44 protein-coding genes and 1 tRNA gene (2 of these 45 cut by a window edge) are annotated in these 57,671 nt (G+C 50.7%); 20 read left to right on the top strand and 25 right to left on the bottom strand.

Going from position 1 to position 57,671, the window contains the following annotated elements; translation table 11 throughout:
- The 6 genes from BM040_RS17175 to gndA form a co-directional block, all read right to left on the bottom strand.
- Positions 1-95, bottom strand: partial view of a hypothetical protein gene (locus BM040_RS17175; RefSeq protein ID WP_092104112.1) — the 5' end (the start) only. 109 nt of this gene lie to the left of the window's left edge; only the first 95 of its 204 coding nucleotides appear in the window; it begins with the start codon at positions 93-95; its stop codon lies beyond the left edge, outside the window.
- A 192-nt stretch (positions 96-287) separates the two neighbouring features.
- Positions 288-479, bottom strand: coding sequence for a cold-shock protein (locus tag BM040_RS17170; RefSeq protein WP_092104110.1), 192 nt, complete (start codon positions 477-479; stop codon positions 288-290).
- A gap of 165 nt (positions 480-644) precedes the next feature.
- The gene (locus tag BM040_RS17165; RefSeq protein WP_092104107.1) at positions 645-1,451 is read right to left on the bottom strand and encodes a hypothetical protein; all 807 of its coding nucleotides are present in this window, start codon (positions 1,449-1,451) and stop codon (positions 645-647) included.
- Between the two features lie 929 nt (positions 1,452-2,380).
- The gene (gene pgl, locus BM040_RS17160) at positions 2,381-3,115 is read right to left on the bottom strand and encodes a 6-phosphogluconolactonase (RefSeq protein WP_092104104.1); all 735 of its coding nucleotides are present in this window, start codon (positions 3,113-3,115) and stop codon (positions 2,381-2,383) included.
- Positions 3,116-3,133: 18 nt separating this feature from the next.
- On the bottom strand, positions 3,134-4,642 hold the full coding sequence (gene zwf / locus BM040_RS17155; RefSeq protein ID WP_092104102.1) for a glucose-6-phosphate dehydrogenase: 1,509 nt from the start codon (positions 4,640-4,642) through the stop codon (positions 3,134-3,136).
- 113 nt (positions 4,643-4,755) lie between these two features.
- Entirely contained in the window at positions 4,756-6,177 is a 1,422-nt protein-coding gene (gene gndA / locus BM040_RS17150) for an NADP-dependent phosphogluconate dehydrogenase (protein WP_092104100.1), read from the bottom strand.
- A gap of 245 nt (positions 6,178-6,422) precedes the next feature.
- On the opposite strand from gndA, the gene BM040_RS17140 reads away from it, so the two are divergent.
- Entirely contained in the window at positions 6,423-7,235 is an 813-nt protein-coding gene (locus tag BM040_RS17140) for a PepSY domain-containing protein (RefSeq protein WP_092104095.1), read from the top strand.
- A gap of 204 nt (positions 7,236-7,439) precedes the next feature.
- On the opposite strand, the gene BM040_RS17135 is transcribed toward BM040_RS17140, so the two are convergent.
- The 5 genes from BM040_RS17135 to BM040_RS17110 form a co-directional block, all read right to left on the bottom strand.
- Positions 7,440-7,709, bottom strand: a complete 270-nt coding sequence (locus BM040_RS17135) for a hypothetical protein (RefSeq protein ID WP_092104093.1) — start codon at positions 7,707-7,709, stop codon at positions 7,440-7,442.
- Between the two features lie 83 nt (positions 7,710-7,792).
- Positions 7,793-8,275 carry a hypothetical protein gene (locus tag BM040_RS17130; protein WP_092104091.1) on the bottom strand — a complete coding sequence of 161 codons (483 nt, stop codon included), beginning with the start codon at positions 8,273-8,275 and terminating at the stop codon, positions 7,793-7,795.
- An 85-nt stretch (positions 8,276-8,360) separates the two neighbouring features.
- Positions 8,361-10,445: a copper-translocating P-type ATPase gene (locus BM040_RS17125; protein ID WP_092104089.1), complete on the bottom strand. Its 2,085-nt coding sequence runs from the start codon at positions 10,443-10,445 to the stop codon at positions 8,361-8,363.
- A gap of 399 nt (positions 10,446-10,844) precedes the next feature.
- The gene (locus BM040_RS17120; protein WP_092104086.1) at positions 10,845-12,032 is read right to left on the bottom strand and encodes an Lcl C-terminal domain-containing protein; all 1,188 of its coding nucleotides are present in this window, start codon (positions 12,030-12,032) and stop codon (positions 10,845-10,847) included.
- A gap of 312 nt (positions 12,033-12,344) precedes the next feature.
- Positions 12,345-13,604 carry a PQQ-dependent sugar dehydrogenase gene (locus BM040_RS17110; RefSeq protein ID WP_092104327.1) on the bottom strand — a complete coding sequence of 420 codons (1,260 nt, stop codon included), beginning with the start codon at positions 13,602-13,604 and terminating at the stop codon, positions 12,345-12,347.
- 253 nt (positions 13,605-13,857) lie between these two features.
- On the opposite strand from BM040_RS17110, the gene BM040_RS17105 reads away from it, so the two are divergent.
- Positions 13,858-14,754, top strand: a complete 897-nt coding sequence (locus BM040_RS17105) for a cyanophycinase (RefSeq protein WP_092104082.1) — start codon at positions 13,858-13,860, stop codon at positions 14,752-14,754.
- Positions 14,755-14,930: 176 nt separating this feature from the next.
- On the opposite strand, the gene BM040_RS17100 is transcribed toward BM040_RS17105, so the two are convergent.
- Positions 14,931-16,811 (bottom strand): gamma-glutamyltransferase family protein, encoded by a 1,881-nt coding sequence (locus BM040_RS17100; protein ID WP_092104080.1) that lies wholly within the window; start codon positions 16,809-16,811, stop codon positions 14,931-14,933.
- Positions 16,812-17,101: 290 nt separating this feature from the next.
- On the opposite strand from BM040_RS17100, the gene BM040_RS17095 reads away from it, so the two are divergent.
- Positions 17,102-18,805 (top strand): DUF4091 domain-containing protein, encoded by a 1,704-nt coding sequence (locus BM040_RS17095; protein ID WP_092104078.1) that lies wholly within the window; start codon positions 17,102-17,104, stop codon positions 18,803-18,805.
- Between the two features lie 61 nt (positions 18,806-18,866).
- Here BM040_RS17095 and BM040_RS17090 read toward each other — a convergent pair whose 3' ends face one another.
- Complete coding sequence (locus BM040_RS17090) at positions 18,867-20,120, bottom strand: amidohydrolase family protein (protein WP_092104076.1); 1,254 nt, start codon at positions 20,118-20,120, stop codon at positions 18,867-18,869.
- A 422-nt stretch (positions 20,121-20,542) separates the two neighbouring features.
- On the opposite strand from BM040_RS17090, the gene chrA reads away from it, so the two are divergent.
- The gene (chrA, locus tag BM040_RS17085) at positions 20,543-21,721 is read left to right on the top strand and encodes a chromate efflux transporter (protein WP_092104074.1); all 1,179 of its coding nucleotides are present in this window, start codon (positions 20,543-20,545) and stop codon (positions 21,719-21,721) included.
- Positions 21,722-21,733: 12 nt separating this feature from the next.
- On the opposite strand, the gene BM040_RS17080 is transcribed toward chrA, so the two are convergent.
- The 4 genes from BM040_RS17080 to BM040_RS17065 form a co-directional block, all read right to left on the bottom strand.
- Positions 21,734-22,720, bottom strand: coding sequence for a DUF1259 domain-containing protein (locus BM040_RS17080; protein WP_092104072.1), 987 nt, complete (start codon positions 22,718-22,720; stop codon positions 21,734-21,736).
- Positions 22,721-23,334: 614 nt separating this feature from the next.
- On the bottom strand, positions 23,335-24,213 hold the full coding sequence (locus tag BM040_RS17075) for an extracellular catalytic domain type 1 short-chain-length polyhydroxyalkanoate depolymerase (protein ID WP_092104325.1): 879 nt from the start codon (positions 24,211-24,213) through the stop codon (positions 23,335-23,337).
- 172 nt (positions 24,214-24,385) lie between these two features.
- Positions 24,386-25,312, bottom strand: a complete 927-nt coding sequence (locus tag BM040_RS17070) for a helix-turn-helix domain-containing protein (protein WP_175491100.1) — start codon at positions 25,310-25,312, stop codon at positions 24,386-24,388.
- 1,003 nt (positions 25,313-26,315) lie between these two features.
- The gene (locus BM040_RS17065) at positions 26,316-26,771 is read right to left on the bottom strand and encodes a DUF421 domain-containing protein (protein ID WP_394333091.1); all 456 of its coding nucleotides are present in this window, start codon (positions 26,769-26,771) and stop codon (positions 26,316-26,318) included.
- A gap of 306 nt (positions 26,772-27,077) precedes the next feature.
- On the opposite strand from BM040_RS17065, the gene BM040_RS17060 reads away from it, so the two are divergent.
- Positions 27,078-28,001 (top strand): DUF389 domain-containing protein, encoded by a 924-nt coding sequence (locus tag BM040_RS17060; protein ID WP_092104064.1) that lies wholly within the window; start codon positions 27,078-27,080, stop codon positions 27,999-28,001.
- Positions 28,002-28,651: 650 nt separating this feature from the next.
- On the opposite strand, the gene BM040_RS17055 is transcribed toward BM040_RS17060, so the two are convergent.
- Together BM040_RS17055 and BM040_RS17050 are read right to left on the bottom strand one after the other, a co-directional pair.
- Positions 28,652-29,662, bottom strand: coding sequence for an LLM class flavin-dependent oxidoreductase (locus tag BM040_RS17055; RefSeq protein WP_092104062.1), 1,011 nt, complete (start codon positions 29,660-29,662; stop codon positions 28,652-28,654).
- Between the two features lie 154 nt (positions 29,663-29,816).
- Entirely contained in the window at positions 29,817-30,941 is a 1,125-nt protein-coding gene (locus tag BM040_RS17050) for an NtaA/DmoA family FMN-dependent monooxygenase (RefSeq protein WP_092104060.1), read from the bottom strand.
- Between the two features lie 180 nt (positions 30,942-31,121).
- Between BM040_RS17050 and BM040_RS17045 the strand changes: the two genes are divergently transcribed.
- Positions 31,122-31,490 (top strand): winged helix-turn-helix transcriptional regulator, encoded by a 369-nt coding sequence (locus BM040_RS17045; protein WP_092104058.1) that lies wholly within the window; start codon positions 31,122-31,124, stop codon positions 31,488-31,490.
- Positions 31,491-31,611: 121 nt separating this feature from the next.
- Here BM040_RS17045 and BM040_RS17040 read toward each other — a convergent pair.
- Positions 31,612-31,683 (bottom strand) — tRNA-Glu (locus tag BM040_RS17040).
- Between the two features lie 203 nt (positions 31,684-31,886).
- Here BM040_RS17040 and BM040_RS17035 point away from each other — a divergent pair.
- From BM040_RS17035 to BM040_RS17025, 3 genes are all read left to right on the top strand, one after another.
- Positions 31,887-32,168 (top strand): hypothetical protein, encoded by a 282-nt coding sequence (locus BM040_RS17035; protein WP_092104056.1) that lies wholly within the window; start codon positions 31,887-31,889, stop codon positions 32,166-32,168.
- Positions 32,169-32,221: 53 nt separating this feature from the next.
- A complete protein-coding gene (locus BM040_RS17030; protein ID WP_245756278.1) occupies positions 32,222-32,566 on the top strand; it encodes a hypothetical protein in 345 nt (114 codons plus the stop codon).
- A 146-nt stretch (positions 32,567-32,712) separates the two neighbouring features.
- Positions 32,713-33,435: an SIMPL domain-containing protein gene (locus tag BM040_RS17025; protein WP_092104321.1), complete on the top strand. Its 723-nt coding sequence runs from the start codon at positions 32,713-32,715 to the stop codon at positions 33,433-33,435.
- A gap of 782 nt (positions 33,436-34,217) precedes the next feature.
- Here BM040_RS17025 and BM040_RS17020 read toward each other — a convergent pair.
- Positions 34,218-35,216, bottom strand: coding sequence for a hypothetical protein (locus BM040_RS17020; protein WP_092104054.1), 999 nt, complete (start codon positions 35,214-35,216; stop codon positions 34,218-34,220).
- A 191-nt stretch (positions 35,217-35,407) separates the two neighbouring features.
- Here BM040_RS17020 and BM040_RS17015 point away from each other — a divergent pair, with 191 nt between their 5' ends.
- A complete protein-coding gene (locus BM040_RS17015; RefSeq protein ID WP_092104051.1) occupies positions 35,408-36,232 on the top strand; it encodes an MBL fold metallo-hydrolase in 825 nt (274 codons plus the stop codon).
- A 160-nt stretch (positions 36,233-36,392) separates the two neighbouring features.
- A complete protein-coding gene (locus tag BM040_RS17010) occupies positions 36,393-36,989 on the top strand; it encodes a hypothetical protein (RefSeq protein ID WP_092104048.1) in 597 nt (198 codons plus the stop codon).
- Positions 36,990-37,381: 392 nt separating this feature from the next.
- Here the strand turns inward: BM040_RS17010 and BM040_RS17005 are convergent, their stop codons facing one another.
- Positions 37,382-39,565 carry a glycoside hydrolase family 97 protein gene (locus tag BM040_RS17005; protein WP_092104045.1) on the bottom strand — a complete coding sequence of 728 codons (2,184 nt, stop codon included), beginning with the start codon at positions 39,563-39,565 and terminating at the stop codon, positions 37,382-37,384.
- Between the two features lie 256 nt (positions 39,566-39,821).
- On the opposite strand from BM040_RS17005, the gene BM040_RS21835 reads away from it, so the two are divergent.
- On the top strand, positions 39,822-39,998 hold the full coding sequence (locus BM040_RS21835) for a hypothetical protein (RefSeq protein ID WP_175491099.1): 177 nt from the start codon (positions 39,822-39,824) through the stop codon (positions 39,996-39,998).
- Positions 39,999-40,390: 392 nt separating this feature from the next.
- On the opposite strand, the gene BM040_RS17000 is transcribed toward BM040_RS21835, so the two are convergent.
- Entirely contained in the window at positions 40,391-41,614 is a 1,224-nt protein-coding gene (locus BM040_RS17000; protein WP_245756277.1) for a serine hydrolase domain-containing protein, read from the bottom strand.
- A gap of 295 nt (positions 41,615-41,909) precedes the next feature.
- Between BM040_RS17000 and BM040_RS21830 the strand changes: the two genes are divergently transcribed.
- From BM040_RS21830 to BM040_RS21825, 3 genes are all read left to right on the top strand, one after another.
- Positions 41,910-42,050 carry a hypothetical protein gene (locus BM040_RS21830; RefSeq protein ID WP_175491098.1) on the top strand — a complete coding sequence of 47 codons (141 nt, stop codon included), beginning with the start codon at positions 41,910-41,912 and terminating at the stop codon, positions 42,048-42,050.
- A gap of 274 nt (positions 42,051-42,324) precedes the next feature.
- A complete protein-coding gene (locus tag BM040_RS16995; RefSeq protein WP_092104041.1) occupies positions 42,325-43,347 on the top strand; it encodes a rod shape-determining protein in 1,023 nt (340 codons plus the stop codon).
- A gap of 186 nt (positions 43,348-43,533) precedes the next feature.
- Positions 43,534-43,686, top strand: coding sequence for a hypothetical protein (locus BM040_RS21825; protein WP_175491097.1), 153 nt, complete (start codon positions 43,534-43,536; stop codon positions 43,684-43,686).
- A 479-nt stretch (positions 43,687-44,165) separates the two neighbouring features.
- Here BM040_RS21825 and cls read toward each other — a convergent pair whose 3' ends face one another.
- Positions 44,166-45,638, bottom strand: coding sequence for a cardiolipin synthase (gene cls, locus BM040_RS16985; RefSeq protein WP_217646790.1), 1,473 nt, complete (start codon positions 45,636-45,638; stop codon positions 44,166-44,168).
- Between the two features lie 479 nt (positions 45,639-46,117).
- On the opposite strand from cls, the gene BM040_RS16980 reads away from it, so the two are divergent.
- On the top strand, positions 46,118-46,951 hold the full coding sequence (locus BM040_RS16980; protein ID WP_092104037.1) for a hypothetical protein: 834 nt from the start codon (positions 46,118-46,120) through the stop codon (positions 46,949-46,951).
- Between the two features lie 687 nt (positions 46,952-47,638).
- On the opposite strand, the gene BM040_RS16975 is transcribed toward BM040_RS16980, so the two are convergent.
- Positions 47,639-51,121, bottom strand: a complete 3,483-nt coding sequence (locus tag BM040_RS16975) for a class I SAM-dependent DNA methyltransferase (protein ID WP_092104035.1) — start codon at positions 51,119-51,121, stop codon at positions 47,639-47,641.
- A gap of 109 nt (positions 51,122-51,230) precedes the next feature.
- On the opposite strand from BM040_RS16975, the gene BM040_RS16970 reads away from it, so the two are divergent.
- The 4 genes from BM040_RS16970 to BM040_RS16950 all read left to right on the top strand — a co-directional run.
- Positions 51,231-52,043 (top strand): hypothetical protein, encoded by an 813-nt coding sequence (locus BM040_RS16970; RefSeq protein ID WP_092104033.1) that lies wholly within the window; start codon positions 51,231-51,233, stop codon positions 52,041-52,043.
- A gap of 664 nt (positions 52,044-52,707) precedes the next feature.
- Positions 52,708-53,805, top strand: a complete 1,098-nt coding sequence (locus BM040_RS16965) for a M48 family metalloprotease (protein WP_092104031.1) — start codon at positions 52,708-52,710, stop codon at positions 53,803-53,805.
- Between the two features lie 1,379 nt (positions 53,806-55,184).
- Positions 55,185-56,057 (top strand): EF-hand domain-containing protein, encoded by an 873-nt coding sequence (locus BM040_RS16955; RefSeq protein ID WP_092104027.1) that lies wholly within the window; start codon positions 55,185-55,187, stop codon positions 56,055-56,057.
- Between the two features lie 945 nt (positions 56,058-57,002).
- Positions 57,003-57,671, top strand: partial view of a lytic transglycosylase domain-containing protein gene (locus BM040_RS16950; protein ID WP_092104024.1) — the 5' portion only. It continues 261 nt past the right edge of the window; the window shows 669 of its 930 coding nt (coding positions 1-669); the start codon lies at positions 57,003-57,005; its stop codon lies off the right edge, out of view.

The following is a 57,671-nucleotide window of genomic DNA, read 5'->3' as shown; positions in this document are numbered from 1 at the left end:
TACAGCGCCCAGGCAATAAGTGCTATAATTACTAAGAGTAAGAGCAGCCAGGGCCACATCGGTTTCTTTTTGCGTTCTATATTGATTTCAGCCATCTTGATTGGTTGTTTTTTTCATAGTTAAAGACTGCCTCTGCAGGCAGGAGAAAGGTTGTGTTGGTAATACGCTTATCGTGCTATATATGTTGAAACCAAGCACAAAGTGCGGCTGAAACCACGGGAGGGAAGGGGCATAAAAAAAGCCCTGCACTACTGCAGGGCTTTTTCAGGATGATCTGTATGTTAAAACTAAACGCGCTTAACATTAACGGCGTTCAGCCCTTTTCTTCCTTCTTTTAGTTCGAAAGTAACTTCGTCATTTTCTCTGATCTCGTCGATCAAACCTGTAACGTGTACGAAGTACTCCTGACCTGAATTTGTCTCTTTAATAAAGCCGAATCCTTTCTCGGCGTTAAAGAATTTTACTGTTCCTTGATTCATGATGATTTGATTATTATACCCTTACTACAATAAGTAAGCAGTATTTGTTCATTATTTTCTACAAGGTAGGATAAAAAAATTATAAAGTTATACCAGGCGCCAAAAAACTGTGATTTTATTTTTTTCTCACCTCCTCCTGATGCCCTAAGGGGTGATGTAACAGGGCTACTTTAAGGTAGAGATGCGCTCCCATACTTCGTTGATGGGCTTGCCGGTGCTGCTGGTGCCGCTGTGGTGCCACTTGCCGTCCTTCACCTCAAAATTAAAGCTGAGGCTGGCGCCCACCCGGCTGGAGTCGCGGGAAAAGAACTCGATGTACTCGGTGTAGGTGCCGTTCTCTGCGGTATAGGTGCCGCCGCCGGTGCCAGAGAAAGACTTATTGCCGCTATCGAAGGCAATCCACTGGAAGCGGTTGCCGGACAGGATCTTCAGCGTTTTCCTGGTGCCGGTGGTATGTATCGGGTTGACTTTGCCCCCCTCTTCAGCGCGGCCGGTAATGCGCCAGGTGCCTTCCAGTGGGGAGTTCGAAATTTTATCGGCCTTGGCCCAGGTTTCCTGCACTTTGTTGCCTTTCAGCTGCAGTTGCCCGTTTTTCAAAGTATAACTTAATGTATGGGTAGTGCCAACCGCTGCCGTGTCGAGGGTGTTATACTCCAGGTTCTGGGTAAGTTTGCCATTCTGCAGCGTGTAAGTGCCGCCGTAAGTGCCGATGAATTTCTTGCCTGCCTCATCAAAATAAGCCACGGTAAAATAGCCGTCTTCCATCATGGCGATAGCCGTTGCTCCTTTGGGCAGGGAGGCGAATTGCGTGGTGCCGGAGCCTAGCTGCCATGCGCCTTTCAGTTGCTCCTGCAGCTGTGTTTTTTGCCCAATTTGTACCAGTATACTATCGGGCTGCGCCGCTGCCTGCGGAGCGCAGACGCTCAGTAAGGAAATGGCGAGGTGTAAGGTGTTGGTAAGGATAAAGCTCATAGGTATAGGTTTTAGTTTCAAGGTGTTAAACGGTGATTCAATACGGTGGTTGAATATAGGGATTTATACTTTGCTAACGCAAGCGTCTGCTTGTGCCTTCTTATACTTTGAGTTATACTTCCATAGCTGCTGCTTCCTTCCACTGGATACAAGCAATCCTTACTAGCTGCCGCTTATCCTCTAGTTCCCACAAGCGCCTCGTTTCAACTCTGGCTTTGGCTCCCTCAAGGCCGGGAGGCCTCGTTTTCCCGCTCGGCGCTGGGAGCTTTTCCTTTGCTCCTACGTCGCAATGCCCTTGACGGGCACCGGAAAAACTCGCATAGGCGCCTCCCAGAAAAACTGGGAACAAGTTCGATAACTGCTGCTATTACTGTCATCTCGAATGAAATGAGAGATCTGGATAGAATTCCAGCTAGAACTCTCGCGCTGCTCGAGATGACAGAGAGGAGTAAGTATAATTCCCCTCCTCGGAGGGGTTAGGGGTGGGTTTATACTTCTACTGAAAAACACCAGCTACTAAGCCTATACTTCAGCCAAATCAATCACAGGTTCCCCTCCTTGGATAAGGAGGGGCAGGGGTGGTTGGACCCGGGGTTGCAAAAGCTTATACTCCTGTTTTTAGGAGAGGGCAGGAGTGGGGCGAGCTAAGAAGAGGTAGCTTCATAGCAACTTAGAAACCTAAGTATAGACCGCAGCGGCCGGAGGCCGCGAGAAAGCGCACACTCGCCGGAGGCGAGCGAGGGCTGTTCAAATGCAAAACGAATTGATTATACTCTCATACTTTACTTGATGTAAGTATAAAGTATAAAAACAACAGCCTACCCGCATAAGCAGAGAGGCTGTTATAAATGACAATGAGCGAAAAGTATAAACTGGTACCCTAAACAAGAAATCAGCTTCTATACTTTAAGCACCTTCAATCCCAATTCTTATTTATACTTTTCCAGCTTCGAAGCTGCTTTATCGTCCACGTACCAGTAGATTTCTCCGCCTTGCTTGGGCTGGATAAGCTGCGAGGGGTACTCCTGTGGGTTACGTTCTCCTTCCAGCACCTCGTACAGCGCCTTGGCTTTGTTCTCGCCAAAGGTCATGAACAGGATGCGGTTGGCTTGGTTTATGAGCGGGGCTGTGAGCGTGATGCGGTGCATGGATTGAGGCTTCAGGTAATAAGCATCCACCCATTTCTCCTGCTCCTGCAGCACCTCGGTGTGCGGGAACAAAGAGGCCGTGTGACCGTCATCGCCCATGCCTAAAAGGATAAGGTCAAACGCCGGTTCCTGGTCTTTAAAAAGGTCTCGGAGGATCTGCTCATACTTTTGTGAGTAGGCCTCCGGCTCCATATCGGCCCACATCGGGAAGACCTGCTCCTGCGGCACCGGCACCTTATCCAGGAGAAGTTCCTTGGCCATTTTGCCATTGCTGCGCTCGTCAGTTAAAGGCACCCAGCGCTCGTCGCCCCAGAAAATATAGGTCTGCTGCCACGGCACCTGGTCTCTGTAGGGAGCCTGCGCCAGTAACTGGTACAGCTGCTTCGGCGAGGAGCCACCGGTCAACGCCACCACAAAGCGGCCGTTTTTCTGCACTGCCTCCTGGGCCGCCTCTACAAACAAATCAGCGGCCTTTTGGCTCAGGTAACTGGTATCTTTAAATATGGTAACCATCATTCGTTGCTAAAATAGTTCTTACTCTGTTACGGATACGGTCCAGGTATGGCCCTGGCGGGCGATAAGGGCCTCTGCGTTCTCCGGGCCCCACATGCCGGCGCGGTAGTTCGGAAACTCCAGCGAAGGGCGCGACTCCCACGTTTCCAGAATAGGCGTGATCACGTCCCAAGCCACCTCTACCTGATCCGAACGCATGAACAGCGTGGCATCGCCCTGCATGGCGTCCAGCAGCAGCGTTTCGTACGCCTCCGGCGACTGCGAGTGGTTCGAGTAAGCGTTGAAGTCGAACACCATCTCGGCCGGTGTCAGGGCCATGTCCAGGCCCGGTTTTTTGGCGATAAAGCGCAGTCGGATGTCCATCTGCGGCTGTATGTTGATGATCAGACGGTTGGGCAGGATGTTCTCTGACATGGCCGAGGGGAAGGTAAGGTGCGGCACAGATCGGAACTGCACTGTAATGGAAGTCGATTTCTCCTGCAGGCGCTTGCCCGTGCGCAGGTAGAACGGCACCCCCTGCCAGCGCCAGTTATCGAGGTAAAACTTGATGGCGGCGTAGGTCTCAATCTTAGAGTTCGGGTCCACGCCCGGCTCCTGGCGGTAGCCCGGCACCTGCTCGCCCTTCAGCCAACCGGGGCCATACTGTCCACGCACGGCATACTTGCCCACCTCCTCGCGCGACAGGCGGCGGATGGCATGCAGCACGTCTACCTTGCGGTTTCGGATTTCCTCGGCCTCGAACGAGATGGGAGGCTCCATGGCCACCATGCAGAGCAGCTGCAACAGGTGGTTCTGGATCATGTCGCGCAGGGCGCCGGCGCTTTCATAGTAGCCCCCGCGGTCTTCCACGCCTACTTCCTCGGCCACGGTTATCTGCACGTACTCAATGTAGTTGCGGTTCCAGAGCGGCTCAAAAAGGGCATTGGCAAAGCGGAAAGCCAGGATGTTCTGCACGGTCTCCTTGCCCAAATAATGGTCGATACGGTAGATCTGCGACTCCTGGAAGGTGCGGGTTAGCAATTGGTTCAGCTCCTTTGCCGACTGCAGATCGTGCCCGAAAGGTTTCTCCACCACAATGCGGTCGTGCTCGGGGTCGCTGGCAATGCCCACCAAGCCTAGGTTCACCGTAATCGGCTCAATGAAACGGGGCGACACCGACAGGTAAAACAGCCGGTTGGCGCGGGTGCCCCACAAGGCCTCAATGCCTTCAATTTTATCGGCCAGCTGCTTGTAAGAGGCTTGGTCGTTAATCTCGGCGGAGAGGTAGTAGATGGATTTCTGAAAAGACTCCCACTGTGCGTCATTGGGTTTCCCGCTGCGCGAGAACAGGCCCAGGCCGTCGTGTAGGTGCTGCTGGTACTCGCTGTCGGTAGACTCAGAGCGTCCCAGTCCAATCACGGCGAACTGCTCGGGCAGCCAGCCATCCAGAAACAGGTTGTAGAAGGCGGGGATGAGTTTGCGTTTTGCCAGATCTCCTGTACCACCGAATATAACCGCAATGGTAGGTGCCGTTTTTTGGGTTTCTTTCATTGACGTGATGCGTAATTGTTCTTTTGCAGGGCAGCCTTCTTTCTCGGCCGGCCGCTGTTATGCAATTTAAAGTATGGATCGTTAAGCTGTGTTCTTACTCTTTTGTGCCGCGCTTACTCGCCCCATTGTGTATGGAAAATGCCTTCGCGGTCTATGCGCTCATAAGTATGCGCTCCGAAATAATCGCGCTGCGCCTGAATGAGGTTGGTGGGCAGTGTTTCGCTACGGTAGGCATCAAAGTAGCTGAGTGAGGCCATGAAGGCAGGCATCGGAATACCTTTGTCGATGGCCAGTTTAAGGATGGCTCTGGTGTCTTGCTGGCGCTCCAGCAAATCCTGGCCGATTTTTGGGTCGAGCAGCAGGTTGGGCAGGTTGGCGTCCTTCTCATAGGCCTGGCGGAAATCCTCCAGACAAACCGCACGGATGATACAGCCGCCGCGCCAGATTTTGGCCACCTCCTGCAGCTGCAGGCCATAGTTGTACGCCTCTGAGGCTACGCGCAACTGCGCCATCCCCTGGGCATAGGTCACCATCATGGCAAAGTAGAAGGCATGACGCACCTGGTCTACCAGCTCTTCCTGCGATGCGGTGGTAGCAGCACCAGAAGTAGGATTTGGCAGTAGTTTAGCCGCCGCTACGCGCTCTTCCTTATACTTTGACATATCGCGCATCAGCACGGCCATATCGATGGAAGGCACAGGCACCTGCAGGTCCATGGCGTTCTGGGAAGTCCATTTGCCGGTGCCTTTGGAGCGAGCCCTGTCGGAAATAATACTAACCAGCGGCTTGCCGGTAAACTCGTCTTTCTGCTTCAGGATCTCACCCGTAATTTCAATCAGGAAAGACTGCAGCTCCGTCTGGTTCCACTGCTCAAAAATGCTCTGCAGTTGCTCATCCGAGAAGTCGAAGCCGCGCTTGAGCAGGTCATAGGTCTCGGCAATAAGTTGCATGATGGCGTACTCGATGCCGTTGTGCACCATCTTCACGTAGTTGCCCGCCGAGCCGTTGCCCAGGTAGCTTACACATGGCTCACCGTTCACTTTGGCCGCTACGGCCTCAAAGGTAGGGCGCAGCCGTTCATAAGCCTCGCGGTTGCCGCCCGGCATCATGCTGGGGCCAAAGCGGGCGCCTTTCTCTCCACCCGAGATGCCCATGCCGAAGAAGTGAATACCTTTTTCAGCCAGCTCCGTAACGCGGCGGTCGGTGTCGGGGAAGTAGGAGTTACCCCCATCCACGATGATGTCGCCCGGCTCGAGTAGGGGCAGCAGGCTGGCAATGGCAGCATCTACCGGCCTGCCGGCAGGTACCAGCAGCATGAGCGCACGCGGCCTGCGAATGGATTGCACAAACTCTTCGGCAGAGGTCGTCCCTCTTACTGGTTTGCCTTCGCCGGCCTCCGTCTCGAGGGCGGCCGCTTTCACGGGGTCCAGGTCCAGCCCGATCACCGCAACCTGGTGATCGGCCATGTTCAGTGCCAGGTTCCGGCCCATCACACCCAGGCCAACCATTCCGAATTCGTATTGTGCGTTGCTCATATGCAGGTAATGTGTTGATGTAGAGTTTCTATACTTGCCCCGGCTGCGTCCGCTTGCCAATAGCTGACAGCGAACCTGAGGGTAAGCTTGTTTTGCATGGTAAAGCTACAACATAAAAAATATCTATACATCATAATCGCCGCTAATGTATGTGCGCCGGCTTCTGAAAGGCTGTAGAGAAAGTATGGTTTATACTTTTTGGGGAGAGATGCCATCCTTTGTGGTATTTGCTTATATTTAGATGTATGAAGCTCAAAAGCAACCACTACTATATCCGCAAATCGCACCGCTTCCTGGGCCTTTTGCTGGGCGTGCAATTCTTTTTGTGGACCCTCGGTGGGCTATACTTTAGCTGGAACGACTTGGACAAGGTGCACGGAGACCACCTGCGGGCGGAGCGGGGGCACTTTCCGGCCAGTCTGAGCCTGGTGTCGCCGCAGGTGGTGCTGGACAAGCTCAAAGCAAGCGGTGGCCTGGACTCGGTGCAGTCAGTGCAGCTGGTGGAGATAGCCGGAGTGCCCGCTTACCAAGTGCGTTATTTTTCCGGGGCTGTAGTCCACGCGGGGCAGGAGGCAAGTGGACACGGCAGCGGCCATACTTCCGCCAGCCTGAAGGTGCAGCTGGCGAATGCCGAAAGCGGGGAATTCCTGCAACCCCTCACCAAAGAAGAAGCCATCTTGGTTGCCAAGGGGCATGTGACAACTCCGCAGCAGGTGGAAGGGGTGGAGTACCTGACCGAAGCAGGAGGCCACCACGAATACCGGGGCAAGCCGCTGCCGGCCTGGGCCGTTACCTTCAGCCAGCCGGGTAACTGCACAGTATATGTCTCTGCAGAACTGGGCACCTTTCAGGCCATCCGGCATAACCAGTGGCGCGTGTTTGACTTCCTCTGGATGCTGCACACCATGGACTATGCGGGTCGCGACAACTTCGGCAATGTGCTGCTGAAGGTGTTCTCCATTTTTGGTCTGTTTACCGTGATCTCCGGTTTCGTTTTATACTTTGTCTCGTCGCCATCAGTGCGAAAAGTGAAAAAGGGAACGCTGAAAGCTAACTGATTTTCTAATCTCGGGTAGGGCAGAGGAGCAATCGGGAGGTTGCTATCCCTCTCTTCTTCGGATGTCCTTTTTGACGTTCCGGATCATCTTGCCGAAAGCTTTGTCTTTCATCGTGCGCTCTGCCACCGTATTTTTCAAGCGAATCATTATAGCCTAGGTCTTAAGGTATCTTGGTGGTAGTATTTTGACGCGGACTGGCTGCATTCAAAGCATCACTTCCAGTTCATACTTCTTCCGTTCGTTATCCTGTTCCATCTCCACCTCATACCGTAAATGCGTGCCTGCCGGAAATTCCTCATGGTCTATGTATGGCGACCTTGCCTGCTCTGTCAACACATCCCATGAACCATTATTTGCGCTGCGGCTCACTTTCACATCTCCGAGGCAGTCTTTATGGAATACTATTTTACGCCCCTGTTCCATAAGCTCCACAGCAGGTAACCTATCAGGATGCTCTGTACTTACATCTGTCATGTTAAAAGAGTAGTTTTAGTTAAAGAAGCGCCCCAAAGCTTATTGTCGCAGCGGAGGCGCTTTTTAAAGGAGTAACGAGAATGTTATTTGGTGGTTTGGCTCATATTCTTCATCACCTGCTGGTAGCAGCTCTCGCCCATCATTCCTTTTTGGCGCATTTGGTGCATCATGCCCTGCATCATCTGGCGGTGCTGCGTCATCATTTGCGCCATCTGGTTGCAGTTGGCCGAGTCTTCGGCACAGGCAGCTATCATTTGCTGCATCAACGTGCGCATGTTTTCCCGGCTCATGCCACCCATCCTGGCGGTGTCGCTCATCATCATGGTGGTGTCTCCCATCATAGGTCCCCGGCCCATCTGGCCACCTCCCATCATCATACCGCCCTGTGGATGTGCGCGCATCGCCTGCATCATCTCCTGGCGCATCTCAGGGTTATCCATAATGGTGGCGTATACTTCCTTGCGTTGCGATTCAGACTCCATGACGGCCTGCACGCTTGCCTGCTGCTGGCAACCACTTGCTGCAAGCACAAACAGGAAGATGACAGATACTATTAAGTTTTTCATAGCTGTAAGTTGTTGGCTGGTACATGCTCTTTTTTACGGGTGCCGGAAAGTATAGTGCCTTTCTTTCCTCAAAGTATAGCCAGCTTTACTTTATCTCCCTTCGCAGCAATTGCGCGTTGATAGCCACGATGACGGTGCTCAGGCTCATGAGCGCGGCGCCCACAGCCGGCGACACCATGATGCCTTGGTTGTAGAGCACGCCTGCGGCCAGCGGTAGCGCGATGACGTTGTAACCGGTAGCCCAGATCAGGTTCTGAATCATTTTGCGGTAGGTGGCCTTGCCGAAAAGTATAAGCGAGGCGATGTCCTGCGGGTTGCTGTTCACCAGGATGATGTCGGCGGTTTCGGCGGCCACGTCGGTGCCCGAGCCCACGGCGATGCCCACATCGGCCTGGGCCAGGGCAGGGGCGTCGTTCACGCCGTCACCGGTCATAGCCACGAACTCCCCTTTGGCCTGCAGTTCCTTCACCTTCTCCTGCTTTTGGTGCGGCAGCACGTTGGCCAGAAAGCCGTCCATCTGCAGCTGGTCGCTCACGCTTTTGGCTACGCGCTCGTTGTCGCCGGTGAGCAGCAGGTTCTTGATACCGTTTTCCTGCAGTACCCGTATCGCCCTGGCCGACTCCTCCCGAATCTGGTCGCGCATGGCGATGTAGCCTACCGGCTGATCCGCCACCAGCACATATACGACTGTCTCCACGCCTTCCTCTGCCTGGCTGGCGGGCACAGGGATGTTGAACTCGCGGATGTAGTTCGGCCCCACCACCTTCACGTCCATTCCTTCCACCATGCCTTCCAAACCTTTGCCCGGCAGGTAGGTGAAAGCCTGCGAAGCCGGAACATTTATACTTTCTTCCTTTGCCCGGCGAAGTATACTTTGCGCGATGAAGTGCTCCGAGTTCTGCTCCACGGCGGCGGCCAGGCGCAGCATTTCCCGCTCATCCATGGCCTTGTCAAAAACCACGAGGGAGGCAATTTCATGGGAGCCCTGGGTCAGTGTGCCAGTCTTGTCGAAGATGACGGTGGTGATTTTGCGGGAGTTCTCGAAGGCGGTGCGGTTGCGGATGAGCAGGCCGTTGTTGGCCGACACGGCCGTGGAGATGGCCACCACCAGCGGCACGGCCAGCCCCAGCGCGTGCGGGCAGGAAATCACCATTACCGTCACCATTCGCTCCAGCGCAAAGGCCAGGTCCTGCCCAAGTATGAGCCACACGGCAAAAGTACCAAAGCCGGCGGTCAGCGCCACGTAGGTCAGCCATTTGGCCGCCCTGTCGGCCAGGCGCTGTGTTTCGGACTTGGTTTTCTGCGCTTCCTGCACCAGGTTAATCACCTTGTTCAGGTAGCTTTCCTTGCCCGTGAATTCCACCCGCACCCGCAGCGCCCCGTTGCCGTTGATAGAGCCGCCAATCACTTTTTCACCTATGGTTTTTTTCACTGGCTTGCTCTCGCCGGTCAGCATGCTCTCGTTCAGGTGACTCTCACCGTCTTCCACCACGCCGTCAGCCGGCACTTTTTCGCCCGGCTTTATAAGTATCAGGTCACCTTTCTGCAGCTCCTCGATGCGTACTTTTACTGTCTCCCTATTGCGGAGGAGCATGGCCTCGGCGGGCATCATACTTACCAGCAGCTCCAGCGCCTTCGAGGCGCCCAGTACCGACTTCATCTCAATCCAGTGGCCCAGCAGCATGATCACGATCAGCGTGGCCAGCTCCCAGAAAAAGTCCATGCCCTCCAGTCCGAACACGATAGCCGTGCTGTAGAGGTAGGCCACCGTTATCGCCACTCCAATCAGCGTCATCATGCCGGGAGCACCCTTTTTCACCTCTTCGGCCAAGCCGGTCAGGAAAGGCCAGCCGCCATAGAAATAGATGACAGAGGAAAGTATAAAGGCGATGTACATGCTGTAGGGAACATCCAGCGCGAAGCCCAGGATGTGCTGCACCATCGGGCTGAAGATGACGACGGGCACCGACAGCACCAGCGACACCCAGAAGCGCTTTTTAAAATCCTCAATCATCATGCGGTGGTGGTCGTGGCCATGCCCGCCGTGCGGCGGGTGACCCGAGGTATCTCCATGCATAGCGTGCTCGTGGCCATGCAGCGCCTGCTCCTCCAGCCGTTCGGTTGCCTGGCCCTTCTTGTTTTGAGGACGGTGGTGATGTTCGTGGTTCATAGTATTAATGATTTGGCTCCCTATGGTGTAACAGATCCAGTTATTAATTCAGTGCAGCTAAACTTACAAAATTGTTTAGGGTTAATGTACTCGAAACAAACTACAAACAGACCTTATACATCCTGTGGAGTCGAACGGGCCGTGTTATATTTTCTGTCTTTACCTGATACTTGTTTCTTTAGGGGCAAGATTCCGGGAAGTTGCAGCAGTACTGGTTTCCGTATAGAAGGGAACAAAGTACAAACGCCACGCAAATTGAGGTTGCGTGGCGTTTGTACTTTGTCATAAGTCAATAATTTAGTTAGTATTATCTAACTTATAGGAAATAATAAGAGGTGGAGTAACTTTTTGCAAGTACTTTAATTTATCTTTGTTGTTAAGATTTTGATTAAAAGAGGATTAATCATGTACAGGTAGGAACCTGAACTTCCCCCCATAGAATGCACTTATGTGACCATCTCTAAAATCAATGGTTTTATAGTTGTCATATATAACTCCCTGCCAGCTGCCTTTATGAGAAAAGGTTGAAGACCAGTAATTCTCTGCCGTACTATTCGAAATCAAAGCATCTTTATAAGGATAGATCTGGGATAATTCTTCTATCGTTGCTAATCTCCAGTCTTTGTATTCACCAACTTCAAGAGCCTCGCAAAACTTGATAGCATCCTTTAATTCCAACTTTTCTGAAGGAGCAGTTACAAGCCATATCAGTTGAGTGTTAGGATCTTTAATAATCTTGTCCTGAGGTATGAACATCAGTGCTTTAGAGAATTTCTCAAAGGGGGGAATACTGTACTCAATACCCAAGCTTCTATATCTGTTTTCCAGGTTTTCTCTGATTTTTAACAAATTCAGATCGGCAACATTAAGTTTGAGATTTGTTAAAATCTGTTGATCATTTAAAACACCGTCCTCTTTAATATCTATTGATATTTTAGAAAGTAGCTCAGAGAGCTGTGCTTCTGTATTATTAGCCTGTAGAATAGCTGATACGGCTAGAAGCTTAGCATTGTCTTCATTAGCCATGTGAATATCCAAGCTTTCAAAAGGTATAGTCGCAGGTTCAAGATTAAAGATTGCCAAAACCTCTTTCTCTGCTTCTAGTTTAGCATTTTGATAACTGTATTGCCCTGAGTTGATAAGGTAAAGTATTCTATCATGTGCTAAAGAGGTAAGTACATTGATATTTGTATTATTCTCCTCAGCGAGGGGAATGATTGACTTTAGATTCAATGTTGAATTCGAAAGTTTTCCTGTTATCTCATTGAAATAATATCCACTTGCAGAAATTTGTGCATAAGGGGTATTAAACTTACCACTTACCTGGAAGTGCCCGAAATCATTATCAATTTCAGTTGTATAACTCCTGCCGGTTTGTTTAAAGGTATTATCTACTTCATATATTGTTACCCTAGTGCCAGTGATGAATGGCCCCTTCTCCATATAGCCTCTTAAGCTAACTTCCCGGTCAATTTCTTTTTTCGGGATATCAATTGAAACATCATCTTTTTTGCAACCAGCGATTAAAGCACCAGAAATAATAAAGAGAATAATAACACCAATTTTGCTTTTTAAGTAAGTCTTCATTTTGCGTTTAAAGTGTGTGAAGTGTATTTCTGTGGATAAATTAATATCTTGTTATATAGGTCCTTAAGTAAGGCAGCTGCTATAGGAAGCACAGTATATCTGAACAAATATATTAAGATTATGTTATATAAGTCTTGCTTGAAAAGAACCTGCAACATATTTCCTGGGAAAACTTCGCCTGGCTTTGCCCATTGAACAAGCATAGTTAAATAATCACAAATCATTCAAGCGCGATAAAATAAAAAGGACAGGCTACAGGGCCTGTCCTTTTTTGTGCAAATACATTTTTTCTGTAGCTGGAAGTTAATGTAACTAACGCTGCGGCGTTATTTTCCAGAGCTCGCCGTTTTCCTGGTCAGTTACCACGTATAGTGCTCCATCCGGCCCCTGCTTCACATCACGAATACGTTGGCCCCGGTCCGCAAGCAGGTGTTCTTCGCCTGTGACACGGCCATTCTCTATCACCAGGCGAACCAGTCGCGTCTCTTTCATGCCACCCACAAAAAGGTTTCCGCGCCATTCCGGGAAAGCATCGCCACTGTAGAACTGCGCGCCAGAGGGGGCTATCACAGGATCCCAATAATAGACAGGATCCACAAAGCCTTCACGTGTTGTCACGGCATTTGGTACAGGGCTGCCCGAATACTCGGTGCCAAAAGTGACGAGCGGCCAGCCGTAATTTTTGCCTTTCTCGATCAGGTTCAGCTCGTCGCCGCCTTTAGGCCCCATCTCTACGACCCACAACCAGCCTTCCCCATCCACCGCAGCAGCCTGCACATTGCGGTGGCCTACGGTCCAGATTTCCGGCAAGGCACCCTTTTGGCCTACAAAAGGATTGTCATTCGGCGCCTTACCATCCGGTGTGATGCGCACTATCTTGCCCATGTGGCTATCCATATGCTGGGCCTGTGGCCGTATCTTCAGGTCCGAACGCTCGCCAAGCGTTACCAGCAGCATTCCTTCCTTGTCGAAACTGATGCGTGAGCCATAGTGCATGGTGCCGTCGTAGGTTGGCATCGCCTGGAAAATCACCCGTACCTGATCCAGCCGGCTCTGGTCCTGTGAGAGCACACCGCGGGCTACGCTGGTGGCGTTCCCGCCTTTGCGTGGTTCGGTAAAGCTCCAGTAAATGGTGCGGTCTGAGGCAAAGTTCGGGCTGAGGGCTACATCCAGCAAACCTCCTTGGCCCCGCGCGTCAACTTTGGGCACCCCGGTGATGGGCTTGCCGACCTGGCCGCTGGCCGAGACAATGCGCAACCGGCCGGGCTTCTCCGTTACGAGCAAATCCCCGTTAGGAAGCGGCTCCACCGCCCAGGGCTTGGCAAGCCCTTTGGTTAGCACCTGCACATTGAGGTTTACATCTGACTTGACAGCACAGGCGCGGGTCTGTTCGGGGAAAGTTGGCTTCTGACTCGGGTCACTGGGCTGGCGTGTTTCCAGGGGCTGGCAGTCGCTTTGGTCTGCCTGGGGCGGCGTGCCGGCTTCCTGGCTGGTAGTGCGCTCTTCGCCGCAGCCGGCAGCGACTATGGCAAGCAGCGCAACCGGGATAAATGATTTTTTGGATAGGCTCATGGTGTTGTTTTCTTGATAAGTAAGCTTCGTATCAGCTAGATTTGATTTTACTGCTTTGCCCTGTACAAAGTTTAAGAACACCAGGTAGCAGTACCATTTGCTTTGAAGCGGTATTTTAAATTGATACAATCATAAGGAACCTTGCGCTGCCCCATACTATGTTTCCTTCGCAGGGTATACTACTAACTTGTATGGCTACGGGTAGTATAAGTATGAACATGTTGACAGGAACATTAATCTAGAAGTATAAAGTATGGCCGCACAACAAAAATCCCTTAAAAAGAAGGCGCAGCACTTGGGCATATCCATTCCGAAAGGTATACTGCTGGCCATAGGTGGCAAAGAAAGCAAGAGCGAGGAGGAACGCCCGGAATCGCAGGAGGAGAACAATAGCTTTATTAGCGAGCAAATTCTTAAGCGCTTTGTAAAAGAGCTAAAAGGAAGCAGCCCACTGGTATTGGTGATACCGGCGGCCTCCAGCGATCCTGAACCGATAGCGCAGGACTATATAAAGCTGTTCAGGAGCCTGGGGGCTGAAAATGTACAGGTAGTGGATATCAGAACCCGCGAAGATGCCAAAGACCCGGAGAAGCTAAAAATGGTAGATAAAGCTGCCGGTATCATGTTCACAGGAGGCGACCAGCTCCGGCTTACCTCCATACTTGGCGGCAGCCCTTTTCTGGAGCGTATCAAAGAGCGGTATATGAAAGAGAAACTGGTGGTAGCCGGCACCAGTGCGGGGGCCTCGGCCATGTCCACCAATATGATTTACAAAGGCGAGGCGCAGGGAGGTATGCTGAAGGACGAAATGAGCTCCACCGCCGGGCTGGACCTGCTGAAGAACGTGGCCATTGATACCCACTTCATCGACCGCGGCCGCATTATTCGGATGGCGCAGGCAGTGGCGCAGAACCCCGGCTGCATCGGCATTGGCTTGGAGGAAGACACGGCTATACTTGTGAAAAATGGCGTGGAAGTGGAAGTCGTCGGCAGTGGGCTGGTCACCATTCTGGATGGCATGGACATCAGCAGCACCGATATTTATGAGATAGCCTCAGGCGACCCGTTTACGATTTATGACCTGAAAATGCACCTGCTGGGAAACGGAAAAACCTACACCATACCGGCTTTTAACAAAGATTTAACTTAGGTTAGGCATTTAGTGTAGTAGGTGTAGGAAGGAATAAAGTATAATACAGCAGCACTTTAGGTAGGCCCTACACAGGCTTCTGAGGTGCTGCTGTTTTATCTATATAATATCTAATCGCTACCAGTTTATACTTCAATTGCCACTTATACTTTCCCTATAGCAACCATAAGCTATACTTACCAGCCGATGCCGTAATCCTCGCCGTGGTTGCTGGAGCCGCCCCAGAGGCTGTTGTGCTTCCAATCAAAATAAATCGCGTTTATCGGGCCGCTGGTGCGGTCGTCGAAATCCAAAGTATAACCCATTTGCTTCAGCTGCTCGCGCACTTCCTCCGGTGTGCTATCGTGGAGCAGGATATGGCCCGGCTTGGGTTGTCGATCTTCGGTTTTGGTGCCGCCAAGCGAGAGCCAGAGCTGGTTGGTGTTGAAGTTGGCTGCCTCGGCGGCTTGCTGCACGTTCATGCTAAACTCCACCACATTTAAAAAGAACTGCAGCAGGTTCTGCTCCTGCGTGTCGCCACCCTGCACGGCAAAGGACAAGTATGGCTTGCCCTCTTTCAGGGCCATGGATGGGGTTAGCGTCACTCTAGGGCGTTTGCCTGGCGCTACTACGTTAAAGGGGTTCAGCTGCTCATCCAGCACAAAGCTTTGCATCCGCTGGCTCATGCCGATGCCTGTGTTGCCGGCAATGCAGGCGGGCAGCCATCCGCCACTTGGCGTAATCGACACCACCCAGCCTTCTTTATCTGCCGCCTCAATCGTGGTGGTGCCGCGCCATAACCTGTCCTGATACTCCACCATCGAGGAGCCGTTGCGCAGGTCGTGCGTCGGGGCGAAGTTGCGGCGGATGGTATCAAACTCAAAGCCTCTATCTTTCAGCAGTTTTAAGTATGGGTTTTTCTTTCCCTCAAAAGGGTAGGGGTCGCCGGGGCCTATTTTGGCGTCGTTTCTCTCATACTGAATCAGGGCAGCGCGTTGCCTGGCGTAGTCCTTGCTCAGTAGTCCTTTCATGGGCTCCTGCGGTGCAACGTAGGGGTCGCCGTAATAGAAGTCGCGGTCGGCAAAGGCCAGGCTCATACTTTGATAAACTGTGTGGATGTACCTGGAGCTGTTGTAGCCCATACTTTTGAGGTCGAAGTTTTCGAGGATGTTGAGCGCCTGCAGCAGGCTGGGGCCCTGCGTCCACTGCTGCAGTTTGTACACGTCGATGCCCTTATAATTTACCACCAGCGGCTCTTCCTCCAGGGGCTTCCAGTTGGCCAGGTCCTTCATCGTGATTAAACCGCCCTGTTCTTTGCTGCCGCGCACAAATTCTTTGGCAATATCACCTTTGTAGAAACGGTCGTAAGCCGCCATGATGGCCTCTTTGCGGCTTTTACCTTTTTTTAGTGCTTGTCGTTCCGCCTCTACCAGTTTGGTGAGGGTCTGGAGCAGGTCTTGCTGCACAAAGATATCACCGGCCACAGGAGCTTCCCTCTCTTCACCCAGGTGCGTGAGGAACACTTTCTTGCTGTACGGCCACTGCTTTATCCTCTCTTTCCCGCGCTCGATGCTGTTGGCTGTCTGGGCCTCGATGGGGTAGCCGGCGGCCAGTTCTATGGCCGGGGCCAATACTTCCTCCAGGCTCAGGGTGCCGTAGTTGGCCAGCATGTGCATCAGTCCGCCCGGGGTGCCGGGTGTGGTGGCCGCCAGCGGGCCATACTCTGGCGGGAAATTGTAGCCTTTGCTTTTGAAGAACTCCGGCGTGGCGCCGGTCGGGGCTACGCCCATGGCGTTGATGGCGATGACCTTTTTGGTTTTGGGGTTGTAGAGGAGCGCCTGCGTTTCGCCGCCCCAGCTCAGCACATCCCACATGGTGCAGGTTGCCGCCAGCATGGCACAGGCAGCATCCACCGCGTTCCCGCCTTTCTGAAAGGTCATGGCACCGGCAGTAGCAGCCAGTGGTTTTCCGGTAATGGCCATCCAGTTTTTGCCGTGCAGCACGGGCTTTTGGGTTTGCTGGGCCTGGGCTGCAAGTATGGCGCCAAGCAGCAAGTATAAGGTCAGGAGTTTTCGCATATAAAAGTATAGGGCTTATCCTTCTAAAGGTAAGTATAATTAGCTTTTTATACTTTGTGGTGCCGCATAAATTTCAGGAGACAGGACAGCAGCCGGGTAATGTGGCGGGGATTCTCTCACAGTTGATTAAATAATGATACGGTGGTGCAAGTATAATTTATACTTGCGTTTACGATAACATTGCTTATTTTCACACTTTATTCCTCCTGAACAATGCATCAGGATTAATGAAAGAATGGCCGAGACAGCCTCTCCCTTTACAGCGCTTTTAACCATATTCTCCCTTGTACATGAGAAATTCTAACCCCCTCTTTTTTATGCTATTCCTGGCGCTCTCGGTAGCACACCAGCTATCGGCGCAGCAGCAACCCGACGCCTGGACCTCCCTGAAAAAGCCCGTTAGCGTAAGCTTTGCGGACAGCGACACCCGCTACGTGCAGGATCAGGTACCCACGCTCACGCAACAAAACACCTGGGAGGCAACGGCCTGGAAAGGGGAGAAGGTGCACACCCAATTGTTGGTTTGGGCGCGCCGCGAGGTGCCGCAGGTCCGGGTGAGCGTGTCGGACCTGAAGGATGGAAAAGGCAACCGGATTGCCTCGGATAAGATTACCACCGGCTTTTTGCGCTATGTAATAACCGATGAGTTTGGCGGTGGCTGCGGCTTCCGGAAACCGGCAGATTTCGACTCCTCGCTGGTAGCAGACGCTATCGACACGGTGGCAGCGACAGCTGTGGCTGCAAACACCGTGCAGCCTGTCTGGCTAAGTATAGCTGTGCCCCAGCAGGCGGCGGCTGGCACCTACAAGGGCGTGGTGACTGTGAAGGCCGACAAGACCTACAAGCTGCGCGTAACGGTAAACGTGCAGGAGCGGGAGTTGCCGGCGCCAAGCGAGTGGGCCTTTGACCTGGACCTGTGGCAACACCCTGCTGCCATTGCCCGGGTGCACAATGTGCCACTCTGGAGCCAGGAGCACTATGATTTGATGAGGCCCTATTATACTATGCTGGCCAACGCCGGCCAGAAGACCATCACCACCAGTATTATCCATGAGCCCTGGGACCACCAGACCTACGACGATTTCCCAAGCCTGATAAAGTGGATAAAGCGCAAAGACGGCTCCTGGACCTACGATTACAGCCTCTTTGACGAGTATGTTTCCTTTGTGATGTCCACCGGCATTAAGGGGCGGATTAACTGCTTCTCCATGGTGCCCTGGAAAATGTCTTTTGTATACTTTGACGAGGCTACCGGAACGGACGAGGTGTTTACCGCCAAGGCCGGCACCCCTGCTTACAATGCCTTTTGGGGCAGCATGCTGCAGGACTTTGCCCGTCACCTGAAAGATAAGGGCTGGTTCTCCATCACGGCCATCGCCATGGACGAGCGCCCATTGGCCGATATGCAGGCCGTTATCAGCCTGTTGAAAGAGACCGATCCTGCTTGGAAGGTAGCCCTGGCTGGGGATTATCATCCGGAAATTGAGCAGGATATTTTCGATTACTGCATTGCCTCCAGGTGGAAGTTTGATGACCAGGTGCTGGCGCAACGGCTGGCCAGCGGCAAGCCCAGCACGTTTTATACTTGCTGCACCGAACCTTACCCGAATGGCTTCACCTTTTCGCCACCGGCAGAGCATACCTGGATAGGATGGTACACAGCGGCACAGGGCTTTACCGGTTATCTGCGCTGGGCCTACAACAGCTGGGTACAGAACCCGCTGCAGGACAGCCGTTTCAGAGCCTGGCCGGCGGGTGACACCTACCAGGTTTATCCCGGCCCGCTGACTTCCATCCGTTTCGAGAAGCTGGTGGAGGGCATTCAGGATTTCGAGAAAGTGCGCCTGCTTCGCGAGGAATTTACCCGCACAGGCAACAAGGCCAAACTCGCGGAACTTGATAAAATTCTGGCTGCTTTTGAGCTGGAAAAATTAAAGTCCACGCCTGCTGCCCAGATGGTTGACAAAGCTAAAAGTGCGCTGAACAGCTTGTAAAGTATAAAATCTATACTTTACAAGCTATGGAATGAGCTGGTGGTTGGGTTCTCAAAGCGTTTCAAGACTGCTGTAAGAACTCAATTTCCAGCTCATTTTTGCGTGGCTCGCGCTTAAACAGGTATTCCCCGTTCCGGACGGAGGCAAGTACTTCGGCGCGTTCCCGAATAGCTTCGTAGGCATCCTGTGCATCCAGTACGATAAAGTTGGCCGGTTTTCCCGCTTCAATGCCATACGAATTACTTACCCTCATGATGTGGGCGCCGTGGTAGGTAATCAGGTCAAACGCCTTGTTAATTTCATCGATGTGAGTGTAATGGGCCAGGTGAATGCCATTGTCCAGTATGTTCATCATGTTTCCGTTCCCCAACGGGTACCAGTAATCGGCGATGGAGTCTTGGGCAAACGCGACGTGATTTCCGTTTTCCAGCAGCTCTTTTACCCTGGTGAGGCCACGACGTTTCGGGTAAGTATCCCCACGGCCCTGCAAATGCGCGTTTTCAGTCGGGCAGGAAATAAAGTTGATCTGCGACTCCCTGAACAAGCCCAGCATCTTATTAGCATAGCTGTTCTCTACCGAGCCAAAGCTGCAGGTGTGGCTCGCTGTGGTATAGGGGCCATAGTCCTTTTCCAGCACCAGCGCATTCAGCACCTCCAGGAAGCGGCTGTTGGGGTCATCATTTTCATCGCAGTGGATGTCAATCATGACGTTATACTTGATGGCCATATCCACAATTCGCCTCAACGATTCCACGCCATGCTCATAAGATATTTCAAAGTGAGGGATTCCGCCGGCCACATCGGCCCCCATTTCGAGTGCCTTTTCCATGAGCTGTTCTGCCCCTTTGTACCGGAAAAAACCTTCCTGGGGGAACGCCACCAGTTGCAGTGTCACAATGTCTTTTAATTCCTCCCGCAGCTTGATTAGGGCCTTCATCCCCGTCAGGTTAGGGTCGGTGATGTCCACATGCGTGCGGATAAACTGAACCCCATGGCTCAGCTCTTTTTGAATTCCCTTGATCGCCCGCTCCCGCACGATTTCCTCCGTCAAAGACTTCTTGTTTTCACTCCACCGCCGGATTCCCTCAAACAATGTACCCGACACGTTCGCATTCCCTTCGCCCAACCCGGAGAAGATATAATCCAGGTGTAAGTGTGGGTCAACGTAAGGAGGCAACACCAAACGGCCTTCCAAATCAACTACTTCCTCGGCGGTGCCTACATTATTCCCAATTGCCTTAAACCGACCGTTCTCCACTAGAATCTCACGGGATTCCGGGTTTCCGTAGATGGTTGCATTGATATATTTTCTCATAAATCGAATCTCCTATACTCTTTGTGTTCCTTCAACTTAATCTAACAGGAACTTGGGCTAGAAGTTATATGGCTGCCTTTCAGGGGCAGGAGGCATAGGTTTCGGGGCTTCCAACTGTTAACTACATTATGATGTGAGTGACGCGGAGCAGATGAGGCAAAGATGCCGCAGCGTTCGCAAGGTGCTTTTCAGTGTTTCTGATTAAAAGCTGGCTGATGACGTATTATAGTAAGCTGATAGTGAGGTAAGTATGGTCACTAGGCTTGGTTTACCGTGGTAAATTGCCTATGGTGTTTGCTAGCTGCCTTTGGCATACTCCTATACTCCGCTTCCTTAAGGTACATGACATTCTTGGTTGCTCACTTGTGAATTTTATCTACATGCAAGAAGTCCCGGCTATACCAGCTATTCACCAAACCAACATGCAAATATTCCTGCGCTTCCTGAAGTTCGGGTTTCTTGCCTGGGGCGGACCGGTAGCCCAGATTGCCATGCTTAAGCGGGAACTGGTAGAGGAAGAAAAGTGGATTACCCAAGAACGGTTTAACCGCTCTTTGGCGGTCTACCAGGTCTTGCCCGGACCTGAGGCACATGAACTCTGCGTCTATTTTGGCATGGTAGCCGGTGGGAGGGTAGGGGGCTTTTTGGCAGGGCTTGGCTTTATGCTACCAGGTTTTCTGCTGATGCTCCTGCTCACCTGGCTTTACGTGAGCATCGGCATCGGTTCTCCTTTAATACAAGCTGTTTTCATAGGCTTTCAGGCCGCCGTGATTGCCTTGATCTTTGCTGCTGTGCACCGCATCGGCAAACATGCCCTCTTCAACTGGAAGTTGTTTGTAATAGCGGCCGCAGCTTTCATTGCTTATGTCTGTGGCGTGGGTTTCTTTGTGGTGCTTCCCCTGGCAGGCATGGCCTACGTCTTCTGGATGAAAGGCAACATAAAACTCTTGGCACTGAGTGGCATCGTGTTGGTTGTTGCCTGCGTGCTGTTGTTCAACCCGCTCTGGGGGGAACTGCAGCAACCGGCAACCGTAACCGAAGCCAACCCCGCCGATACGGAGCAGTCGCCTGTGGCGGTCTTCTGGGCTGGTTTGAAAGCAGGCCTGTTAACCTTTGGCGGCGCTTATACCGTTATCCCTTTTATTCAGCAGGATGCCGTCATGCAGCAAGGATGGCTCACGAACAGGCAGTTCCTGGATGGCATCGCTCTGTCCGGCATACTTCCCGCACCTTTGATCATCTTTTCTACTTTTGTGGGGTATTTCGGTGCCGGCTGGCTCGGAACAGTCATCATGACCTTTGCCATCTTTCTTCCGGCTTTCTCTTTTACCTTGCTAGGGCATGGCTTGGTGGAGAAGGTGATTACCAATACGGCTTTACACAGCTTTCTGGACGGCGTGACGGCGGGGGTAATTGGGCTGATCGCGGTCACGGCCCTGCAACTGTTCAGGTCTACCATCACCGGTGGGTTTACCCTGCTGGTCTTTGCTCTGTCCATGCTGATCCTGTACCGTATTAAATCAAAGTTTACGGTCGTATTTGTCATTCTGGGAGCAGGCTTACTCGGGATAGCGTGGCGCCTGGTAGGGGGATTTAGTTAACGGAGTTATATATTAGTGCTTGCTATGACCCATTGCTTTCCCGTGCTTCCCCAGTTCATTCAGGGCTGCCCGAAAGCCTTGCGCGAGGGCAGGGGCTGGTCCCCGGCCATAGTAATGCAGAAAGATGATGTGCGGGGCATCGCCGAGCATGTGGTGGTGAACGGCCACCACCTCAAGGTTGTGCTGCCGCAGGGCTTTGATGACCGGATTTACTTCTGCCTCCAGCATGGCAATATCACCTGCAATGTGTGCTTTCTGTTGGTTTCCGGCAAAAGAGGCCCAGGAGTTTAACCCTATGGATGGCGTCATTTCGGCTCCCATCGCCATGACGGTTACACCCTCCCGCCCCACAGTGTATTTGTAGGTCGGCCCATTCACAGTCCCGGTATACTTTACAATGGCATCTAAGGCTGGCAAATCGAAATTTTCCTTGCCTGTGGCAGGTGTAGCTGTGTCAGCGGCTTCAGGCTGGTTTGCTGGAGAAAGCTTGCTTTCGCGGATGGTTGCCGCAAATTTACTGGCCAGCTCACTTGGGCCACCCATGCCGTGGAGGTGCATGTAGAAAATGCGGGGCTCTTCGTAGAAGAAATGGTTGTGAATCGCGCTCACCTCCAGGCCATTGGCGTGCGCTGCGGAAATTAGTGGGTTAACTTCCTCCTGCAGCAGCACCGTATCGCTCATGAGCATGGCTGTCTTGCCATCTACCGTTCTTTTAATAGATACCCATCCGCCAAAGCCAAAAGCGATGGGTACCGACTCTCCCTTGATTCTAACCTTCAGATCATTACGGGGAAGAGGGGTCGTATGAGTGGCCTCCGCTTCCTTGTAAGTCCCTTTCTTCCCGAGTGCTGTCTCTATAGCAGTAATCTCATCGGGAGTTAAGGGAGGCGTTTTCCCTTTGACAGGGGTTGCCAGGGAAACACGGAAGCCAAAGATCGAAGCACTTCCAAGGAGAGCTGTCGCCTGTAACGCTTGCCTGCGGGTTAGATGTTCTTTCATACTCATTATACCTCCTAAGCAAGAAAATAGATAAAGAAGAGGCTGGGTGTCAAGTAGTTGGTTTTCTGTTTTTACATAAAATGGCTGTATGGTGAAGAAGCAGCCCGAGCAAGTATGGCGGCTGCTGCAAAGTTTAACTAAAGGATCTCGAAGCCACCTCACAAATTTAAATGTCGATTAAAAATTTGAGATGATTATGCGAGCAGTATGACAAGTTGAGTTTAGGAAGTTAAAGCTGTTTAGGAAAAGACAGACCCTGTGGCTGTAGACCAGCTATACTTGTTGCTGCCTTGTTAGATAAGCAAGACGAAAAATGGGTGAGGGATGATTATAAACTTTAATCTAAATGCCTGGATAGCGACCTAAGTGCCCAAAAAAAGCCGCTCCAGTTTTAGCTGAAGCGGCTTTTAATAAAATATCGAACCCTACTAGGGGGTAGCAGCTGTTTCTGAGCCTTAGAAACGGAGAAAGAGTGAAGAGTCCCAATTATCAGCAACAAGTATTAGAACTGATACCCTATGGTAAGGGCGTGGTAAAAACCCTTCTCTGAGAGCAAATCTTCTTAACCTTATTCCTTGCAATTTATTGAAGCAAGCTGATGGCAAAGTAGCCTATCAGTGCTTCCTATTCTTTCTGAAGAAACGCCAAATGATTTCATTCATGTCTATATCTCTTGTTGTATTCCCCAACGGATAACCAATATTATAAGAAACACTGCCTGGCCAGGTATGGCCCCCGTTTTCAATAGTAACGAGCGAAACCGTCACGTTTTTATTGGTCACCTCCTGCATCATGACTGAAGTGTTATCCTTCCTATCTGAATTGAAAACCTGCTTGTTCTCTTTCTGGCCAGCTAATCCATTACGTGTGACCCAATAGCGATAGGTAGCAGGGGCCGACGCATAGGCATCGGTCTTTCCATCATATTTTACAACTTTGTCGGCCGTGCCGTGCACCTGCATCACGCTTACTTTTTTATTACTTTGATGAAAGTGCTTTACTGAATCCGGCAAGGGACCGCCAATGGAAGCAATGGCTGCGAAATCGTCCGGCATTTCAGCGGCCAGGCGATGGCAGAAGAACCCACCACGTGACAGTCCTGTCGCAAATACCGCCTTATTATCTATGCGGTACGCTTGTTTCAGGCTGTCCAGTATGGCTTTGACATAGCCTATGTCATTGGTGCCGTTTTGATAAGACATCTCAAAGCCAACGTTCCAATCCTGCTTTATACCGGATGGGTATACCACGATAAAGTGGTGTTTATCGGCAGCCTCATTCATGCGGGTATAAAGCATTTGTTCAGCCACGGTCATGCCCCCACCATGAAAATTGAAAACCAGGGGAAAGGATTGCGTTGTGTCGGATTGATAGGAAGCAGGAAGGTATACCAGGTACTTTCTCTTAACTCCTTCAAATTGAAAAGATTTTACTTGGGCGGAAACGGAGATGACAGTGGTAAGTAATACTGCCGTAATGAAAAGTTTTAGCATGATCATTTGGTTTAGTTTGACGCAAATGAAGTGTTAGCTGGCGCGGGACTCCTCCAAAATGATCATTTACCTATAGTAAATAACGATTTAATAGACTTTTTTAGAAACGCAGAGCAGGTGAAGGCAGTTTTATGATAAGTAGGAGAGACCTGCCGGTGAACTGTAGGAATATCTAAAGAGGAGTACTTTCCTTACGGTAAGCCGAGGGCGTTTTCTGCAGTTGTTTTTTAAAGGCAGTATTAAAGCTGGTCAGACTATTAAATCCAACCTCATAAGCAATGGCTGCAATAGTTAGCTCGCTGGATTCGCTATGTTCCAGCAAGGCCTGCGCATGCTGGATACGGTATTGGTTAACAAAGCCATTAAAATTAGATCCTGACCTGATGTTGATAGCCATTGATATCTTTTGGGGACTTACTTTTAGTGCTTTGCTGAATGTACTTAGGGTCAGGTCAGCGTTTTTATAAAGCTGCTCCTCTACCAGTAGTTTCTTTACGTCCTCGTAAATTTGATTTATTTCGGTTTCTGATAAGGGGGTGGTTTTATACTTTACCGTATCAAGCCCGTTGATGTAGCCTTTCTTAATGGCAACCAAGCTGACCCCGTAAGCAATACAAGAATAGAGGATAGGACCAAGAATATACGGAATGTTATCCTCCAGCAAGTTGAGCACATACACCATCCATAGGGCAGCCAAGGCATAAAAAAGAAATTGCAACCACTGTACAGCAACATTAACTCCTCCTAACTGAATTTTATACTTCTGTATCTGCCGGTAGCTAAAGAATAAATACACCAGGTAATGGCCGTAATAGAGGCAGAAAAGTATAACAAATACAACTATCGGAGTAGTTTGTACATTCTCTTTGTTAATCCAGAAACTGAAAGCTATCCCAAAAAGAAAAGGGATAAAATGCAAGAACTCGGCCGTGGTAAACCGGATTGACTTTTTGAGAACCGACTTGGTATAGAAGAAAAAGAGAGGGCCAATTAACAGGAGTGTAGCAAGCCCTGCGAAGATCAACTGCAGGTAAATCCCATCCACAAATTCAAGGAAAACGGATTTCCCGATACGGAATGAGAGTATAACCAATAGCATGCTCAGGAGCCTGTTCGAAGTCCTCAGTCCTTTGGGGTGAAACCATAGAAAAGCGGCTAAGAAGAGCCCGTGTAGGACACCTAATCCACTGAGAAGTATAAGTAGCACCTGGCTTGTTGACATGAGCGCAAATAAACAAATTAATACACTCAAGTAATCCACCTAAAATTCAAATATTCACTCAAAATACTCAGAAGTTTTATATCCAGATTGAAGAGGGAAGCTGAAACAAAAAAAGGCCGCTTCAGCATTAGCTGAAGCGGCTTTGGTAGACCAAAGGATGGAATTATCGAACTTTATCCACAGGGGTATGGAAGCTGTTGAGGGGTTTCTGGAGGAGGGAGTAAGCTAACTTCCGTTCTGCCTTATCGCAAGTTGGAAGGTAGGCTTTAGTCTTGTTGCCACAGTTGAGTCATTGCTGGCCACTTGTTTGGTTGTCTCGGAAAAAGAGGGGTTTTGAGCCGATGATAATCATTACTAATGTGTTGAGAGTTTGTGTAGCAGTGAAAGTTTGTGGTTTGTCAGCTTAAATTTATTGATGAAGCGAAATATAAACTGTTTCAGCTCAGTACTTTTTTGTCAGCAGTTCTTGCAGAATAGTTTCGTTAGCAGCAGAATCCTTTTGTCTGGAAGAGTGCCACTATCATTTGCCAGTAAAGTAAAACTTCTACACCTAAGTCTATGCATCTTCCCGGAACGGTTTTCTCTGAATTTTCATCAAGAGTTTTGTCGCAGCAACACTTTTACCAATGTATTGTAGCTGCAGAAGAAGGTCTATCATTTGGCTGCGTATGTTTCTGTCCCCTTTGCCATATCCAATACCGCTACTATGTACTGCTGAAAGATTTCATCGAAAGACATTTCCTTTGTTATTACCCTTACTATTCCATACATATCCCTGATGTTGTTTTCGGGAAAATGCTTTCGCCTGTACGCTAGCAAAGCAAACAATGCCCGCAGACTTTCTAATTTTTATTTTCAGATAAATTCATTTAACAGGAAGTCACCGTTCTGGTCCTAATAATACCTTGACGGCAGGTGCCTGTGGGTCTTTGATTTGCTTTATAACAGTGAGGCTTCCATCTGTTTCCAAAACAACAGCATCCGTTTCTGCCAACGAACTATATACTTTTTTCCTTAAGGCAGCCCAGACCTCATCCTCATCAATTCTTTCTGAAAGCATATTCTTGCTCAATAATTCCCCGTTATATGCAATTAATGTAGGAGCTGAATTATCAAGCTGGCTAATTCGCTTATTTCGGGCAGACAAATAGGTAATTACATACTGTAAGAACACCAGTAATGTAAATGCTAATACACCTTCTGAAAGGGTGACATTTTTATTCAGGATGACTGTGGCAAAGGTAGAGCCAACCGCTATTGTTACGATCAGGTCAAAAGCATTCATTTTCGATAAAGTTCGCTTTCCGGATATGCGCAGGGTGAAAACTAATGCCAAGTAAGCTGCAATAGAGATAATAAGTATTCGTATGATACTTTGCCAATCGCTGAAAAATATTTTGTCTATAGTCTAAGGGTTTATCAGGCTCATTATGATATGTTACAGTTAAAGGAAATGAGATGTTTGATGATTTGCTGCTAACAGTTAGTACATAAAGTGAGCAACGAGAGGCTGCAGCTTGGCTTGTTGCTGCGTGACGAACAAGCAAAAGGCAAGAAGCCAAAGCCAACTCTTTGTGGTCAGCGCAGTATATGCTTTTCAGTATCCTATTTCATACGTCTGGCATAGAAAAGATCAAACTAAATGCGCTTAGTTACCATCAAGGCACCCTCCGGACAAGGAAAGAACATAGCAGAAATTGCCTTTGCGGCCGGAGCCACGCACGTGTCTATACGACAAGCACGCAAGTACACCTCAGACCATCTGGAAACAGAGTTGGATGTGGTGGAGGTAGAAACTGCCACACCAAAGGCTAAGCTATTCCTGGAGAGCCTCATGGTCTCCGCTATCTATAACCCGGATACGTTTACTTTCACGGTGCGGCATCCGGAGTCAATTTTTGGGGATGAGCCCCCTAAGGAAGAAACCTATCCCATTGTAAGGCCCACTACGGATGTATATGAAGAGTTATGGCAGTTCACGCGTGTCACAATAAGTCTTTTCGGGCGGGTTTTTCTCTCTGCTGTTTTACTTGCCTATGGAATGGTGGAGGACATGCTGCCGCTCATCATTGCAGGCCTCTTGTTTTTGCCTTTCCATCATCATATGCTCGGGGTTGGGCTGGGGGCGATGCTTCGGGAGTGGCGCTTTCTCTGGCAGGGAGTCCTGGCGCTGCTGGTCACTACCGTTCTAATCGTGACTGCGGGCGCCTGTGTGGCACTCTTCACCGAGCCCCCGATCGGTTTTGAGGAATTCGGCACCCCGTTATCCGGTTTGGTGCTTGCCTCCCTAATAGGTATTGCTGCAGCGTTGGGTGCGATGGACGACGCAGGGCGCAGGGAACTTATTGGTTTGGCTGCAACGGCTCATATCTCAATCTATCCTGCCTGGTTTGGGCTCAAACTTGTCTTTGGCTTTGAGGAAGGAGATAAGTGGGCAGAGCATTTGCTAACCTTTGGTATCAACATTACCTCCTTAACCCTGGCGGCCAGTATTACCTTCATCGTGTTGGGGGTGAAAGGAGATGGTGTCCGCCGCTTTGTCAAAAGGAGAACGGGCATGCAATAGCAGAAGCTGGCATTTTCTGAGTACCGGCAAAGTGTGTGCTGAATCAACGCAAGAGGTTTATAATGTTAGTAGGTGATCCCACAGCTCCTTAACTCGTCCTAAAATAGGTGTAAAGTCCTGAATTGCTTTCTCACAAAATGGCGATTTGTTGAGACCCAGACTTACTTCTGATCAAATGGTACGCCTGGAGTCTCATTTTGTCGTCTCACGAACCAAATGGAGAACTTGGTTCGTGAAATGAGTAGGTGAGATGGATGAGTCGCACTTTTTCGAGAGATTTAGCTCTCGGTTATAAGTACATAAAACAGGGGAGAAGCAACTTACTATAAATACTATTCATCAACTGCCTTATCCTCACAAAGCAGACCTTAAAGAGACAGGCCGATAAAAAAATTGAAATCTTTAGGATTTTAGTGTAATAATACTGTCCGAAGGAGATGAAAAAAGGCTCTCAGAAGTTACTGAGAGCCTTTCAAGTAGACCAAAGGAGTGAATTGTCGAACCTTTTCCACAATGATCTGACATCCTTAAGTGTTTTTCTGGGGGTAAGATAGGTGCAGTAAGATGACTATTTTAAATAAAACTTTAACTCTATATCACAACAGCCTACTTTTTTTCTAAAAGGTCAAATAAATGGAGCCTTTCCTCCTTTACCTATTTTCATTTATCTCAAGCATAATTTCTGCAAATAGTCTGGTAGATTTTAAACGGTCATTTATGTCGTACATGGTGGACACAGTTATCAGTTCATCCACTCCCGTTTCTTCCAGAAATTCCTGAATCTGCGTTTTGACCGTTTGCTTGCTGCCGACAAATGAATATCGGAGCATCTGCTGCAACATTGGATGTTTCAATACCTGCTTTAACTCTTCACTCATTTCGGTAGGTGGATGTAAGGGGTCTCTGGACCCGGTTAGTACACCCACAAACATTCTGATTAAAGAAGTGAACAGTTTTTGGGCTTCTTCATCGGTGTCGGCGACCAAAACGTTCACACCGGCGATGGTATAGGGTTTATTTAAAAACTCGGAAGGTTGAAATTCCTGTTCATAGATTCGCAAGGCGTTGTGTAAATGCGTTGATGCAAAGTGACTGGCAAAAGCGTAAGGCAAACCCTTTTGAGCCGCTATATGTGAACTATCGGTCGTCGAGCCCAATACATACAGCGGAACATCAGTGCCTTCTGCAATGGGAGCCCTTACTTTAGCAGCTTTATTTTCATTGGAAAAGTACTTCTGTATTTTTTCTATTTCCTGCGGAAAAGAATGGGCAGCCTCCATAAAATCTGACCGAATAGCACGGGCAGTTGCCTGATCGGTGCCAGGCGCCCTTCCCAGACCTAAATCAATGCGGCCCGGGTATAGATGGGCCAAGGTCCCAAACTGTTCGGCTACAATCAAGGGCGAATGGTTGGGAAGCATCACACCTCCTGAACCTACCCGGATGGTCGTGGTGTTTTCAGCCACGTACCCGATGAGCAGGGATGTAGCGCTGCTGCCAATATTATCTGAATTATGATGCTCGGCAAACCAAATGCGTTTGTAGTGATGTGCTTCCGCTTCTTTGGCTAAGGCCAAAGAATTGTGCAGGGTCTTTTGTATAGTTTCTCCCTGTGATACAATGGCAAGCTCTAAAATAGAGTAAGCAATGTTAGGTTTCATGGTATTCAATTCTTTTTTGTTTCTGTTAAGCAGGTGCAGCAGATTATTACCAATTATTTTAGTAGTTCTGTTTAGTATTTCAGGCACTAGCCGCTCAGCCTTGCGGGATAGTTTCTCAATAGCTTTCTATACACTCCCTAGTGTAGCCGGCCGGTTAGATCTCTCTGAAAGCTGGCTTGGGCAATTCCAGATTGCCTCTCAATGTATCAGCTTCATACTCAGTACGGAATATGCCGCGATCCTTCAGAATGGGCACAACCAATTCAATGAAATCCCGCAAGCCATGGGGATGGTCCTGCCGGAGTATCAACATATCTATTGCTCCTTGGTCATACCACTGCTGCACCTGATCGGCAACTCTTTCGGCTGATCCAAAAAACAGTGGACGAGAAAGGCTGTTCTTGGGAATCAACCGCAACAGTTCCAGGTATTTTTCCAGGGCTTCCTGATCTGTTCTGCCAACGATCGGATTTTGGGAGACTGACACGATAAAGTCTTCCGGCCTTCTGCCTTTTTCAACTAATCGGCGTCTTAATTCGTCTGCAATTGCCACTGTTTCCTCCTGTGTATTGCCATGGGTAAACACACCGTCGGTATAGCTGGTGGCATGATCCATAAACGTTTGTGACGTACCTGCTGTGTATAACACTGGTCGCCCCTGAGCGGAACGGCTAATGTTTAAAGGCCCTTCTACCTGGAAATATTTTCCCCGGTAGTTGACTGTATGCATTTTTCGGGGATCTAAAAATACGCCACTTTCCTTATCCCGGATAAAAGCATCGTCTTCATAGGTGTCCCACAAGCCCAACAGGATTTCCATGAATTCTTTATTCATGGGGTACTGGTCTGATTTGCCAAGGTGACCCCGGCTGAAGTTGACCATCCCTCCCGGGTTTGAAGTAATGGCGTTCAAAGACGCGCGGCCCCTGCTTATCTTATCCAATGACAGGATTTGGCGGGCTACGCTGTAAGGATCGGCATAGGAAGTGGACGCGGTAACCGATAGTCCGATTTTTTTGGTGTGTGTGCTGAGGGCAGACATGACGGAAACACCTTCAAACATGCTCAGGTAATGCGGGATGTTTCCCGGGCCAACATGGCTCACGTCGACCAAAAAAAGCGTGTCGAACTTGGCTGCTTCGGCGAGCTTTGCCTGTTGGATATAAAAATCAATGTTCTCGCTGGCGTCAACCGGCATGTCGGGATGCTGCCAGCCCACATAATTCCAACCCAGCCCATCAATAATGGCCGCCAGCTTTAGCTTCTTCCTGTTTTCCATTTCAATTACTCTTAATGCCTTTTTCTACCCAAACAGAAACTTCTCCAGGTGTGCGTATGGGGCACGCTGTTTGAATTCTTCCGTAGGCCCTGAATAAATATGTTGCAAATTTACGGAAACATACTTTCCTTTGTATAGTGCTTTCCTGAAGGAAAGTGGAATTTCATCATAAAAAGAGCAATGGCAGCAAAAAAAGCATGTAATGATTGCCTGAACACGGTGAAGCCGGTGCGGGATGCACTTGACGTGATCAATGGCAAGTGGAAATTGCCTATCATCATCTCTGTCACGACCGGAAACGAGCGCTTCACTGATATACAGGAGAGTATTCCGGGAATCACACCTAAGGTGCTGGCAAAGGAACTGAAGGACCTGGAGCAGCACCGGTTAATCAAGCGCATAGTGGTAGAGGACTACCCGGTTAAGATCTTGTATAAGCCGGAAGCCTATGCTGATACGCTGTCTCCTATCATCTATGCCCTGAAGGAATGGGGATTGAACCACCGGAAGAAAATATTCGAACAGAGTAATCCTAAGGTAAGTATTTAGGAGAAATCAAAAGTGGGTAAATTCTAAATGAAGCGCTGGAAATGCCAGGTTAGTTTTTTCTGGAAATCGGAGAGGGGAAGTATAAAAAAAGGCCTCCAGTTTTATCTGAAGGCCTTTCGTGTAGCCCGTAGGGGAATCGAACCCCTGTTACCAGAATGAAAATCTGGCGTCCTAACCCCTAGACGAACGGGCCGTTCTGTCTGATTGTGGTGCAAATATAGCGCTCCTTTTCTTTACTGCAATAGCCCCCGCAAAAACTTTTTGCAAGTATAAAGCATGTGGCTGATTATCAATTTGAAAAATTTATAGAACATCGGGGCCACTGGCAAAAGTTAACTTATAATGCCTTCTTGCGTTAAAATTAACCTATTCTAAAACTCTAAACTACTCCAACAAATGGCGAAGAACCTACAATACGAAGGCATTAAACCAGAGGCTTTTGAACAACTGAGAAACAAGCTGCAGACCTACGGTATAAAACTGCAGGCCAACAGCGGCAGCTTTAGCGAGAAAGGCGTGTCGGGCAAGTATGACTATAGCCCCGATTCGGAAGTGCTGAAACTGGAGGGATTGAGTGTGGGCTTCCCGGCAAGTATGATGGTGAGCGAAGACACGCTTCAGGCCCGTATGGACGAACTGATGGTGCAGCACGGCGGCCGGCCGCAGCACTTGAGCTAGAAAGTATACTTTTTGCCCTTGCGCCGTATACACCTGTATCAATCTTTAAACCTATGAAAACTATGGATAACAATACGTCGCAAAACCAGAGCAACTCGAACGAAAATAAGAATAGCAACCAGCAGAAAGGTGGACAGAAGAAGCAGGAGCCGAGCATGATGCAGCTGCTGCAGCCGCACGACATGTCCAAAACAGTAGAGTCGGCGATGCATGTGTTTCAGGGCCGCCACGAGAAGCTGCCCGACCTGATGCAGGACCTGGGCCACATTATCGTGAAAGCTACCCGACGCATGAGCACCACACAGCTTATTCTGGCCACCGGTGCCCTGACACTTGGTGCCATCCTGATAGCACGCTATAGTGGAGGGCACGATGAGTTTGAGTATTCCGAAGATTAATCTGCCTTATTTGTAAACGAAAACCCTTAGCCATTCCGGTTAAGGGTTTTTTTGTGGGGTGCCATACTTTTGGCATGTGGTTTGAGATGGGGCTCTATATAGCATTCAGCTATACTTTTAATATTTTCAACTTAAACGCTATTACTATGAAAAAAATGACTCTGATCCTGTTTCTGAGCCTGTTCTTTGTCTCGGCTTTCACGGTGCAGGCGCAGCAGGCACAGGTGCTGCCTCCTTTGGTAAACGTTAGTGGCATTGGCGAGGTAAGGGTGCAGCCCAACGAGGTTGTTGTAAACCTGGGCGTGGAAATGCGCGGCAAAACACTGGACGAGGCTCGGAAGGAAACCGACAAAAAGGCTGCGGCTATCATCAACTACCTTAAAAAGCAGGGCGTGGATGCCCGCCATATCCAGACATCGTATGTAACGCTGCAACCTATCTACAGCAGCGGGGAGTACGGCCGTACCACACCGGATTTTTACATGGCTCAGAAAAACATGACGGTGCTGGTGAAGAAATTAGATAAGTTTGATGAACTGCTGTCCGGTCTCTATGGCGTAGGGGTAAACCAGGTGAACGGGGTGAGCTTCCGGGTGTCTGACTCCGAAATCGAAAAGTATAAAACAGAGGCGCGCAAGAAAGCAGTGGCTAACGCAAAGGCAAAGGCAACGCAGCTAACCTCGGAGTTAGGGGCTAAGGTAGGTCGCGCTTACTCCATCAGCGAGAGCAGCAACGGCGGCGGACCGCGACCCATGTATAAAATGGCTATGATGGAGTCTGCTGCTTATGACGCTTCCGGCGGACCCACGATTGCCGGAGGGGAAGTAGTGATTACTTCGAATGTGGATGTAAGCTTTGTGATTGAGTAAGGGATTTTAGAATAGGATACAAAAAAGGCGGATCCCTAAGCAGGCTCCGCCTTTTTTGTAAGTTGGGAGTATTTAATGTGACCCTTGGAGGTCGATGCGTTCTATACTTTATACTTCTCTTTCCTGGCGCAAGTCTTCAGACTTGTGTCCTATGATGGTGTCAAGTTTACAACTTGACTGGCTTGAAAAGCCATACTTTATACCTGCTGCTATACTTTTATAATTGTCAGCTTATACTTTCACAGCCACCGCTTCTTTCAACTTGATGCAAGCTATCCTTGCTAGCTACTGTTCATCCTCTAGTTCCCACAAGCGGCTCGTTTCATCTCCTGCTTTTTGCCCTCCCAGGCCGGGAGGCCTCGCCTTCGGGCATCGCGCGGTGTACATTTCCTTTGCTACCCTTCGGTCGCAATGCCCTTGACGGGCACCGGAAATCTACAAGGCGCTCAACCCAAAGGCTGGGAACAAGTTCGATAGCCGCTGCTTTTGCTGTCATCTCGAACGCAGTGAGAGATCTGAAGAGAATTCCGGATAGATCTCGCGCTGCTCGAGATGACAGAGTAAGTAGTAAGTACAAACTGTCCCCTTGAGGGGACCATAGGGGTGTTTATGCTTTGACTACGAAGCTTATACTTCAGCACCAGTAACAACAAGCTCCCCTCCTTAGATAAGGAGGGGTAGGGGTGGTTGGACCCGGTACTGCAAATCACATATCCTATTTTAGGAAAGGGCGAGGGAGAGGTATAAAATTCTCTTCCCAGCCCTTCCTAAATTATAATCCTCTAACCAATCTTCTCATACCGCTCCATCGGCTTGAACTGGTTATTGTCATCCAGCAGGAAGCTTAAGGGGCGTTGTGGGTCCTGGAGGATTTGTTGCTCGCGGATGCTCCAGGGCTTTAGCATTTCCTCCAGCATGTGGGCGTAGGCCGGCATCTCCCAGGGGTTAAAAATCTCGTTGGTGACGTCGTCTATGAGCGTGTCGAGCACCAGGTGGTCGTCTTCGGGTTTTACCGGGCGAATAAAGTACTCCGGCACCACGTTAAAGATATAGGCGGCGTAAAACACGCGGGCCTTAAACTCAGCTAGCTGGATAGGGTGCAGCTGCTTGCCCTCGGTGGCTTGCAGCAGGCGTCCCAGAGCCTTTTTGATAATTCCGTTGTCCAGGAGGGTGCAGATGATGGCCACCGGGCCAAGCTTTATACTGAAGGCCATGGTTTTCAGCTCGTCCTGGTACTCAAATGGCAGCTCATCCTCGGTAGGGCTCACCTCCAGCAGGAAAAGTGAGCAGGGCAGGAAATCGGAAAACTCCATGGGCACCCGCAGCGATTGCAGCACCTGAAAGAACGAGCGGAACTTGCCCAGCATGGCCGGGTCTTCGCTTACGGCGTACTGCGGCATTACTAAAGGGGCTGCCTCTTTTATCAGCTCCGTTACCAATGAGCCATAGTACATTTTGCCGATCCACTGGAACAGGCGTTGGGGTGGAAGTGCCTGGAGCCCCTCCAGTCCTTTGCCTGCTGCCTGCTCTACTTCATGCTCCAGCGGCATCAGGTAATGGGTATGACAACGGTCGCAGCAAGGGATGCTGAGCTGACCGAAGGTAGTTATACTTTTATCGAGCATCAGCAGCTCTTTCTGCTTCAGGTTATACTTTTGCTGGAGCCACTCCCCAAACACAGGGGCACGGTGCTCGGTGGTGATGATCGTGCCGCACAAAAAGCAGTTCGTGTCGGTAAACTGCATTCGCTCAAACGGGTCATATAGGGTCAGGTCTCTCATAGCGCTTCTGGTTGTTCCTGCAAAGATACATAACACCGGCCGAGTTCCGAAGTTTGCTGCCCATTGCTGGTTTTTCGTTATCCGTTGTTCGTTGATTTGCTCCTAAATTCCCCAACTCTCTAACTTTCTAACTCCCAAACTCTTAAACTTTCATTGAACTGTAGCAGAAAAAGTGCGAACTTTACAGTCGCATGCAATTACAAATAACCTCCCTTAACTCTGGCAGCAATGGCAACTGTTACTACATCGGTAACGACCGCGAGGCCGTGCTAGTGGACGCCGGTATTTCGTGCCGTGAGACAGAGCGGCGCATGAAGCGCCTGGGGCTGCACATGAGCAAGGTGAAGGCCATTTTTGTATCGCATGAGCACTCCGACCATATCAAGGGTATCCCGGTACTGGCCCGCAAGTATGGCCTGCCGGTGTACATTACACCGGGTACGCTCTACAATTGCCGGCTGGATTTTACGGGCGTTCAGGTGCTGCATTTTGAGGCGTTCGAGGTGATTAAGGTGGGGCAGTTGGAAGTAAAGGCCTTCCCTAAGTTTCACGATGCCCGTGACCCGCACAGCTTCATTGTGTCCCAGCAAAGTATAAATGTGGGGGTGTTTACCGATATCGGCGCTCCCTGCGACCACGTGATCGAGCATTTCCAGCAATGCCACGCGGCTTTTCTGGAGGCGAACTACGATGAAGGGCTGCTGGAGAAAGGGCACTATCCCTATTACCTGAAAAACCGCATCCGCGGGGGCCGGGGCCATTTATCGAACCGGCAGGCGCTGAGCCTGTTCACGGCTTACAAACCCGAGTTCATGAGCCATGTGCTGCTCTCGCATCTTTCCAAAGACAATAATAACCCGCAACTGGTAAAAGAACTGTTTTCGTTGCACGCGGAAGGCACTGAGGTAATTGTGGCCTCCCGTTTTGAGGAAACGCCGGTGTATACCATCAGCGGGGAGCCTGTGCGGCCTAAAAACATTGGCAAGCAGATCAGCTTGTTCGATGTACTTGCATAAGTAGTAGTTCAAATCTCCGGCCGTTTTATACTTGCCTGGTGGCAGTATTTATACTTTAAAAATCCTATCTTTAAATCAGGAAGTACGTTAGGTACAAGAGCTTATACTTGCATGCTAGCAAGTATGGCCAAAATCTCTGCTCACCTAAAATCTTTAAACGATGAAGATAGCATTTACCCTAATCCTGCTGGCCATGTGCAGCATCGGAGCCACAGCCCAGACGAAGCAGCAGGTCCCCTCTAAAGAGGCCCAGATCAAAGCCGCCCTGCTGGCCGCCCCGGCCGAGAAGCGCGACGGAGCCGCCGTGTATGGCTACGATGCCAGCGGTAAGTTCGTCCTGCTGCGCAAGGGTACCAATGAACTCATTTGCCTAGCCGACGACCCGAAACAGGAGGGGCTTTCGGTATCCTGCTACCACAAAAACCTGGAGCCCTTTATGGCACGCGGCCGCGAGCTGAGGCAGGCCGGCAAAAGTACCGAGGAAATCTTCCAAACCAGGGAGGCTGAAACCAAAAGCGGTAAATTGAAAATGCCGAAGGAGCCCACCACCTTGTTTGTGTACACAGCTGATGCCAATGCGTTTAATGCGGCGACAGGCGAGGTGAAAGATGGCTACCTGCGCTACGTGGTGTACATCCCGTATGCTACTGCCGAGAGCACCGGCCTGCCCCTGAAACCGGATGCCCCGGCCATGCCCTGGATCATGCACCCCGGCACCCATGGCGCGCACATCATGATCAACCCGCCTCGCAAGTAAGTATGATTTAAGTGTCATAGCGCGAGCGTCTTCGCTCGTGCTTCGTATAGAAGTGGCCTCTGGCCGCTACACGCTCTTTCGGATTAGCACTCCGAAAGTATAGTAACTGCGGATTTGTAATATGCAAAGGCAGAAGCAGTAGCTATTGGCAGGCATGCGGATTGCAAATCCGCAGTTAAAAAAGCTCCGGATTACAAATCCGGAGCAGCAGTAGGTTAAAAAAACTGGAGCAGTAATAGGTAAATTTCATTTGAAAAGGATGTTGCCTAAAAGCTCAGGCCGCCTGCAGTTTGCCCACAAGCTCCTCCCAGGATGATAAGATGGGAAGGTATAAAAAAGGCGCAGCCCCTGTAATGGAACTGCGCCTTTTTTATACTTGAGTTTTCTACTTTCTACTTTAGCTTCTTTAAGCCTCTCAGCTCGCTGCGGTCGCCTTCTTTTATACTTACCGCTACACCGCCGCCCGGAGCCAGGTGCTGTTTCAGGGTGCTTTTAGCGTTCACCCGTACTTTGCGGATAGTATACTTCTGCGGGTTCTTGTTCCAACTGGCGTCTTTGGCATCGGCATAGATGGTGGCGATGTAGTCTTTGCCTTTGGGCAGGAAGCTGAAGTCTACTGTGGCGGTGCGTGCGTTTTCGTCGGTGATGCCGCCTACAAACCACTCGTTCTGGCCTTTTGCTTTGCGGGCGATGGTGATGTAATCGCCGGGTTCGGCCTCCAGGATGTGCGTTTTATCCCAGTCCAGGGCCACATCCTTGATAAACTGGAAAGCATCCGGGAAGCGCTCGTAGTTCTCAGGCAAATCAGCGGCCATTTGCAGCGGGCTGTACATGGTCACGTAGTAGGCCAGTTGCTTCACCAGGGTAGTGTTCACGCGCTGGTTGCCGCCGTAGATCGACATGTCCGTCTGGAAAATGCCCGGCGTGTAGTCCATCGGGCCACCCATCAGGCGGGTGAAGGGCAGGATGGTGGTATGGTCGGGGGCCAGGCCGCCCATAGCCTCAAACTCCGTTCCGCGCGCCGATTCCTGAGCAATCCAGTTCGGGTAGGTGCGGTGAAGGCCCGTAGGGCGAACGGCTTCGTGGCTGTTAATCATGATTTTATACTTAGCAGCCGTATTAGCTACATGGATGTAGTGGTTGACCATCCACTGGCCGTCGTGCTGCTCGCCGCGCGGGATGATCTTGCCCACATAACCGGTCTTCACGGCATCGTAGCCATACTTGTTCATGAACTGGAAAGCCGTGTCGAGGCGGCGCTCATAGTTGGTGGCAGAGGCTGACGTTTCGTGGTGCATCATTAGTTGCACACCTTTGGAGTGCGCGTACTTGTTCAGCGCCTTCACATCAAAATCTGGGTAAGGGGTTACGAAATCGAATACCTCCTCTTTCCAGTTGCCAAACCAGTCTTCCCAGCCAATGTTCCAGCCTTCCACCAGCACCGCGTCGAAACCGTGCTTGGCGGCGAAGTCGATGTGGCGGCGTACGTTTTCGTTGTTGGCGCCGTGGCGGCCGTTCGGGGTAAACTTCGTAAAGTCGTCGGTCAGCTTCACGTTGGTCTCGGTGCTGTAGGCCCAGGTGCTCTTGCCGCTCACAAAGTACTCCCACCACACCCCGATATACTTCATCGGCCTAATCCACGATACATCCTCATACTTTGTCGGTTCGTTCAGGTTCAGAATCAGGCGTGAGGCCAGGATGTCGGCGGCTTTGTCGCTTACCACGATGGTGCGCCACGGGGTCTGCGTCTCGGTTTGCATGTAGCCCTTGTTGCCCACCGCGTCCGGCGTCAGGTGCGAGCTGAAGCGGAAGGTTTTCGGGTCCACGTTCAGGTGCATGGCCGGGTAGTTTACCAGCGCGGCCTCGTGGATGTTGATGTACAGCCCGTCGGCCGTTTTCAGCATAGACGGTGTTTGTACCGACAGCGTATCGATGGGGAACTGCGCGTGCACGTCGTGCGTGGCCTTCTCAATCAGGTTCGGGATTTCGGAGATCCGGGAGGTAGTATAGGCATACTCGTTGGTGTTGTAGTCGCCCCGGATCCAGAAAATCTTGTGGTCGCCGGTGAGGTTAAACTCGGTGTGCTCCTCTTTGATGACGAAGTAGTTGAGCTGCTCCTGCTGCGGGAATTCGTAGCGGAAACCCAAACCGTCGTTGAAGAGGCGGAAGCGGAGCTGGATCTGGCGGCCTTTTGGCTCCTGCTGCTCCAGCGTTACCAGCAGCTCGTTGTAGTGGTTGCGGATGCTGCTTTCCTCCCCCCAAAATGGCTTCCAGGTTTCATCCAGGGTGTTCTGCTGGGTGTTTACTACCTTAAATCCCTCCAGAAAAGCAGGCACATCGTGCGTGGCAATGCCCAGCTTGCTCTGTTTGATGACGGGCTTCTTCTTGTAAGTAAGCTGGTAGGTGGGCTCTCCCTTCCCGGTCAGTTCGAACTGCATGGTCAGGTTTTTGTCCGGGGAGGTAAGGGTTTGGGCCTGCACCAGGGTGGCGAAGGTGCCCAGAAACAGCAGCAGGAACGCCCTGCGCACCGTCCGGCGTGGCTTCCGGACACGTTTTGTGTTTTGTGTAAGGTTCATGTTTACGGGTTAATCAATATAAACTGATAGGTTTTATACTTTGGTGGCAGGTATGGCTGCCTGCGCTATTATAGTAGCCGGTGCGGGTGTATTTTATCCCTACTGTGGCCAAGATAAATTGTTCCGCCCGCTTCCGCCTGTATACCAGTTTATACTTGTGGTGGACAAAGTATAGGCAAGGCGTTTCTATCAGGAAAAATGAAATTAAAAGTATAAATTAGGGGTTATCTGGCAGGAGCCATACTTTGAAGCACGCATGACGGAAGAAGAATTTCAAGCCAATTATACCCAGGCCTTGGATGCCATTATCGAGGCGATGGCCGACGAGCAGGAGATAAACCCCGACAAGTTTTACAGTATGGTATGTGTGCTGGAGAACCTGCGGTTTTTCAGCCCAGTGCTGTACGGGGCCATCCGCAGCAAGAAGGAGTAAAGTACTTATGGCTTGAGCGTCCCCATTTACTTCTATCCTTATCTTTTTGTATATGGTATTTTTCTGTACCAAGTTCACCATCAAGTATAGGAGACTGTCCCCTTGAGGGGACTACAGGGGTGTAAAGCTACGAAGCAGGGCAGTTCTTTTTTGTGGTTCTGAAAAATCAGCAGGTGTAAACACCCCTAAAGTCCCCTCAAGGGGACAGTTCCTAAACTGCTGCTCCGGATTTGTAATCCGGAGCTTTTTAATTGCGGATTTGCAATCCGCATGCCTGCCCGTAGCTCCTGCCGTTGCCGCTGCGGATTACAAATCCGCGGTTATCATACTTTCGGATTGCAAATCCGAAAGAGCGTATGTCGCGCTATAAGTACCTCCCCCTAAAGTATAAACTACTTCTTCGCGCTCACTACAATTATCTTCTCCTCCGGCTTGTCGTCTTCCGGGCGGGTAGGGTAGAGGAAGGCCTCCAGCTCCCTGAGGTAGCGGAAACTGCCGTTGGGTACGTTGCTCAGTATAATCAGCGCGCTGTGGTCGTTGGGGTTTCTTAAGAGGTAGGTAGCGTAGCCGTGCCACAGCCCGCCGTGGTAGACAACCGTATCACCGTTGGGCACCTGCTTGATGCGCCAGCCAAAGCCGTAGTCCTCATCCTTTTTCCTTTCCTGGCGGGAACCGGTAAAAGCCTTTTCCAGGGTTTCCTGCTTCACGAGCTTGTTCGTGTACAGGGCCTGGTCCCACTTGTAGAGGTCCTCCACGGTAGAGTACATCCCCTTGTCGCCGAGCACAGTGTCGAGGTAGTCAGGCCACCGTTTGCGCCTGCCGCCCGTGTGCCCCGGAACCACCAGTTTGTTGCCATACACCAGGCTGTCGCTAAAGGTAAAGGTGTTCGTCATCTGCAAGGGCTTGAAGATGCGCTGCTGCAGAAACTGGGAAAAAGGCATACCCGAAGCGCGCTCCACAATGGAGGCCAGCAGAAAATAGCCGGTGTTGCTGTAGTCGAAGCGGGCATCGGGGCGGAAGTAGGGGTTAGGCCGGTGCTCTGCCATGATCTTGAGCACGTCGTCATTGTAAATCGGCACCTTGCGGTCGTGCCAGAGTTCATCGCTGAAGTAAGTATAATTCGATAAGCCGGAGCGATGCGTGAGCAGCTGGCGGATGGTGATGCCGTGGTAGGGAAAGTCGGGGATGTGCTGCTGCACGCTGTCGTCGTACTGCAGCTTGCCCTGCTCCTGCAGCATCATCACGGCCATGGCGGTAAACTGCTTCGACACGGAGGCCAGCTGAAACACAGACTGCGTGTGGAGCGAGTCCTTGCTGCGGAAGTCGCCGTAGCCGAATGCGCCGGTATACACCACCTCGTCATACTTGGTAACGAGCACGGTGCCATTAAAACCCTTGCGCTTGTGGAAGTAAGTAAAAATGGAGTCGAGGTGATGGCCTAGTTTGCTGGCGCTGTCGGGGGTAAACCAGTCGGGCACCGGTATGCGTTGCCTATCTTTGTCCTTTGCCGTTTCCGCCCCGTGGGCGTGCAGGTTGTCCTGCCCGGCTTCCTGGCAGCCGAGAAAAGGGAGAAAGGCCAGCGATGCCACCAGGCACCAGCGAAATTTAAATTGCACTCTGAAAGGGATCATACACCAATACCAACAAAACTTCCGGCCTAAATATAAGGCTTCTGTAGAAAAACGCCCCTCTAAAATCTGGCAAGTCAGGCTTTTTCAGGACAGGTTTAAAAAACGTAGTGTAATAGTAATAACTGAAGCCATAACGCAGGGCAACCTCCCATATTGCGGGCAGAGGCGGCAACAGAGAGGCTATGACAATATTAAATAAATTTAACTTTAACAAGCCGCCAGGCAGTTGCTTTTATGGCTCGCAGCTGGTAATTTAGGGCTTCTTTTACATACAGCTGTGGTGCCTTACAATATCTTTATCAATTCGATACCCAAACCGCTTTCCGGCTTTGTCGCATCGTCGCACCACATCTCCCAAAGCGATGTGCTGAACGGTTACTGCCTTCCGTTCTACACCGCCCACAAGGACTTCAACAGGTAAGCCGGAACCACTCCGGCCGAACCTAAGCGTAGCGGGTAAGGGCTTGCCTGCAACACGCCTTCTCCCATGCCTGCTTTTTACTTACAAATAGCTTTTGGTAAAATACTGCGTCACAGCTGCTCTTAGCTAAGATGCTTTGCTAAACCGAGAGTATAGAAGTACAGGACTCAGTATCAAATTTTTTCACAGGAGGGAAAGGTGTGCATGCCGAAGTCAGCCAGCTTTTAGGTTCAGCTACAGCAGATTACAGATATTTAAGCATTACGAACGGCAAATGAGTTTATTTAATTTTTTTACAGAGGAAGTAGCGATTGATTTGGGTACGGCAAACTGCCTCGTTATCCGCGATGGCAAGGTGGTGGTGAACGAGCCGTCGGTGGTGGCCATTAACCGTAACACGGGGGAGGTGCTGGCCATTGGGCGGGAGGCTTTGCAGATGGAGGGGAAGACGCATGAAGACATCCGCGTGGTGCGCCCTCTGAAAGATGGAGTCATTGCCGACTTCGGTGCCTCGGAGCACATGATAAAAGGAATGCTGCGGCTGGCCACGAATGGCAGAAAGCGACTGGCTGCTTCCTACAAAATGGTGATTTGCGTTCCTTCGGGCATCACGGAGGTAGAGAAAAGGGCCATCCGCGATGCAGCCACCATTGCCGGCGCCAAGGAACTGTACCTGGTGTACGAGCCCCTGGCCGCTGCCGTGGGCATCGGGCTGGATGTGGAGGAGCCAACCGGACACATGATTGTGGATATCGGAGGCGGCACCACCGAAATTGCCGTTATTGCCCTGAGCGGTATTGTGTGCGACCACTCGCTCAGAGTAGCAGGGGAGAACTTCGACGCCGACATCATGCACTTTATGCGCCGCCAGTATAACATGATGATTGGGCAGGCTACTGCCGAAAAGATAAAAATACAGGTGGGAGCCGCCCTGTCGGAGTTGCAGGACCCGCCGGAAAATATTTTTGTGAAAGGCCGCGACCTGCTCACAGGCTTGCCCAAGCAGGTGGAGGTAGCCTATGTCGACGTGGCCCACTGCCTCGACCGATCACTGAGCAAGATTGAGGAAGCCATTCTGAAAACCCTGGAGGTAACGCCGCCGGAGCTGGCAGCCGATATTCACCAGGAGGGCATTTACCTGACAGGCGGCGGCGCCTTGCTGCGCGGCCTGGATAAACGCATTTCCGCCAAAACCAGACTGCCCACGCACGTGGTGGAAGAGCCGCTGCAAGCCGTGGTGCGCGGTACCAGCATCGCCCTGAAGAACGTCGGCAAGTTTATGTTCCTGATGCGGTAGGGGAGGGGAAGTTATTGGTTGATAGTTATTCGTTATTGGAGTTAGTTGTTGGAGGGGGAGAATTCCTGCTGTATAGGACTTGTTCTATGGAGGGGTAGGCGGGCTTAAAATGATACGCTTGTGCCTCCCGTGAACCGACGCTTCTCATCCCAATTGCTGGCGCGGGTTTGCAACCCGTGCCTGTCTATGATGTTGGGTTTGCAACCCAACTGGCTCGCAGAGCCATACTTTATACTTCGGCTATACTTTTTACTTCGGCTATACTTTTATACTTCAGCCACACTTTATACTTCCAATAGCCACGGCTTCCTGCAACTGGACACAAGCTATCCTTACTAGCTGCCGTTCATCCTATAGACTTACAAACCTACTGTTTCATCTCTAGCTTTGGTGCCCTCAAGGCCGGGAGGCCTCGCCTTCGGACATCGCGCGGTGTACATTTCCTGCTCTCGTGCCTCGAGCTGCCTGCGGCACCGGAAATGTACAAGTCGCTCAACCCAAAGGCTGGGAAGCATTTGATAGCTATTGCTATTGCTGTCATCTCGACCATCGGGAGAGATCTGGATGGTGGAATTCCCGATAGATTTCTCGCCCTGCTCGAGATGCCAAGAAGAGGGGCAAGTATTATTCCCCTCCTCGGAGGGGCTGGGGGTGGGTTTATACTTGGTAGGGACAGGTCGCGACCTGTCCGCGCGAGAACAGCAGCAATGAAATTTATACTTCAGCCAAAGTAATGACAGGCTCCCCGCCTTGGATAAGGAGGGGTTAGGGGTGGTTGGACCCGGCACTGCAAATATTCCCAAACAAAAACAACCCTATCACAAAAGCGGAGAAATCAGCTTAAATACCTTTTCGAAGAGATGGATGTATACCGGGCGTGCTTTCCAGGCTGCGGCGTCTAGCTTGGTGGCGTGTGTCAGGTCCTGGAAAAAGGCCCGGCGGAGCTCTCCGGCAAAAGCGGCGTCATAGACTACGGCGTTCACTTCAAAATTCAGGTCAAAGCTGCGGTAGTCCATGTTCGCGGTGCCCACCATCGACAGGTTGCCGTCTACCACCAGGGTTTTGGCGTGGATAAAGCCTTTGCGGTACTGGTAAATCTGCACGCCTACGTCCAGCAGGCTCTCGAAATACGACCGGGCTGCCGTATCCACGATAAAGGAGTCGGAGTTTTCCGGAACAAGCAGTTTTACCGTCACGCCGCCCATGGCCGCAATCGTCATGGCATCCAGAATACTTTCGCCGGGTATAAAGTATGGCGTGGTGAGCAGGATTTCTTCCTTGGCAAGGGCAATCGCCTGCAGGATGGAGAACATGATGGTGGGCTTGGAGGAGTCGGGGCCGCTTGAGGCGATCTGTACCACGGTGTTGCCCTGTATGTTTTCCGTTGGCAGGAAATACTCTTTTTCCGGCTCCAGGTGCCGTTGGGAGGAGAAATTCCAGTCGGTAAAGAACAGGTACTGCAGGTAAAAGGCGCCCGGCCCGTCGATGCGCAGGTGGGTGTCGCGCCAGTACGTTTTTTCTTTTTGGTTGGGGTAATTGATGTAGCTGTCGCTGATGTTGATGCCGCCCACAAAGGCTGTTACGCCATCTACCACGATGATTTTGCGGTGGTTGCGGTAGTTGAGCCGGTTGGCGAGCAGCAGGATACGGACTTTATGGAACGGGTATACTTCCACGCCGGCGTCCTGCAACTCGCGCCTGAATTTCCGACGGATGGGCCGGCTGCCAAAGTCATCATAAATCAACCGCACAATTACTCCTTCTCTTGCCTTCCGAATTAGCAGTTCCTTAAGCTTGTTGCCGATGAGGTCATTGTTGATGATGTAGTACTCCAGGTGGATGTGGTGCCGGGCCTGCTCCAAGGCTTCGAACACTTCGGCAAACTTCTGCTCGCCGTTTAGCAGCAGTTTCACCTTGTTGCCTGCGGTTAGGGGGCTGAGGTTATCCTTGAGCAGCAGGAGCGCCAGGGGCCTGTACTGCTGCACCTCGGCAGGGCTTTCCTTGAAATTCTGTCTGGAGTAGGAGATAATTTTCTCCTCTATCTCACCCATGAGCTCCACATTCTGGAGCAACTTTTTAGAGTATAAGCTGCGCTTGCGGTAATTGATGCCAAACGAAAAATAGAATAGAATGCCGCCTATCGGCACAAAGATGACGAGCAGCAGGTACGCAAGCGTTTTAATGGAGGAGCGGGTGTCGTAAATGATGCGCAGGCAGACCAGGATAATAATGGCCAGGTAAAGTGTTTCTCCGATCAGAAGCCAGTCGATGTCAGAGAGCGCACGTAGCATGTTGGGTGGGGTTTGATTTAAGTAGTGTGCAGGAATGATGTGGTTTCCTATACGATTAACTGGGGCAGGGGTAGAGAGGGTGGCCTGAAAGCTTGATGGGTATTCGGCTGCCATTGCTGTGGTTCTTCAGTTTTGCGCAGGCTATACTTTTATACTTGTCTGAATCAGGATTTACAGGATGAAAGGATTAGCAGGATTTTATACTTTGCCTATGACTTATACTTTTCTGGCGCCTGCATCCGCTTTTGCCATACTTTTATACCTTGCTATACTTCCTGTTTATACTTCCTTAGCTACCGCTTCCTTCTACTTGACACAAGCTACTCTTTCTGGCTGCCGATCATCCTGCAGTTTAGCAACCCACTAGTCTTGGTTATACTTTATCTATATCGGATATAGTAGTACTTATATAAACAAAGTATAAATATTTAACTATATTTGATTAGAGACGCGTAATCATTCATGCTAAATCCAAGAATATGAAAACGAAATGGCTGTTTGCTTTTTTTGCCCTTTGCCTGTTTACAGGCTGCACAGATGACGACGAGCGCCCGGAGCCTGTTGAAAAGACTTATCTGCTGCACCGCAAAACATCAGAAATCAGTATGGCAGATGGCTCGCAGAAAACCATAGAGTGGAAGTATACCTATGATGAGGATAACCTTCTGGACCGGATTGATGTGCTGACTACAAGTGGTTCCGAAGCGAAAAACCTCGGTACGGTACTGAGCTATAACAACAAGGGCTATCTGTCGCAGGTACTCATTGAAACGGGCAGGATATGGTCAACTAATTACGATTCTCAGAACCGGCCTATAGAGCAGGTTGAGAAATATAGAGAAGCAATGCCCCTTACATACGTAAACAGGTTTGATCCTTATGGCAAGCTGTTAGTGCAAGAACTATACGCAGGCAATGAAGCAGCTGCTAACCTCATCAGCGTCACTAAGCTGACGTACACAAAAGCAAACGAAATTATGCTCCGACGCACGCTCGCCTCGGGTGAAGTAGCCGAGGAAGCCAAGGTGGTAACGGATGATAAAAGCAGGCCGCTTCCGATGCTGCTTGATCAGACTTTCCTGGCCTTCCAACCCTCCGGTGTTTTTGTGGAATCGCTGTTAACCGACCATAATGTTATCTCTTATGAAGATTTAGCACCGGGGTCGGCTGACGACAATGGGAACAGGAGCTTTACGACCAACTATATTTATAACGAAGCAGGCTACCCCATAGTATCGGATAGACAGTTTGCTTCGGGGGTAGTGGAGACTAGCAGCTATAGCTATCTTGTTAAAGAAGTGAAACGTGATTAATCCCGCTGTTCCGGACATCCTTGTCCGGAACCTTTCTGCTGCGGAACTTCGGTCTGCGTAAATTATACTTTTATAGTTTGGCTATACTTTATACTTCCGCTGGCGCGAGCTTGTAGCTCGTGCCTTTTTATACTTTGGCCTATACTTCAGCTATACTTTCATAGCCGCTGCTTCCTTCGACTTGAAGCAAGCTCGATAGCTACTGCCTTTGCTATGCAACAAGTATAAACTGTCCCCTTGAGGGGACTACAGGGGTGTAAAGCCAGTGGTAAGAGCCTTCGCTAAAAGTAAACACCCCTATGGTCCCCTCAAGGGGACAATTTTCTGTATAACTTAACAACCAAGTCCCCCTTGGAAGGGGGTAGGGGGATGATAATCGCCTGCTGGGTTTATACTTTGAAGGGACAGGTAGCGACCTTTCCGCGCGAGAACTGCAACTATAAAACTTATACTTTAGAAGTGGCAATTACAAGCTCCCCTCCTTGGATAAGGAGGGGCAAGGGGTGGTTGGACCCCGAATGGCAGAAACGCGGACAAGGATGTCCGCAGCGGAAGACGTTCCGGACACGGATGTCCGGAACAGCAGAACAAAGTATAAAACTCCCTCCCCTGTTGTTAGGGGAGGGCTGGGGTGGGGTGAAAACCAGGCCTTCATCCTTCCCATCCCTAAATCCCAAAATCCTGATTTTACTTCACGTACTGCTCCTGCTCGGTTTTGCGGACTAAGCCCAGGCCATGAAGCGTTTGCAGCAGGCTGTCGATTTGCTGGAGGCGCTGGGTTTGCTGCGTTTTGGCCACGGGCTTGAACTGACCGATAAGCTCCTGCGCGGTGGCCGGGCGCTCGTGCAGTTGCAGGGCACGTTGCACGGCCTGCGCCTGCTCCGAGAGCGTTTTCGGCCAGGCCAGTTGCTCTTTGGTGGTGGCAGTGACGGCCTTGCCGGCCTTTTTGCTTTCAATTCCCAGCTCGCCTTGCTGGGTGCCTTGCGGGTTCTGGTAGGCGGGGCGGAGCCAGCGGATGAGGCCGCGTGCTTCTTCGGCGGTGCGTGCTTTGTTCAGGGCCACGAGGCGCTCGAGTATGGCCTCTTCCGGAAGGTTGGCGGGCCAGCCATAGGCGGCGGCCACGGCGGCATCGAGTTCCTGGTGCAGCTGCAGCAGTATACTTACCAACCCCTGCTCGTGGGTTTTCTGCTCTTTGGGGGTAAGCGCCTCGCCCGACCGCAGTTTCTCCAGCACGTTATACATGTCGGTGATGGTGAGCGTGGGGTGCTGCGCCTGACGCTGCTTGCGGTGCGCGTCCAGCTGCTCGGTTATACCTCGGATCTGCTCCTTCTGTGCTTCGGTGGCGGCAGGGAAGGGGAAGGTTTCGAAGCAAGAACTTTTTATGTATCGAGGTGTATTTCCACCTAAGTTACTGCCAGTTGCTAACGCCCATTTAATATGTATTTGGCTTGATAATACACCAAGTATAAATGCGTCTTGACTGGCAATATTTATTAAAGCATCATCTGGGAGTATATCAGCTTCTAAGAATTGGAAAACTCTGTGTTTAGCTGTAACAACAGTAGCTATATACTTATCCAATCCTTCCATTGACTTTCTTAATTCTGTTCTTGGCTTACCAAAAAGCCACCAGAGTTTTGCATAACCGGCTCCATCTTTAGTATTTCCTTTTGCATCTCGTTCTGGCTTTACTCTCTCGAAAACCCATTGGTATACTTCAGGAAATCTCACTCTTACTTCATCACTTGAAAGGCCGAATAAATCGATAATTTTTACTCCGCGTGGTTTATCAGTTAAATCTCTACCATTTCTATACTCTTTGATATAATTTTCAAGACCATTTATACTTTCAAGGCCAAGTTTCCTTGCTTGTTCGGGTGTAACTATAAATCCAGAGCCATGAAGTTTCACACCAGGGCTACTTATTTTCTCATTCGCCTTCAAAGGCTTGGCATCAGAAAGAGCAGCACCTACAGTTAAATCGGAATGTACTTTCCCATCCTTCTCAGCAAAAGAAACCTGTACTTCTAATCCGTCAGTCTTACTTTCTGAAACTACAGTTAAAAGTCTTCCTACAGCCTCACCCTTCTCCGCTGCTGTCATGGCAATTTCTACATTTGCTCCGTCTGCACTATCCACCCAAGGATGATTAGGTATAGCAAGCGTAATAGAAAGCTGTGGTTTAGCTTCCATGTGAGCTTCTATCACGCGGCGATTGAAAGTCTGACTTATACTATTGGTCGTGATGAAGCCAAATCGTTCTGCTTTACCTGCACGAACAATTTCAGCGGCTTTGTGCCACCAGAACATTACAAAGTCGGCGCTCTCCGGTACAGTGCCTTTGTATACTTTGCGGAGTGCTTCGGTATAGCCATCTCCCAAAGCATCGCGCATATACTTTGCCCCAATAAACGGCGGGTTGCCTACTATAAAATCGGCTTCGGGCCAGGTGGCGGGTTTGGGGTCGAGGTAATCGTAAACGATGGTGCGGGCGGTTTCGTCGGGTACTTCCTGTCCGGTAACCGGGTGCGGTTTGGTGCTGTGGCCGTCCCAGCGGGTAACGGGTTGGCCGTTGGCGTCGAGGCGCGGCTGGCGGTCGGAGTAGCTCAGCACCGCGTCCTGCTGCTTTATGTTGCCGTACTCGCGCAAAATGGGGTTGCTCAGGCGGGTGGCCGAGCCGTGCGCCCTAAAGTGCCACTGCAGGTAGCCAATCCAGAGCACCACGTCGGCGATGGCCGCTGCGCGTGGGTTTACCTCCAGGCCCAGCAGCTGCGCTGGCGTTACGGTATAGCCGCCTGTCATGTCGAGGCCCAGCTGGCCCGGGAAGTGGTCCAGGTACTCGGTTACTTCGCCCTCCAGCCTTTTGAGGTGCTCCAGGGTAACGTACAAAAAGTTGCCGCTGCCGCAGGCCGGGTCCAGCACGCGCACCGAGCACAAACGGCGGTGGAATGCTTCGATTTCCTGGCGGGCACCGGCTTCGTCGCCGGCATCTTCGAGTATGGCCGAGGCCGTGCGGGCCGCTTCCCACTCTTCGCGCAGCGGCTCGATAACGGTGGGCATTACGAGGCGCTCCACGTAGGCGCGGGGCGTGTAGTGGGCCCCCAGTTTGTGGCGCTCGCGCGGCTGCAGCGCCCGCTCCAGCAAGGTACCGAAAATGGCAGGCTCCACGTCGGCCCAGTCGGCTTCGGCGGCCAGTATCAGCAGGTCGAGTTGGGCTTCGGTGATGGGCAGCGCCTCGGGCTCTTTAAACAGGTAGCCGTTAAACTGCGGGATGTTGGTGCGCAGGGCCGGCTCAAAACCGCCGCGGTCCATACTTTGCCAGAGCGCCTTAAGGGCATCGGGGAAGTAGTGTATACTTTGGCGGTAGTCCTGCAGCAGCTTGGTAAAGGAGTTGCCGGGCAGCAGCTGCACGTCTTCGGCAAACATGGTAAAGAGGCAGCGCATCAGGAAGCCCGCCACCTTTTCGGGCGCGTGTCCGGCCTGCTCCAGCGAGGCCGCCAGTTTGGCCAGCCGCTCGGCCAGCTGCCGCGTTACGCGGGCAGCGCGGCGGCTCGGGTCCAGCTCCAGCGGGTCGGTAAAGAGCAGGCGCAGGCGCTCGCGCACCTCCTCGCGGTGCAGCTCGTCTAAGGTTATTCTATAATGTTGCGGGTCCGGAAAGGGTACGTAGGTTTTGCCCTGCCGCGCAAAGTCGGCATACAAATCGATGCAGTAGCCCACATCCACCACGGCCAGGAAGGGCGGCCAACTGTCTGGTAAGCAGCGGGCGTAGCGCAGGGCCTGTTCCTTGGCCTTCTTCATTTCGCGCTCCCAGGTGCGGGTGTCGCGGGTGGCGGTGCCGGTCTTGGTTTTTGTCTTTTCCGCGCCCAGTAGTTCGGCCTCGCTTATACTTGCTTTGTCGGCACCCTGCTTGGCCTCCAGCACAAAGCATTCTTTCTTGTAGAGGTCGATGAAGTTGGTGCTCGTCTTTCCTTCGCCATCGTCAAACACCACGGGCCGCTCGAAAGTATAGGTGGCTTCATGCACCTTGTCGGTAGCCGGCTGCGGCTTCTCCACGCCCAGCAGCTCGCACAGCTCCGTTAAAAACAGCTGGTAGTTAGCGCGTTCCGAAGCGCCGGAGGCTTTCCAGCGGGTGATGAAGTGGGTAATGGCAGGGGTAGAAGTATGCGGCATGCGTAGGCTGGGTTTGTTTTCGGGATATAGGACAATTTGCCTATGCAATATATAAATTTCCGGCTATATTTGCTCTGATTCTAATTCTTATTCATCCTAAAACCTACAAATGAAAACAAATTTACTTTACCTGCTTTTAGCGCTATTCCTCTTTTCCGGCTGTTCCAAAGATGATGACGATGCGGCCCCGGAGAAAACCTACCTGCTGCAGCGGAAGTTGTCGGAGGTAACTTTTTCGAGTGGCGGTGGAGTCACAATTGACCTGACTTACAGCTATAATCCTAAGAATCAATTGATCAGGATAAATGGTGTGATCATCAGAGAAGATGAGTTGGTGCCAGTTCACACTGACCTCAGCTATGACAGCGAAGGAAGGGTAAGGCGTGTAGAAAACCGCCTGGGAACAGTATGGACGAATGAGTACAACGATAAAGGCCAGTTGGTGCTATCCACAAGAAAGTATAAAACCTCCGAACCATACATCTACTTACACTCCTACAACGACAAGAACCAGCTGGTAGAAATTAAGACTTATATGAAGGAGGTAAACCAAGAAGCTTACCGTGGCAACACGCTCATTTCTTACGAAGGTGATAATCGGATTAAAATAGAAAGAACTTCAGTTGCTAGTGGAGAGATAAGAGAGTACACCATCGTTACTGATAATCAGAAGAGAGAGCTACCTCCACTACCGCACCAGATAACAGCCGAGTTTGCTGCAGCAGAGATTTTTGCCGAACCCTACATCACAAATCATAATATCGCTAGCATGGATGTTGTAAATAAGACTCCAAGCAATGTGCTTGATATAAGTTATCAGGCAACACGCACCTACAACCAAGCTGGATACCCAGAGACATGCATTATGACGTTTAATCACGGCTCCGTAGAGAAGATTACGTACGTTTATACTTCGAAGTAGTCGTTACAAGTAGGATAGAGGAGCACCGGTTTTTAGCCGGTGCTTTTTTGTTTTAGGGGGAATTATTACCCCACCCCAGCCCTCCCCTAAAAACAGGGGAGGGAGTTTATACTTGTCGCTCCACCTGTCATCTCGAACACTATTGAGGTGAGAGCCGAAGAGAGCCAGTGTAGCTGTGAGAGATCTGGGTAGAATTCTTCAGATCTCTCCCAAAGGTCGAGATGACAAAAAGCAAAGGCTATCAAATGATTCCCAGCCTTTGGGTTGAGCGCCTTCTAGATTTCCGGTTTCGCTTCAGCGAAATTGCGACCGAAGGGCAGCAAAGGAAATGTAGACAGCGCGATGCCCGAAGGCGAGGCCTCCCGGCCTTGAGGGCGCCAAAGCTAGAGATGAAACAATAGGTTTGTAAGGCTAGAGGATGAACGGTAGCTAGCAAGGATAGCTTGACTCAAGTTGAAGGAAGCAGCGGCTAAGCAAAGTATAAACTCAAGTATAAAAGTATGGACAAAGTATAAATTGATAACTTTCTGTAGCAAAAAAAGCCAAATAGATTCAATTTTTTGACAACTCAACACAAGGGAGTGCGTACCTAAGGGTCTGTTTTGCAATAAGTATATAATAATTTTTAAGTATCCTATATTATTGTTCAATCAAACCTTTACCCATGAAAAGATCGAAGATCACCCTCCTATGCCTTGGTTTGGCATTTGCCACTGCATCCTGCGAAAGCGAAATGGACAGCATGAACGAGGAAATGAGCCCTGTTTCCCAAAGCGCAAACGCCGTTTCCGCCCCAAGCAAGTATGAACTCCAGCTTCCGGTGGACATGCCTCCACTAAGCGAGAACCTGAGAAATGCTGTTATCAGTGAGGCTGTAACCCCAAGCGAGTGTGCCCCGACAGAGTTCGTGACTGTACAGAATCAGTACATCATTCCCCTCTTGTCGGACCCAATTGCATTGGCTAATGTGAACCTGTACTGGGATATGAACTTCATTTACTCCTATTACCTGGAGAGCGGCCCGCAGTATTTTGGGGCGAAGGGGGAGTATACCCAGCTGATGGTGAAAAGGCAGCGCGAAATGGAGAAATTCTGGAACATGCCAGGCCAGATACAGGTAAACGGGCAGCATAATGCCACCCTGAACGACCGCGAAGCCCTGGCTGATATCTTCGAGTCGTTTGGCGTGGGCGTTACAAACCGCGACGAAGCTTATGCTATCGCCGATGAATTGCTGGCCCTGAATGAACTGTCGCCTATCCTGCCGGAGTCTCCGCTTTTCTCTATAGATGGATTCGCGTCCAGTAATAACCTGATTGTTATTGGCGATGGCCTTGTGCAGATGGTTTCGGAAGCCGGAATAGAGCAGGATATTGTATGGACAGGTATTCTGGCGCATGAGTGGGCACACCAGATCCAGTTCGACAACTACGCAGACTGGTATCCGGAAGGAGCAGCCGATAACGCACCGGAGGCCACCCGATACACCGAAATGGAAGCTGACTTTATGGCTGCCTACTACATGACCCACAAGCGCGGCGCCACTTACAACTGGAAGCGCGTGGAGCAGTTCTTTGATCTGTTCTTCCAAATCGGCGACTGCAGCTTTACGAGCTCAGGCCACCACGGCACTCCGCTACAGCGCTTGGCTGCTGCCCGTTTAGGATACGAGACCGCTAACGAGGCCCAGAAGCAGGGCCACATCCTGTCGCCGCAGAAGTTGCACGAGATCTTTGTAGCAAGCGTAAACAATCTGCTGTAAACGCTGCGGAAATTCTGATAAATAAAGAGGCTGCTCTACGCTGTGTAGAGCAGCCTCTTTATTTATAACGCTAGTATTATACTTGAATTGGCCTTTATTAACGGCCTGTTTCCGGTAAAGCCTGTATGAAATAACGAAGGTGCACGGGCGGTATGTAATAACCTGCTTTTGCAATACCGGGTCCAACCACCCCTGGCCCCTCAGAGCTACGCTCGCTACCTTCGAACTCGCGTTCTCGGTAGTCCAAGGCGGGGAGCGTATGACTGCCTTGGCTGAAGTATAAGTTTCATAGCTTTTGTTCTCGCACGGACAGGTCGCGACCTGTCCCTACAGAGTATAAACCCACCACTTGCCCTAAGAGGATGTTGAGTTCTACAGAGAACTGTCCCCTTGAGGGGACTACAGGGGGGTAATGCCAGAGGTAAAAGTCTTCGCTAAAAGTAAACACCCCTACGGTCCCCTCAAGGGGACAGATCTGTATTACTAATTTATACTTTACTTTTCAGTTGCAAAGGCAGTAGCTATCGAATCTGTTTCCAGCCTTTGGGTTAAGCGCCTTGTGCATGTTGCGGTGCCGAACGAAGTGAGGCAGCCGGAGCAGAGCGGAGGCAGCTTCAGGCACACCGCGCGATGCCCGAAGGCGAGGCCTCCCAGCCTGGGAGGGCAGAAAGCTAGAGGTGAAACAGTAGGTTTATGGGAACTAGAGGATAAACGGGAGCTAGCAAGAATAGCTTATGTCCAATTGTGGAAAGCGGCGGCTATAGAAGCATATACTGGCAAGTATAAAATTATAACAGTAAGTATGAAATCGCTCAATAGGACACATAGGCCAGGGAGGAAGTATAAAAGTATTGCCTACGTGGAGCAGGAGGTCCAGAACGGCTGCTTTCAAAGTATAAAAGGACACGAGCTGCCTTGTCCCGAAGCATTTCAAGGAAGCTCGTGTCAGTAAGAGGAGCCATAATCGAAAGCTTGCGGCAGTTCCTTGTTAAACACCTTACCCCATACCTCGCCAAAAAATCAGCAGGAATAACCCTATTAAACTAACTATCCCCTAAAATGTCAACTAATATATTGATAGTCAATCGTTTAAATTGATAGGATTACCGTATAAAATAGTAAGTTATGGGGTTGACCTCTTCCTTTCAAATCTGCTTGTGTCTTGCCTCACCAAAGTCATGAGCCGAAAATTCACACATTAAATCAATTTTGAACCTCTTCAAAATTCCTATCCCTTCTGGATACCTGATGTGAGGCTATCACTTTTTTACCTCCAAGATCTGCATTCCACATCAGCATACTTTCCACCGCTTAGCCGGAAGTGCTGCTAACCTCGCCTGTGCAGGATGCGATCCTGGGCTCTTATTTATTCAATAATCATGAAAAAAGTTTATTTCGTTTTCCTCTGCATCGCCCTGTTGGCATGCAACGATGACGACGACGATGCGCCAACTCCCAGCTCGTCTACAGATAAGGTTGCGCCTGTAGTTACTATCACTGCCCCGGCAGCCAATGACTCGCTTTTGATAATTGGTGGGATTAGGCTGTCTGGTATAATAACCGAGGAGTGGAGGCTTGAAAAAGTGCGGTTTTTCTTAACAGATCCGGGTGGTGCCAGAGAGATGATATGGGACGCTTCACCCACGCTTTATGTACAACAACGGGAATTCGAGCTAGGCCACCAGCTACCCATACCCCGACAGGCCGCTCTTGGTGCATACACCCTCACAGTTGAAGCAAGAGACTATGGCAAAAATGTGGCGAAAGACTCCGTGACGTTCGTTTTGCATGCACCGGATATAAACAAAGCTGCATTTGAGGAGCCCTTCAATCTCGGACTGTATAATTACTGGGAGTATATGGATTGGTTCGGTTACAACTCTTGGGACTACGGCTCAATGCTTGATGCTGATTGGCTTAGCGTACTCCTGTCCCTGATAGTCGACACGGACGGGGAGTATGGTGTATCTAAGGCGGAATGGACCCGTTTTACGACAGACTTTAATGCAAAAGAACAGAACTGGGCCACCTGGGATGAAGATAATAACGGGGCCCTAAATGAAGCTGAATTTCATAAAGGGGTAGGCAGCCTGAAATTTTTCGAAGACTGGGATACGGACCAGGACCAGGTAGTCAGTGCTGAGGAAATGGGAGCAGGATTTTTCGAACGATGGGACCATAACCGGAATGGTTTGCTAAGCGCCGATGAGTACCTTGATAGGTACTACACTTACCTGCACCGGGCTCAGTAGCGGAAAGTATAAAGTAAGCATAACCGGGTCCAACCACCCCTGGCCCCTCCTTAGCCAAGGAGGGGAATTTTTACCCCTCCCCAACCCTCCCCTAAAAACAGGGGAGGGAGTTAAGCTACTTCTAAAGTATAAGTTTCATAGCTGCAGCTCTCGTGTGGACAGGTCGCGACCTGTCCCTACAAAGTATAAACCTGCACCTCCCGTTTGCTGGCGCGGGTTTGTAACCCGTGCCTTGTATGAGGTCTGATTTGTAATCCGACTGGGCCGGAGGCCCAACAATAGTCGGTCACGAGCGTGGACGCTCGCGGCATGACAAGAAAGTTTACCAGCAGGAACAGCCTTGTCCAGAGAGGAGAATTATCTGCAGGCGATTATCATCCCCCTGCCCCCTTCGAAGGGGGACTTGGCTGAAGCTCCGTTAGCAGCGGCTATCGAGTTTATCCCAGTTTTTCTAGGAGGCGCCTTGTGAGATCCGGTGCCCGTCAAGGGCAGCCGGAGCGCAGCGGAGGCAGGAGGGAACACAGCGCCGAGCGGGAAAACGAGGCCTTCCGGCCTAGGAGGGCAGAAAGCCGGAGGTGAAACAGTAGGTTTGTGGGAACTAGAGGAAGAACGGCAGCTAGTGAGGATAGCTTGTGTCCAGTTGCGGGAAGCAGCGGCTATTAGTAGGCACAAGCGGACGCTTGCGCCAGCAGGCTCTATAAAAGTATAAAGTGAAGTAAAAAGTATAGCCGAAGTATAAAGTACGGTTCGAGCGGACAAGGATGTCCGGAACAGCGATGTCACGAAAATTTATACTATATTCAGAGTAGATTTTCCCTCGACTCCCTAGAAATAATCTATACTTTACCGGCTCCTCTAAAATCACCTTTTGCCGTTTTTGCATTTTTTCTCTAATTTAAAGGGGACGTTTACATTTTATACTTTTAAAGAGAGAAGGGGGGAGCCATGACACAGCAAATCTGGAAATACGTATGGGTTACGCTGATCATCGTACTGGCCGTGCAAATGTGCAGCCAGCAGCAAATCATGACCGCAGGAGGCATTTCGGGTGCATCCGACACGAAAGCTAATGCACTGAAGCCAGTTTTTACATCGCCGCCAGTGCCGGCTGCAATGTCTTTTGCCGGGGAACCGGTGCCACTGCATGTGCCCGATGTGGCCGAGCGGCTGGACCGCGAACTGCTGGTGAACTCACACCTGCACGCCACTACGCTGCTGGGCCTGAAGCGTATGCAGCGCTATGTGCCTGAAATCACAGCCTTGCTAAAGGAGAATGGCATTCCTGAAGACTTCATTTACCTGGCCCTGGCCGAGAGTTTGTTCGGGCACGTTACCTCACCGGCAGGGGCGGCAGGCTTCTGGCAACTGATGCCGGACACGGCCCGCGGCTACGGCCTGATTGTGAACGACGAGGTAGATGAGCGTTTTCATGCCCAGAAGGCTACGTTAGCAGCCGTGAAATACCTGAAGAGGGCCAAAGAGCGCTTCGGCTCCTGGACCAACGCCGCCGCCTCGTATAATCGAGGCATGGCTGGCTTGGACCGTGCGCTGGAGCGACAGGGGGTAAATTCTTATTACGACCTCTACCTCAACGACGAAACCTCCCGCTACGTG

This window comes from Pontibacter chinhatensis (genome assembly GCF_900113285.1).
Lineage (GTDB): Bacteria > Bacteroidota > Bacteroidia > Cytophagales > Hymenobacteraceae > Pontibacter > Pontibacter chinhatensis.
The sequence above is the reverse complement of the archived record's forward strand: the minus strand, read 5'-3'. Positions and strand labels throughout refer to the sequence as shown.

Bases quoted from the DNA above. Each gene is read 5' to 3' on its own strand.
- BM040_RS17170 (WP_092104110.1), bottom strand. From the start codon at position 479: ATGAATCAAGGAACAGTAAAATTCTTTAACGCCGAGAAAGGATTCGGC.
- BM040_RS17165 (WP_092104107.1), bottom strand. From the start codon at position 1,451: ATGAGCTTTATCCTTACCAACACCTTACACCTCGCCATTTCCTTACTG.
- pgl (WP_092104104.1), bottom strand. From the start codon at position 3,115: ATGATGGTTACCATATTTAAAGATACCAGTTACCTGAGCCAAAAGGCC.
- zwf (WP_092104102.1), bottom strand. From the start codon at position 4,642: ATGAAAGAAACCCAAAAAACGGCACCTACCATTGCGGTTATATTCGGT.
- gndA (WP_092104100.1), bottom strand. From the start codon at position 6,177: ATGAGCAACGCACAATACGAATTCGGAATGGTTGGCCTGGGTGTGATG.
- BM040_RS17140 (WP_092104095.1), top strand. From the start codon at position 6,423: ATGAAGCTCAAAAGCAACCACTACTATATCCGCAAATCGCACCGCTTC.
- BM040_RS17135 (WP_092104093.1), bottom strand. From the start codon at position 7,709: ATGACAGATGTAAGTACAGAGCATCCTGATAGGTTACCTGCTGTGGAG.
- BM040_RS17130 (WP_092104091.1), bottom strand. From the start codon at position 8,275: ATGAAAAACTTAATAGTATCTGTCATCTTCCTGTTTGTGCTTGCAGCA.
- BM040_RS17125 (WP_092104089.1), bottom strand. From the start codon at position 10,445: ATGAACCACGAACATCACCACCGTCCTCAAAACAAGAAGGGCCAGGCA.
- BM040_RS17120 (WP_092104086.1), bottom strand. From the start codon at position 12,032: ATGAAGACTTACTTAAAAAGCAAAATTGGTGTTATTATTCTCTTTATT.
- BM040_RS17110 (WP_092104327.1), bottom strand. From the start codon at position 13,604: ATGAGCCTATCCAAAAAATCATTTATCCCGGTTGCGCTGCTTGCCATA.
- BM040_RS17105 (WP_092104082.1), top strand. From the start codon at position 13,858: ATGGCCGCACAACAAAAATCCCTTAAAAAGAAGGCGCAGCACTTGGGC.
- BM040_RS17100 (WP_092104080.1), bottom strand. From the start codon at position 16,811: ATGCGAAAACTCCTGACCTTATACTTGCTGCTTGGCGCCATACTTGCA.
- BM040_RS17095 (WP_092104078.1), top strand. From the start codon at position 17,102: ATGAGAAATTCTAACCCCCTCTTTTTTATGCTATTCCTGGCGCTCTCG.
- BM040_RS17090 (WP_092104076.1), bottom strand. From the start codon at position 20,120: ATGAGAAAATATATCAATGCAACCATCTACGGAAACCCGGAATCCCGT.
- chrA (WP_092104074.1), top strand. From the start codon at position 20,543: ATGCAAATATTCCTGCGCTTCCTGAAGTTCGGGTTTCTTGCCTGGGGC.
- BM040_RS17080 (WP_092104072.1), bottom strand. From the start codon at position 22,720: ATGAAAGAACATCTAACCCGCAGGCAAGCGTTACAGGCGACAGCTCTC.
- BM040_RS17075 (WP_092104325.1), bottom strand. From the start codon at position 24,213: ATGCTAAAACTTTTCATTACGGCAGTATTACTTACCACTGTCATCTCC.
- BM040_RS17070 (WP_175491100.1), bottom strand. From the start codon at position 25,312: ATGCTATTGGTTATACTCTCATTCCGTATCGGGAAATCCGTTTTCCTT.
- BM040_RS17060 (WP_092104064.1), top strand. From the start codon at position 27,078: ATGCGCTTAGTTACCATCAAGGCACCCTCCGGACAAGGAAAGAACATA.
- BM040_RS17055 (WP_092104062.1), bottom strand. From the start codon at position 29,662: ATGAAACCTAACATTGCTTACTCTATTTTAGAGCTTGCCATTGTATCA.
- BM040_RS17050 (WP_092104060.1), bottom strand. From the start codon at position 30,941: ATGGAAAACAGGAAGAAGCTAAAGCTGGCGGCCATTATTGATGGGCTG.
- BM040_RS17045 (WP_092104058.1), top strand. From the start codon at position 31,122: ATGGCAGCAAAAAAAGCATGTAATGATTGCCTGAACACGGTGAAGCCG.
- BM040_RS17035 (WP_092104056.1), top strand. From the start codon at position 31,887: ATGGCGAAGAACCTACAATACGAAGGCATTAAACCAGAGGCTTTTGAA.
- BM040_RS17030 (WP_245756278.1), top strand. From the start codon at position 32,222: ATGAAAACTATGGATAACAATACGTCGCAAAACCAGAGCAACTCGAAC.
- BM040_RS17025 (WP_092104321.1), top strand. From the start codon at position 32,713: ATGAAAAAAATGACTCTGATCCTGTTTCTGAGCCTGTTCTTTGTCTCG.
- BM040_RS17020 (WP_092104054.1), bottom strand. From the start codon at position 35,216: ATGAGAGACCTGACCCTATATGACCCGTTTGAGCGAATGCAGTTTACC.
- BM040_RS17015 (WP_092104051.1), top strand. From the start codon at position 35,408: ATGCAATTACAAATAACCTCCCTTAACTCTGGCAGCAATGGCAACTGT.
- BM040_RS17010 (WP_092104048.1), top strand. From the start codon at position 36,393: ATGAAGATAGCATTTACCCTAATCCTGCTGGCCATGTGCAGCATCGGA.
- BM040_RS17005 (WP_092104045.1), bottom strand. From the start codon at position 39,565: ATGAACCTTACACAAAACACAAAACGTGTCCGGAAGCCACGCCGGACG.
- BM040_RS21835 (WP_175491099.1), top strand. From the start codon at position 39,822: ATGACGGAAGAAGAATTTCAAGCCAATTATACCCAGGCCTTGGATGCC.
- BM040_RS16995 (WP_092104041.1), top strand. From the start codon at position 42,325: ATGAGTTTATTTAATTTTTTTACAGAGGAAGTAGCGATTGATTTGGGT.
- BM040_RS21825 (WP_175491097.1), top strand. From the start codon at position 43,534: ATGATGTTGGGTTTGCAACCCAACTGGCTCGCAGAGCCATACTTTATA.
- cls (WP_217646790.1), bottom strand. From the start codon at position 45,638: ATGCTACGTGCGCTCTCTGACATCGACTGGCTTCTGATCGGAGAAACA.
- BM040_RS16980 (WP_092104037.1), top strand. From the start codon at position 46,118: ATGAAAACGAAATGGCTGTTTGCTTTTTTTGCCCTTTGCCTGTTTACA.
- BM040_RS16975 (WP_092104035.1), bottom strand. From the start codon at position 51,121: ATGCCGCATACTTCTACCCCTGCCATTACCCACTTCATCACCCGCTGG.
- BM040_RS16970 (WP_092104033.1), top strand. From the start codon at position 51,231: ATGAAAACAAATTTACTTTACCTGCTTTTAGCGCTATTCCTCTTTTCC.
- BM040_RS16965 (WP_092104031.1), top strand. From the start codon at position 52,708: ATGAAAAGATCGAAGATCACCCTCCTATGCCTTGGTTTGGCATTTGCC.
- BM040_RS16955 (WP_092104027.1), top strand. From the start codon at position 55,185: ATGAAAAAAGTTTATTTCGTTTTCCTCTGCATCGCCCTGTTGGCATGC.